Annotated in this window: 50 protein-coding genes and 1 tRNA gene; 32 read left to right on the top strand and 19 right to left on the bottom strand. The window is 68.7% G+C overall.

Annotated elements, in window-relative coordinates; translation table 11 throughout:
- The first annotated feature begins 1 nt into the window (after nt 1).
- Nucleotides 2-2,221 (top strand): Hsp70 family protein, encoded by a 2,220-nt coding sequence (locus ACFQ4H_RS08125; RefSeq protein WP_377568785.1) that lies wholly within the window; start codon nt 2-4, stop codon nt 2,219-2,221.
- A gap of 69 nt (nt 2,222-2,290) precedes the next feature.
- On the opposite strand, the gene ACFQ4H_RS08120 is transcribed toward ACFQ4H_RS08125, so the two are convergent.
- The 4 genes from ACFQ4H_RS08120 to ACFQ4H_RS08105 all read right to left on the bottom strand — a co-directional run bounded on the left by ACFQ4H_RS08120 (nt 2,291) and on the right by ACFQ4H_RS08105 (nt 7,584).
- A complete protein-coding gene (locus ACFQ4H_RS08120) occupies nt 2,291-3,199 on the bottom strand; it encodes a universal stress protein (protein ID WP_377568781.1) in 909 nt (302 codons plus the stop codon).
- Between the two features lie 67 nt (nt 3,200-3,266).
- The gene (locus ACFQ4H_RS08115) at nt 3,267-5,681 is read right to left on the bottom strand and encodes a phosphoketolase family protein (RefSeq protein WP_377568778.1); all 2,415 of its coding nucleotides are present in this window, start codon (nt 5,679-5,681) and stop codon (nt 3,267-3,269) included.
- Between the two features lie 29 nt (nt 5,682-5,710).
- Nucleotides 5,711-6,565 carry a universal stress protein gene (locus ACFQ4H_RS08110; RefSeq protein WP_377568775.1) on the bottom strand — a complete coding sequence of 285 codons (855 nt, stop codon included), beginning with the start codon at nt 6,563-6,565 and terminating at the stop codon, nt 5,711-5,713.
- A 170-nt stretch (nt 6,566-6,735) separates the two neighbouring features.
- Entirely contained in the window at nt 6,736-7,584 is an 849-nt protein-coding gene (locus ACFQ4H_RS08105; protein ID WP_377568772.1) for a PP2C family protein-serine/threonine phosphatase, read from the bottom strand.
- 119 nt (nt 7,585-7,703) lie between these two features.
- Between ACFQ4H_RS08105 and ACFQ4H_RS08100 the strand changes: the two genes are divergently transcribed.
- Both ACFQ4H_RS08100 and ACFQ4H_RS08095 read left to right on the top strand, forming a co-directional pair.
- A complete protein-coding gene (locus ACFQ4H_RS08100) occupies nt 7,704-8,321 on the top strand; it encodes a bifunctional 4-hydroxy-2-oxoglutarate aldolase/2-dehydro-3-deoxy-phosphogluconate aldolase (protein ID WP_377568769.1) in 618 nt (205 codons plus the stop codon).
- A gap of 86 nt (nt 8,322-8,407) precedes the next feature.
- On the top strand, nt 8,408-9,385 hold the full coding sequence (locus ACFQ4H_RS08095; RefSeq protein ID WP_377568766.1) for a diacylglycerol/lipid kinase family protein: 978 nt from the start codon (nt 8,408-8,410) through the stop codon (nt 9,383-9,385).
- Nucleotides 9,386-9,551: 166 nt separating this feature from the next.
- On the opposite strand, the gene ACFQ4H_RS08090 is transcribed toward ACFQ4H_RS08095, so the two are convergent.
- Together ACFQ4H_RS08090 and alr are read right to left on the bottom strand one after the other, a co-directional pair.
- Nucleotides 9,552-10,622 (bottom strand): D-alanine--D-alanine ligase family protein, encoded by a 1,071-nt coding sequence (locus ACFQ4H_RS08090; RefSeq protein WP_377568764.1) that lies wholly within the window; start codon nt 10,620-10,622, stop codon nt 9,552-9,554.
- On the bottom strand, nt 10,615-11,793 hold the full coding sequence (gene alr / locus ACFQ4H_RS08085) for an alanine racemase (protein WP_377568761.1): 1,179 nt from the start codon (nt 11,791-11,793) through the stop codon (nt 10,615-10,617). The genes ACFQ4H_RS08090 and alr overlap by 8 nt, the downstream gene beginning before the upstream one ends.
- Nucleotides 11,794-12,088: 295 nt before the next feature.
- Between alr and ACFQ4H_RS08080 the strand changes: the two genes are divergently transcribed.
- Nucleotides 12,089-12,682, top strand: a complete 594-nt coding sequence (locus ACFQ4H_RS08080; RefSeq protein WP_377568759.1) for an ATP-dependent Clp protease proteolytic subunit — start codon at nt 12,089-12,091, stop codon at nt 12,680-12,682.
- A 104-nt stretch (nt 12,683-12,786) separates the two neighbouring features.
- Here ACFQ4H_RS08080 and ACFQ4H_RS08075 read toward each other — a convergent pair whose 3' ends face one another.
- On the bottom strand, nt 12,787-13,749 hold the full coding sequence (locus ACFQ4H_RS08075; protein ID WP_377568757.1) for a TIGR03557 family F420-dependent LLM class oxidoreductase: 963 nt from the start codon (nt 13,747-13,749) through the stop codon (nt 12,787-12,789).
- A gap of 234 nt (nt 13,750-13,983) precedes the next feature.
- On the opposite strand from ACFQ4H_RS08075, the gene ACFQ4H_RS08070 reads away from it, so the two are divergent.
- The 4 genes from ACFQ4H_RS08070 (at nt 13,984) to ACFQ4H_RS08055 (ending at nt 17,965) form a co-directional block, all read left to right on the top strand.
- Nucleotides 13,984-15,375: a cellulase family glycosylhydrolase gene (locus ACFQ4H_RS08070; RefSeq protein ID WP_377568754.1), complete on the top strand. Its 1,392-nt coding sequence runs from the start codon at nt 13,984-13,986 to the stop codon at nt 15,373-15,375.
- Between the two features lie 218 nt (nt 15,376-15,593).
- Nucleotides 15,594-16,577: a sporulation protein gene (locus ACFQ4H_RS08065; protein ID WP_377568751.1), complete on the top strand. Its 984-nt coding sequence runs from the start codon at nt 15,594-15,596 to the stop codon at nt 16,575-16,577.
- A gap of 251 nt (nt 16,578-16,828) precedes the next feature.
- The gene (locus ACFQ4H_RS08060; RefSeq protein WP_377568748.1) at nt 16,829-17,209 is read left to right on the top strand and encodes a hypothetical protein; all 381 of its coding nucleotides are present in this window, start codon (nt 16,829-16,831) and stop codon (nt 17,207-17,209) included.
- Nucleotides 17,210-17,254: 45 nt separating this feature from the next.
- Complete coding sequence (locus tag ACFQ4H_RS08055; RefSeq protein ID WP_377568745.1) at nt 17,255-17,965, top strand: helix-turn-helix domain-containing protein; 711 nt, start codon at nt 17,255-17,257, stop codon at nt 17,963-17,965.
- On the opposite strand, the gene ACFQ4H_RS08050 is transcribed toward ACFQ4H_RS08055, so the two are convergent.
- A complete protein-coding gene (locus ACFQ4H_RS08050) occupies nt 17,947-18,525 on the bottom strand; it encodes a dihydrofolate reductase family protein (RefSeq protein ID WP_377568743.1) in 579 nt (192 codons plus the stop codon). The genes ACFQ4H_RS08055 and ACFQ4H_RS08050 overlap by 19 nt on opposite strands.
- 165 nt (nt 18,526-18,690) lie before the next feature.
- The gene (locus tag ACFQ4H_RS08045) at nt 18,691-20,940 is read right to left on the bottom strand and encodes a HelD family protein (protein ID WP_377569010.1); all 2,250 of its coding nucleotides are present in this window, start codon (nt 20,938-20,940) and stop codon (nt 18,691-18,693) included.
- Between the two features lie 266 nt (nt 20,941-21,206).
- Here ACFQ4H_RS08045 and ACFQ4H_RS08040 point away from each other — a divergent pair, with 266 nt between their 5' ends.
- On the top strand, nt 21,207-21,842 hold the full coding sequence (locus ACFQ4H_RS08040) for an SGNH/GDSL hydrolase family protein (RefSeq protein ID WP_377568740.1): 636 nt from the start codon (nt 21,207-21,209) through the stop codon (nt 21,840-21,842).
- Between the two features lie 174 nt (nt 21,843-22,016).
- Here the strand turns inward: ACFQ4H_RS08040 and ACFQ4H_RS08035 are convergent, their stop codons facing one another.
- Entirely contained in the window at nt 22,017-23,099 is a 1,083-nt protein-coding gene (locus ACFQ4H_RS08035; protein WP_377568737.1) for a LolA family protein, read from the bottom strand.
- Between the two features lie 98 nt (nt 23,100-23,197).
- Between ACFQ4H_RS08035 and ACFQ4H_RS08030 the strand changes: the two genes are divergently transcribed.
- Both ACFQ4H_RS08030 and ACFQ4H_RS08025 read left to right on the top strand, forming a co-directional pair.
- Entirely contained in the window at nt 23,198-23,854 is a 657-nt protein-coding gene (locus ACFQ4H_RS08030; protein ID WP_377568734.1) for a response regulator transcription factor, read from the top strand.
- Entirely contained in the window at nt 23,851-25,344 is a 1,494-nt protein-coding gene (locus tag ACFQ4H_RS08025) for a sensor histidine kinase (RefSeq protein WP_377568731.1), read from the top strand. Before ACFQ4H_RS08030 ends, ACFQ4H_RS08025 begins: the two co-directional genes overlap by 4 nt.
- A gap of 55 nt (nt 25,345-25,399) precedes the next feature.
- On the opposite strand, the gene ACFQ4H_RS08020 is transcribed toward ACFQ4H_RS08025, so the two are convergent.
- Both ACFQ4H_RS08020 and ACFQ4H_RS08015 read right to left on the bottom strand, forming a co-directional pair.
- A complete protein-coding gene (locus ACFQ4H_RS08020; RefSeq protein ID WP_377568728.1) occupies nt 25,400-26,971 on the bottom strand; it encodes a tetratricopeptide repeat protein in 1,572 nt (523 codons plus the stop codon).
- A 57-nt stretch (nt 26,972-27,028) separates the two neighbouring features.
- Nucleotides 27,029-27,505, bottom strand: coding sequence for a MarR family winged helix-turn-helix transcriptional regulator (locus ACFQ4H_RS08015; protein WP_377568726.1), 477 nt, complete (start codon nt 27,503-27,505; stop codon nt 27,029-27,031).
- Between ACFQ4H_RS08015 and ACFQ4H_RS08010 the strand changes: the two genes are divergently transcribed.
- Nucleotides 27,492-28,073, top strand: a complete 582-nt coding sequence (locus tag ACFQ4H_RS08010) for a VOC family protein (RefSeq protein ID WP_377568723.1) — start codon at nt 27,492-27,494, stop codon at nt 28,071-28,073. The two genes, ACFQ4H_RS08015 and ACFQ4H_RS08010, sit on opposite strands and share 14 nt — an antisense overlap.
- Nucleotides 28,074-28,116: 43 nt before the next feature.
- A complete protein-coding gene (locus ACFQ4H_RS08005; RefSeq protein WP_377568720.1) occupies nt 28,117-29,061 on the top strand; it encodes a hypothetical protein in 945 nt (314 codons plus the stop codon).
- A gap of 22 nt (nt 29,062-29,083) precedes the next feature.
- Here the strand turns inward: ACFQ4H_RS08005 and ACFQ4H_RS08000 are convergent, their stop codons facing one another.
- Entirely contained in the window at nt 29,084-29,539 is a 456-nt protein-coding gene (locus tag ACFQ4H_RS08000) for an RrF2 family transcriptional regulator (RefSeq protein ID WP_377568717.1), read from the bottom strand.
- Between the two features lie 141 nt (nt 29,540-29,680).
- Nucleotides 29,681-30,112: an SsgA family sporulation/cell division regulator gene (locus ACFQ4H_RS07995; RefSeq protein ID WP_007457244.1), complete on the bottom strand. Its 432-nt coding sequence runs from the start codon at nt 30,110-30,112 to the stop codon at nt 29,681-29,683.
- A 296-nt stretch (nt 30,113-30,408) separates the two neighbouring features.
- Between ACFQ4H_RS07995 and ACFQ4H_RS07990 the strand changes: the two genes are divergently transcribed.
- The 8 genes from ACFQ4H_RS07990 to ACFQ4H_RS07955 all read left to right on the top strand — a co-directional run bounded on the left by ACFQ4H_RS07990 (nt 30,409) and on the right by ACFQ4H_RS07955 (nt 36,698).
- Nucleotides 30,409-30,981, top strand: a complete 573-nt coding sequence (locus tag ACFQ4H_RS07990; RefSeq protein WP_377568714.1) for a TIGR02611 family protein — start codon at nt 30,409-30,411, stop codon at nt 30,979-30,981.
- Nucleotides 30,982-31,031: 50 nt separating this feature from the next.
- Nucleotides 31,032-31,103, top strand: a tRNA-Val gene (locus ACFQ4H_RS07985).
- 378 nt (nt 31,104-31,481) lie between these two features.
- The gene (locus ACFQ4H_RS07980; RefSeq protein WP_377568711.1) at nt 31,482-31,706 is read left to right on the top strand and encodes a hypothetical protein; all 225 of its coding nucleotides are present in this window, start codon (nt 31,482-31,484) and stop codon (nt 31,704-31,706) included.
- Between the two features lie 517 nt (nt 31,707-32,223).
- The gene (locus ACFQ4H_RS07975; RefSeq protein WP_377568709.1) at nt 32,224-33,438 is read left to right on the top strand and encodes a helix-turn-helix domain-containing protein; all 1,215 of its coding nucleotides are present in this window, start codon (nt 32,224-32,226) and stop codon (nt 33,436-33,438) included.
- A 415-nt stretch (nt 33,439-33,853) separates the two neighbouring features.
- The gene (locus ACFQ4H_RS07970; protein WP_377568707.1) at nt 33,854-34,048 is read left to right on the top strand and encodes a hypothetical protein; all 195 of its coding nucleotides are present in this window, start codon (nt 33,854-33,856) and stop codon (nt 34,046-34,048) included.
- A complete protein-coding gene (locus ACFQ4H_RS07965) occupies nt 34,041-35,267 on the top strand; it encodes a helix-turn-helix domain-containing protein (protein ID WP_377568704.1) in 1,227 nt (408 codons plus the stop codon). The genes ACFQ4H_RS07970 and ACFQ4H_RS07965 overlap by 8 nt, the downstream gene beginning before the upstream one ends.
- A gap of 28 nt (nt 35,268-35,295) precedes the next feature.
- Nucleotides 35,296-36,138 (top strand): class I SAM-dependent methyltransferase, encoded by an 843-nt coding sequence (locus ACFQ4H_RS07960; RefSeq protein ID WP_377568701.1) that lies wholly within the window; start codon nt 35,296-35,298, stop codon nt 36,136-36,138.
- Nucleotides 36,139-36,167: 29 nt separating this feature from the next.
- A complete protein-coding gene (locus ACFQ4H_RS07955; RefSeq protein ID WP_377568698.1) occupies nt 36,168-36,698 on the top strand; it encodes a hypothetical protein in 531 nt (176 codons plus the stop codon).
- 195 nt (nt 36,699-36,893) lie between these two features.
- Here the strand turns inward: ACFQ4H_RS07955 and ACFQ4H_RS07950 are convergent, their stop codons facing one another.
- The gene (locus ACFQ4H_RS07950; protein ID WP_377568695.1) at nt 36,894-37,799 is read right to left on the bottom strand and encodes a hypothetical protein; all 906 of its coding nucleotides are present in this window, start codon (nt 37,797-37,799) and stop codon (nt 36,894-36,896) included.
- Nucleotides 37,800-38,245: 446 nt separating this feature from the next.
- On the opposite strand from ACFQ4H_RS07950, the gene ACFQ4H_RS07945 reads away from it, so the two are divergent.
- The 4 genes from ACFQ4H_RS07945 (at nt 38,246) to ACFQ4H_RS07930 (ending at nt 42,018) form a co-directional block, all read left to right on the top strand.
- Nucleotides 38,246-38,692 carry a fibronectin type III domain-containing protein gene (locus ACFQ4H_RS07945; RefSeq protein ID WP_377568692.1) on the top strand — a complete coding sequence of 149 codons (447 nt, stop codon included), beginning with the start codon at nt 38,246-38,248 and terminating at the stop codon, nt 38,690-38,692.
- Nucleotides 38,689-39,438 (top strand): LamG domain-containing protein, encoded by a 750-nt coding sequence (locus ACFQ4H_RS07940; protein WP_377568689.1) that lies wholly within the window; start codon nt 38,689-38,691, stop codon nt 39,436-39,438. Before ACFQ4H_RS07945 ends, ACFQ4H_RS07940 begins: the two co-directional genes overlap by 4 nt.
- 499 nt (nt 39,439-39,937) lie before the next feature.
- A complete protein-coding gene (locus tag ACFQ4H_RS07935) occupies nt 39,938-40,366 on the top strand; it encodes a hypothetical protein (protein ID WP_377568686.1) in 429 nt (142 codons plus the stop codon).
- Nucleotides 40,363-42,018 carry a right-handed parallel beta-helix repeat-containing protein gene (locus ACFQ4H_RS07930; protein ID WP_377568683.1) on the top strand — a complete coding sequence of 552 codons (1,656 nt, stop codon included), beginning with the start codon at nt 40,363-40,365 and terminating at the stop codon, nt 42,016-42,018. The genes ACFQ4H_RS07935 and ACFQ4H_RS07930 overlap by 4 nt, the downstream gene beginning before the upstream one ends.
- 174 nt (nt 42,019-42,192) lie before the next feature.
- Here ACFQ4H_RS07930 and ACFQ4H_RS07925 read toward each other — a convergent pair whose 3' ends face one another.
- Entirely contained in the window at nt 42,193-44,163 is a 1,971-nt protein-coding gene (locus ACFQ4H_RS07925) for a hypothetical protein (protein ID WP_377568680.1), read from the bottom strand.
- A 982-nt stretch (nt 44,164-45,145) separates the two neighbouring features.
- On the opposite strand from ACFQ4H_RS07925, the gene ACFQ4H_RS07920 reads away from it, so the two are divergent.
- Nucleotides 45,146-45,994: a hypothetical protein gene (locus ACFQ4H_RS07920; protein ID WP_377568677.1), complete on the top strand. Its 849-nt coding sequence runs from the start codon at nt 45,146-45,148 to the stop codon at nt 45,992-45,994.
- Between the two features lie 39 nt (nt 45,995-46,033).
- On the opposite strand, the gene eccCa is transcribed toward ACFQ4H_RS07920, so the two are convergent.
- Nucleotides 46,034-49,975 carry a type VII secretion protein EccCa gene (gene eccCa / locus ACFQ4H_RS07915; protein WP_377568674.1) on the bottom strand — a complete coding sequence of 1,314 codons (3,942 nt, stop codon included), beginning with the start codon at nt 49,973-49,975 and terminating at the stop codon, nt 46,034-46,036.
- Nucleotides 49,976-50,042: 67 nt separating this feature from the next.
- On the opposite strand from eccCa, the gene eccD reads away from it, so the two are divergent.
- The 4 genes from eccD (at nt 50,043) to ACFQ4H_RS07895 (ending at nt 53,697) form a co-directional block, all read left to right on the top strand.
- Nucleotides 50,043-51,416 (top strand): type VII secretion integral membrane protein EccD, encoded by a 1,374-nt coding sequence (eccD, locus tag ACFQ4H_RS07910; RefSeq protein WP_377568671.1) that lies wholly within the window; start codon nt 50,043-50,045, stop codon nt 51,414-51,416.
- A 6-nt stretch (nt 51,417-51,422) separates the two neighbouring features.
- Nucleotides 51,423-52,808 (top strand): type VII secretion protein EccB, encoded by a 1,386-nt coding sequence (gene eccB, locus ACFQ4H_RS07905; protein ID WP_377568668.1) that lies wholly within the window; start codon nt 51,423-51,425, stop codon nt 52,806-52,808.
- 119 nt (nt 52,809-52,927) lie between these two features.
- Nucleotides 52,928-53,383, top strand: coding sequence for a WXG100 family type VII secretion target (locus ACFQ4H_RS07900; protein WP_377568665.1), 456 nt, complete (start codon nt 52,928-52,930; stop codon nt 53,381-53,383).
- 5 nt (nt 53,384-53,388) lie between these two features.
- A complete protein-coding gene (locus ACFQ4H_RS07895) occupies nt 53,389-53,697 on the top strand; it encodes a WXG100 family type VII secretion target (RefSeq protein ID WP_377568662.1) in 309 nt (102 codons plus the stop codon).
- Between the two features lie 135 nt (nt 53,698-53,832).
- Here the strand turns inward: ACFQ4H_RS07895 and ACFQ4H_RS07890 are convergent, their stop codons facing one another.
- Nucleotides 53,833-54,480 carry an SUKH-3 domain-containing protein gene (locus tag ACFQ4H_RS07890; RefSeq protein WP_377568659.1) on the bottom strand — a complete coding sequence of 216 codons (648 nt, stop codon included), beginning with the start codon at nt 54,478-54,480 and terminating at the stop codon, nt 53,833-53,835.
- A complete protein-coding gene (locus ACFQ4H_RS07885; RefSeq protein ID WP_377568656.1) occupies nt 54,467-55,630 on the bottom strand; it encodes a S8 family serine peptidase in 1,164 nt (387 codons plus the stop codon). Before ACFQ4H_RS07885 ends, ACFQ4H_RS07890 begins: the two co-directional genes overlap by 14 nt.
- Before the next feature lie 78 nt (nt 55,631-55,708).
- Here ACFQ4H_RS07885 and ACFQ4H_RS07880 point away from each other — a divergent pair, with 78 nt between their 5' ends.
- Both ACFQ4H_RS07880 and ACFQ4H_RS07875 read left to right on the top strand, forming a co-directional pair.
- Nucleotides 55,709-56,107, top strand: coding sequence for a YbaB/EbfC family nucleoid-associated protein (locus ACFQ4H_RS07880; RefSeq protein WP_377568654.1), 399 nt, complete (start codon nt 55,709-55,711; stop codon nt 56,105-56,107).
- A gap of 5 nt (nt 56,108-56,112) precedes the next feature.
- Entirely contained in the window at nt 56,113-56,424 is a 312-nt protein-coding gene (locus ACFQ4H_RS07875; RefSeq protein WP_377568651.1) for a hypothetical protein, read from the top strand.
- Nucleotides 56,425-56,902: the final 478 nt, after the last annotated feature.

Raw genomic sequence — 56,902 nt, 5'->3', positions numbered from 1 at the left:
CGTGACGGGGATATCGGTGGGAATCGACTTTGGAACGTCCAATACGGTTGCCGTTCTGCGGCGTCGTGACGGTCGGACCACACCCTTGTTGCTGGACGGCACGCCACTGCTGCCATCGGCGGTCTTCGTCGAGCCCGGCGGCCGGCTGGTGACCGGCCGCGAGGCGTGGCACGGCGGCCGGGTCAGCCCGCAGCGGTGCGAGCCGAATCCCAAACAGCGTATCGACGACGGCACGGTGCTGCTCGGTGATCGGGAGGTGCCGGTCGTCGACCTCGTCACCGCGGTGCTCACCCGGGTCCGTGAGGAGGTCACCCGCGCGGCCGGCGGCCAGCCGGACAGCGTGGTCGTCACCCATCCCGCGTCCTGGGGACAGCAGCGCCGAGCGCTACTGTCCACCGCCGCCGTGCAGGCCGGCCTGCCCACGCACCGGCTGGTTCCCGAGCCGGTCGCGGCGGCCGGCTACTTCGTGGAGGTGCTCGGCAGTTCACTACCGGTGGGTGCCTGCCTGGTCGTCTACGACCTGGGGGCGGGTACGTTCGACGTGGCCGTGGTGCGCCGTGAGACGACCGGATATCGGGTCCTGGCCGACCGGGGACTGCCCGACACGGGTGGGCTGGACGTGGACGCCGCGATCGTCGCCCACCTCGGCGCGGTCTTCGCCGGTCGGCAGCCGGAGCAGTGGCGGCGGCTGACCGAGCCGGCCACCACGACCGACCGGCGGGCGCGGTGGCTGATGTGGGAGGACGTCCGTGCGGCGAAGGAGGTGCTGTCCCGCGCCGCCCAGGCCGTGATCCCGGTCCCGTTGCTGGACCAGGACGCACCGTTGGGGCGGGAGCAGCTCGAACAACTCGCCCGGCCGCTGCTGGACCGGACCGTGGACGCCACCCGGGCTGCCGTACGTGCCGCCGGGCTGACCCCGGCTGACCTGCACGGCATCCTGCTGGTCGGTGGTGCCAGCCGGATTCCGCTGGTCAGCACACTGCTGTTACGGGCCTTCGGCGTCGTGCCCACCGCGATCGAGCAACCCGAACTCGTCGTCGCCGAAGGTGCCGTGGTGTCCGCCGCACAGACCCCGGAGGTTGCCCCCGTCTTTCCTGCCGTCGCTGCCCGGCAGGCCGGGACACCCGCGCCACCCGACACGGGGTCGAATGTGCGGCCCGGGGCCGGGACGAATGTGCGGCATGACGCGGGGACGAATGTGCGGCCCGACGCGGGGACGAGTATGCGGCCCGGGGCCGGGCCGGCTCCGCTTTCGGTGGCTACCGCCGTACTTTCCCCGGGGGATGCCCCGGCCCGGCCGGCACCGGTGGTGGTGTCCGGCCGGCGCACCGGGCCGGTCCGGGTACTGGCCACGCTGTTCGCGGTGGTCGCCGTCGCCATCCTGGCGTACGTGCCGTTCTCGACCGGTGTCGGCGGGAGCCGACCGGAGGACGCCACGATGACGCTCAACGGTGCGCCACTGAGCGAAGACCTGGTTCTCGACCTCGGCCAGCCGATGGTCCTCGAAGGCGCGCTGGGCGACGAGACGGACAGCCAGGTGACCAGGGTCGAGGTGGAGTACCAGTACCTCGGGTTCTGGACGTCGGAGACGGTACAGGCACCGGCGTTCACCCAGGCGGGACGCTGGGTCGCCGAGGTCTCTCCACCGTCCGGACTCGCCGGCCTGGTCGGCGGCGCGCTGGAGCTGAGCATCAGGCTGTACGACGTGAACGAGGAACTGCTGCCGTTCGGCTCCTCGCCCCAGTACGTCCAGGTCGCACTACCGCTGTGGAACGCGCCCTGGCTGGGGGCGCTACTGACCCTGGCTGCCGGCGGACTGGTGCTGGCCGTACTCGTCGTACGCGGCCGTCAGGTGCCGCCGGTCTGGGCCGGTGTCGCCACCGCGGCGCTGACCGTTCTCATGTGGACCTTCGTGCTGTTCGTGATCAACCTGAGCGGGAAGCCCGAGGAGGTGTTCGGGGTCCTGGGCATCGCCACCGTCGAAGGGGCGGCGGTGGGCCTGGCGCTGTGGCGTGCCTGGCAGGGCAGGGGCGGGCCGGTGCCACTGGCCGCAGCGATCGGTGTTCCGGTCGCCGCGGCTTGGTGGCTGGCCGTCAACTGTCTGAACCGGACCGACTCCCACATCGGGCAGCTGGTGGAGTTGGCATTCCTCGGCGCGTTGGCCGGGGCGGCCGTGATGATCACCCGTACCGGACGGACCGCCACCCACCGGGCCGCGTAGCAGCGGCCCGGCGAAGCCGGGTGGCAGCCGCCGCCGACTCTGGAAACAACTGCGCGACGGGCCGGTGCGTCAGGGCGCCGGCAGTTCCCGGACCACGGCGACCGGGCACTGGCTGTGCTGCATCAACTGCTGGCTGACCGAGCCGAGCAGCATTCCCCGGAAGCCGCCCCGGCCCCGGGAGCCGACGACGATCAACCGGGCGTCGACCGACGCCTTGATCAGGGCGGACGTCGGTTGCTCGATGATCACCTCAGGGGTGATGGTGACCCCCGGGTACTTCTCCCGCCAGGCGATCAGCATCTCCTGTACGGCCGCCAGTTCACTGTCCGTGATCCTGGCCAGATCCGCCTCCGGCGGGTGCCACTTGGCCGCCGGGGGTGCCCAGACCCGGATGACGCGTACCGGCACCTTCCACCCGTCCGCCCGGTCGAGGGCGAAGTCGAGCGCGAGGAGCGACTCCTCCGAGCCGTCCACCCCGACGACGACCGGCCCGGGGCGGGCCGACCCGACCGGTTCGGGATCGCGTACGACGACCACCGGGCAGTGTGCGTGGGCGGAGACCGAGACGGTGGTCGACCCGGCCAGGAGACCGGCGAAGCCACCGTGTCCCCGGCTGCCCAGCACCACCACCGACGCCTTCGCCGACCGGTCCTGGAGCAGCGGGGCGGGTGGACCGTCCAGCAGTTCACCACGTACGTCCACACCGGGGTGCGTTCTGGCGGCCTCGGCGACCGTCTCCCGCAGCAGCGATTCGATCTCCTTGCGGGCCACGTCGTCGGGCCACACCCCGACCCCGATACCGGGTCCGATCCATCCGGCCGTGGTCATCCACTCGAAGGCGTACGCCAGCACCACCGGCGCTCCACTGCGGGCACCCTCGTCGAGTGCCCAGGCCACGGCGGCGCGGGAGCCGTCGGAGCCGTCGTAGCCGACCAGGATCGGGTGGGGCGTGCCTGACGGCGTACGGCCGGTGATCATTGTGGCCTCCTTCGCGTTCCGTGCCGTCCCGTGCCTCCCCGCCGGGGAGATCCGGGACCGGCGGTCGTCAGTCCGGGGACGTACCCAGCCAGCGCCATTCGGTAACCAGCGGCGAGTCCTCCCCGTACCGTCGGGTGTGCTCCCGACACGCCCGACGGGCGTCGACCATCGCCTGGCGTAGCTCCTGCCCCGCATGGTCGGCGAGGCCGGGAACCCGGTCGATGACGTCGATCACGAGGTGGAACCGGTCGAGGTTGTTGAGCATCAGCATGTCGAAGGGCGTCGTGGTGGTGCCCTCCTCCAGGTAGCCGCGGACATGCAGGTTCTGGTGGTTGCTCCGCCGGTAGGTCAGCCGGTGGATCAGCCACGGGTAGCCGTGATAAGCGAAGATCACCGGCTTGTCGCAGGTGAAGACCCGGTCGAAGTCAGGGTCGGGCAGACCGTGCGGATGTTCGGTGTCCGGCTGCAACCGGGTGAGGTCGACCACGTTGACCACCCGTACCCGCAGCGTCGGCAGATGCCGGCGCAGCAGGTCGGCGGCGGCCAGCGTCTCCAGGGTCGGTACGTCGCCCGCACAGGCCAGCACCACGTCCGGCTCGTCGGGACCGGGTGAACCTGCCCAGTGCCAGGTGCCCAGCCCGTCCCGGCAGTGCCGGACCGCCTCGTCCATGGTCAACCAGCACGGGGACGGGTGTTTGCCGGCGACCACGACGTTGACGTAGTGCCGACTGCGCAGGCAGTGGTCCATGGTGACCAGCAGCGTGTTGGCGTCCGGTGGCAGGTAGACCCGGACGATCTCCGCCTTCTTGTTCATCACATGGTCGATGAAGCCCGGATCCTGGTGGGAGAAACCGTTGTGGTCCTGTTGCCAGACGTGGCTGGACAACAGGTAGTTCAGTGAGGCGATGGGCCGCCGCCAGGGGATCTGCCGGCTCACCTTGAGCCACTTGGCATGCTGGTTGAACATCGAGTCGACGATGTGGATGAACGCCTCGTAGCTGGTGAAGATCCCGTGCCGGCCGGTCAGCAGATAGCCTTCCAGCCAGCCCTGGCACAGATGCTCGGAGAGCACCTCCATCACCCGGCCGGTCGGGGAGAGATGGTCGTCGTTGGGGCGCAGCGCACCGACGAAGGCCCGGTCGGTGACCTCGAACGCGGCGTCGAGCCGGTTGGAGGCCACCTCGTCCGGGGCGAAGAGCCGGAACCGGTCCGGGTTGGCGGTGATGACGTCACGAATCCAGCCACCGAGCGTCCAGGTCGCCCCGACCACGGTCGCGCCCGGTTCGGGCACCGGTACGGCGTACTCACGGAAGTCGGGCAGGGCCAGGTCACGTAGGAGCAGACCGCCGTTGGTGGTCGGATTGGCGCTCATCCGCCGCGCGCCGGTGGGGGACAGGGCGGTCAGTTCGGCCACCGGTGATCCGTCCGCGTCGAACAGTTCCTCCGGGCGGTACCCCCGCAGCCAACGTTCCAGTTCGGCGAGGTGCGCAGGGTTGCCCCGTACGCCGGCCAGCGGGACCTGATGGGCGTGGAACGTGCCCTCGACCTGCTGCCCGCTGACCTGCTGCGGGCCGGTCCAGCCCTTGGGGGTGCGCAGTACGATCATCGGCCACCTCGGCCGATCGGCCCGGCCGGATTCCCGGGCGTGCCGCTGGGCGGCGGCGATGTCGTCGAGCGCCCGGTCCAGGACACCGGCCAACTCCTGGTGCACCCGGAAACTGTCGTCACCGGTCGCCGGATGGTCCCGGTCGACCCCGTCGACGACGTACGGCTGGTAGCCGAAGCCGTGCAACATCGCCAGCAGATCCTCCGGGGGGATCCGGTCGAGCACCGTCGGGTTGGCGATCTTGTAGCCGTTGAGGTGCAGGATCGGCAGTACCGCGCCGTCGCGGACCGGATTGAGGAAGACGTTGGACAGCCAGCTGCCGGCCAGCGGGCCGGTCTCGGCCTCACCGTCGCCGATCACGCAGGCGACCACCAGGTCCGGGTTGTCGAAGGCGGCACCGTAGGCGTGCATCAGCGAGTAGCCCAGTTCGCCGCCCTCGTGGATCGATCCCGGTATCTCTGCGGCGACGTGGCTGGGGATGCCACCGGGGAAGGAGAACTGCCGGAACAGGCGGGCCATGCCGGTTCCGTCGCGGCTCACCTCCGGGTAGCACTCGCTGTAGGTGCCTTCCAGCCAGGTGTTCGCCACGATCGCCGGGCCGCCGTGTCCCGGCCCGGTCACGAAGATCATGTCCAGGTCCCGGCGGACGATGGCCCGATTCAGGTGTACGTAGATCAGGTTGAGCCCGGGACCGGTCCCCCAGTGACCGAGCAGTCGGGGCTTGATGTCCGACGGCACCAGCGCCCGGCGCAGCAACGGATTGTCGAGCAGGTAGATCTGCCCGGCGGTCAGGTAGTTCGCGGCTCGCCAGTAGGCGTCCAGCCGGCGTACCTCGTTCCCGGTCAACGGGGCCCGCTGGCCCGACCAAGTCTCCATCCGCCCGTGTCCCTCCCGTCCCGGATCGGTCAGTCGAGCGGGGACAGGTCGTCGGCGTGCCGGACGATGATCACGGGGGCGGGGGAGTGGTACAGCACCGACTGGCTGACCGCGCCGAGCGCACCGCGCCAGGGCTGCTCGCCGCGCGCCCCCACCGCGACGAGTTCGGCGGCGCGGGACTCCTCGATGAGGACGTCTCCGGGATCCCCGGTGCGGATCCGCTGCTCGACGCTGACCGTCGGATGAGCCTGCTGCCAGGAGACCAGGGCGTTGGCCAACTGGTCACCGGCCCCGTCGGTGATCGCGGCTCCCGGTACGGCGTCACCCGCTGCCTTCTCCGCCTCCACCACCTGGACCACGGTGACCTGCCGCCCGTACCGTTGCGCCGAGTCGAAGGCGAAGTCGAGCGCACCCCGCGAACTGGCCGAATCGTCGAATCCCACCAGGATCGGTCCGGCCGGCGGGGACGCCTCGCGGGCGATCAGCGCGCCGCATCCGGCCCGGGCGGCGATCTGCACCGCGGTGGCATCCGCCGAGATGGCGGACCGGGTCGCCAGGTTTCCGTCGCCGATGACGATCAGGGCGGCGGCGTTGGACTCCCGTAGCAGCGCGGTGACGGGCTGCCCCTCGATGATGGCGCAGGAGACCTCGACCTCCGGCGCGGTCTGCACCGCGATGGTCATCGCTTCCCCGAGCATCCGCTCAGCGGCGTCGCGGAGTTCCCCGGCCGGGGCGGTCGGGTCCGCCCCCCAGTCGAAGACGTGTACGACCCGCAGCGGACGGCGGCGACTGGCTGCCTCCCGAGCGGCCAGTCGTACGGCGCTGCGGCTCACCGGCGAGTCGTCGACGCCGACGACCACTGGCGCGGCGGCAGGAGTGGTCATCGTTGTCACCTCCGGGCGAGCGCGTGTCTGCCCGCCCGCCGATCCCCCGGATGCGTCGTAGCCATATCCGAACTTTGGGTGGCTTTCTACCGACAGAGCCTAGTCGGGGTCCGGGTTCCGTGTGGCGGGATCGCATTGCCCGCCGACGCCCGACGGTCAACGGCCGACGGTCAACGGATGCTTTCGACCCGTACCACGGTCATCGTCGCGTTGTCCCGACCACCGGCGGCGAGGGTGTCGGCCAGCGCGATCCGTACGGCGTCAGCGGGGTCGCCGTCGAGCAGCTGCCGAAGTCGGTCGTAGCTGATCGGCTCCGACACACCGTCGGTGCAGAGGCAGTACACGTCGCCGGGCCGCAGGGACACATTCAGCAGATCTGGTTCGGGCAGGTCGGGGTGACCCATGTACCGGGTGAGCTGGTAACGCGCGGCGGCGGCCGTGGGGGAGTCGGCGGGATACCAGTTGTAGACGGCACCGAGCCAGGCTGCGGTGTGGTCGACGGTGAGTAGTTCGAGCAGGCCACCACGGAGCCGGTAGGCCCGGGAGTCGCCGATCTGGGTGATCCAGCCGGCCGTGCCCGACGGGTCCACCAGCAGCGCGGTCAGCGTGCAGCCGGTCAACTCGCCCAACTCGGCCCCGGCCGCGTGGACCCGGTGCTGGGCCCGGGCGACCGCGTCCCGTAGCTGGGGCGCGCCCGCGTCCTCGCCGGCCGCCCGTACCGCGTCGACGAAGGTGGCCATGGCCGTCGAACCGGCGACCGCGCTGCCCTGCCCGCCGCCCATGCCGTCGGCCACCGCGACGAGCGGCAGCGTCGAATCGACGTGCAGTACGTCGAAGTTGGCCGGGTAACGCATGCCGACCCGGGTGCCGGCGGCCACCGACAACCGGTGCGCGCCGCGTTCGAAGGTCCGCAGGACGTCGGTCTCCTTCTGGCCGGGGCCGGGCTGCCGGAACAGACGCTGCTCGGGGCGTGCGCGGTGCGCACTGATGTCGTCGGAGACGTGCCGGCTCTGCCCCATGGCCCGCAGGCTAACAGGACACCGTACGCATACCGGGGAGGTGCGCCGGACCCCGGCCGGGTGTCGCAGCCTCCCCCATGGTGGTCCTCCGTGCCGGCCCGGCCTGGGAGAATGGGGCGGTGAACCTGCGAGAGGTGTTGCGAGAGCACCGGCTGCTGGCGGTGGTACGGGCCGACGACCCGGACGCGGCCCTGGACAGCATCCTGGTCCTCGCCGAAGCCGGGATCACCCTGATCGAGGTGTCACTGACCTCCAAGGACGCGGTCGCGGTGCTGGTCCGGGCCCGGGCGGAACTGGGACCGGAGGCACCCCTGGGGGCCGGTACGGTGCTGACCGAGGCGGACGTGGTGCAGGTCGAGCAGGCCGGGGCGTCCTTCGTCGTCATGCCCGGCCTGGCCCCGGCCCTGGCCGAGTCGGTCCGGTTGGGGCTCCCGGCGCTGGTCGGTGCGCTGACCCCGACCGAGGTGATCACGGCGAGCGTGGCCGGTGCCGCCGCGGTGAAGCTGTTTCCCGCCTCGCCCGGCGGGCCGGCCTATCTGCGTACCCTGCGGGAGCCGTTCCCCGAGGTGCCGTTCGTACCGTTCGGCGGGGTGGACGTCGACACGGCGCGTGACTACCTTGCCGCTGGCGCGCTGGCGGTGGGGGTGGGTTCGGCGTTGCTCGGGGACGCGTTGCGCGGTGGTGACCTGGGCGGGCTCCGGCAGCGCGCCGAGAACTTCCGTGCCGTGCTGCGGTGAGGAGGATCCTTACTCGCCGTTCCCAATCGGTGGCAGAGAGGTTCCCGGCGGTCCTGCCACATCGGGCTTACGGCACACTGGCGCCCGTGGACGGGCTGGTCGATACACACGGAGCGGGTGGGCTCCGCTCCGCCGTTGTGGTCAACCCGGCGAAGCTGGACGACCCCGACGGGTTACGCCGGAAGATCAACCGGATGCTGGCGGCGGCCGGCTGGGCGCCGCCGATCTGGTTGGAGACGACGGTGGCGGATCCGGGCCGCGGTCAGACCCGCCAGGCGGTCGAGGCCGGTGTCGAGGTGGTCCTGGTCTGCGGTGGCGACGGCACGATCATGTCGTGCGTCAGCGAGCTGGTCGGCACCGACGTCGCGCTGGCGATCCTGCCGTGCGGTACCGGTAACCTGCTGGCCTCGAACCTCGGGCTCTCCGGCGACCTGACCGCCGCGATCGAGGTGGCGATCGGCCCCGGCCGTCGACAGGTGGACGTCGGCGCGATCGAGGGCCGGTGCTTCACCGTGATGGCCGGCATGGGCTTCGACGCCCAACTGCTCAAGTCCACCTCCGAGTCGACGAAGGCGCGCATCGGATGGCTGGCGTACCTGATGGGTGGTGCGCGTCACCTGCGGGACCGGCCGATGCGGGTGACGATCAGGATCGACGACCAGCCACCGTTGCGGCGTCGCGCCCGTACGGTGCTGGTGGCCAACGTCGGACGCCTCCAGGGCGGGGTACGGCTGCTGGCCGCGGCCGAGCCCGACGACGGCTTCCTCGACGTGGCGGTGCTCACCCCGCGTACCGTCGGCCACTGGCTGTCGCTCGGTTGGGCGGTGCTGTGCCGGCGGACCCGGGTGCCCCGGATGGAGGTGTTCCGGGGCCAGCGGGTGGAGGTGACCAGTAACCGGGCCCAGCCGCGCGAACTCGATGGCGATGTGATCACGCCGGGTCGTACGCTGCGCGTGAAGGTCCTGCCGCGCGCCCTGTGGCTGTGCGTGCCACAGGGCGCGCGGCGGATGGACCGCCCCTGGGAGGCACTCGTCCGGTTCCGCCAGGCCGACGACATGAGCTGACCGGCGCTGTCTGCCCGACCGGCACCCTCAGGCTGACCGGCACCCTCAGGCTGACCGGCACCCTCAGGCTGACCGGCACCCTCAGGCTGACCGGCACCCTCTGGCTGACCGGCACCCTCTGGCTGACCGGCACCCTCTGGCTGACCGGCACCCTCTGGCTGACCGGTCAGCCGACCCGCTCTGCCTGACCGACCGAGTCGGCCGACTGGCTCCGCTGCTGCGGGTGCGCCGGTGCTTGCGGTTGCGGTTGGCGGGCACGTCGGGCGAGCGCGGTGTCGATCAGGACGTCCAGCAGCGCCGGATAGCCGAGACCCGCCGTGTCCCAGATCTGCGGATACTGCGACAGCGCGGTGAATCCGGGGAACGTGTTGATCTCGTTTACCACCGGGCTCTTCCCGTCGCGCAGGAAGAAGTCGATCCGGGCCAGACCGGCGCAGCCCAGTGCCCGGAAGGCCCGGAGCGCGAGGTCGGCCAGTTCGGCGTTGATGCGGCCGTCCAGGCGGGCGGGGATGTCGAAGACGGCGCCGTTCTCGCCGTACTTGGCGTTGTAGTCGAAGAAGGTCCGGTCCTCGGCCACCCGGATCTCCAGCGGCGGACCGACGCTGAGGCAGCCGTCCGGGTACTCGAGCACCGCCAGGTCGATCTCGCGGCCGGGCACCGCCTCCTCGATCAGCACCTTCGGGTCGCTCTCGCGGGCCCGGGCGATCGCCGCCGGCAGATCCTCCCAGCGGTCCACCCGGGAGACACCCAGGCTGGAACCGGCCCGGGACGGCTTGACGAAGACCGGCAGGCCGAGTTGCCGGATCTCGGCTTCCTTCGGCTCGTCGACCTCGGGACGCAGTACCACGGAGGCGGAGACCGGTAGCCCCTCGGCCGCCAGCAGCTTCTTCGTGATCTCCTTGTCCATGCCGATCGCGCTGGACAGCACCCCGTTGCCGACGTACGGCACCCCGGTCATCTCCAGCACCGCCTGCAACGTGCCGTCCTCACCGTACGGACCGTGCAGGGCGGGGAAGATGACGTCCAGGTCCCGCAACCGTTCGATGGCGTCGAAGACGCTGACCGGCTCGTCGTCGCCGAACACCCACTCGCCGGCTTCGGTGATCAGCACCAGCTGCGGCTCGTAGCGGGACTTGTCCAGGTTGGCGACGATGCTGGCCGCCGACTTGCGGGACACCTCATGTTCCCCGCTGCGTCCGCCGCAGATCACCGCGACTCGGATGGTGGCTTCAGGCATTGACCCGCTCCCGTTCGGTGGTTTGTCCGGAGCGCACCGGCAGGTACCGACGCGATACCCGGGCTCCGATTCCAGTGAGAATTTCGTGGGGGTTCGTGCCGGCCCACCCGGCCCATTCGGTCACGGTGGGTTCACCACGTTCGCCGGTGCCGAACACCAGTACCTCGTCCCCGGTCCGGACCGGTAGATCGCCCACGTCGGCGACGAACTGGTCCATGGCGATCCGACCGGCGATCGGACACCGCCGTCCACGGATCCAGACCTCGGCCCGGCTGCCGGCACACCTGGGTACGCCGTCGGCGAATCCGATCGACACCAGCACCAGGGTCGTCTCGTGCGACGTGGTGTAGTCGTGGCCGTAGGAGACACCGGTACCGGCCGGTACCCGCTTGGTCAGGATGACCCGGCTGCGCAGGGTCATCGTCGCTCGGAGGCCGACGGTCCGGTCGGTCATCGGCTCCGGTCCGTACAGGGCGATACCGGCCCGGACCAGGTCGAAGTGTGCCTCCGGTACGCCGATCAGGGCGGCCGAGTTCGCCAGGTGGGTCACCTCGGGGGACAGTCCGGTGGCGCGGGCGAAGGTCAGCGCCCGCTTGAATTCGTGGATCTGCCCGGCCACGCTCGGATGGTCGGGTTGCTCGGCGTTGGCCAGGTGGGACCACACTCCGCGTACCCGGATCAACCCCGCCTGTTCCAGTGACCGTGCCTGGCTCACGAGTTCCGGCCAGTTCCGGTCGGTCGCGCCACCCCGGGACAGGCCGGTGTCGGCCTTGAGGTGCACGTTGGCCGGGATACCGATCCGTCGCGCGCTGGCCGCGATGCCGACCAGGTGGTCGACGGAGGCGGCGGACAGGTCGACGTCGGCGGTGATGACCGGTGCGAAGTCCTCATCGGGGGCGTGCAGCCAGCTCAGAATCGGTGCCGTGATTCCGACGTCGCGCAGTTCCAGCGCCTCCGCGCGGGAGGTGACGCCGAGCCATTGCGCTCCGGCGTCCAGCACGGTACGTGTCACCGCCTGTACTCCGTGCCCGAATGCGTTCGCCTTTACTACCGCCAGCATCGTCGCATTGGTCTGCGCAGCCAGCAGGCGGGTGTTGTGGGCGATTGCGTCGAGGTCGACGATGGTCTCCGCGAGGGGCGGTGACGGCTCTGTGCCGCCGTACTTGATCACGTTGTCCGACCTTAGGGCACTAGTTGCGAAAATTCTGTGAGGAATCAGTGCTGATTCGGCGGGCGGTGGTCCTTCCCGGCACGGCCCGGCGCTTGCGCACACCGCCCGATTTTGTCGTATCTGGCCGGTGTTGGGCCTGCTCAGCTGTTGATTCGGCTATGAGCGGATCCGCCGACAGCGCAAAGCGGATGGAGCAGCCGGTGACGGCGGCGAAGATCTAGCAATCGGTCCTCCGGGCGGGGCACGAACGCCACCGCGGACAGGAGGCGGCACCAGTGAGTCAACGGGAGTTCGGATGCAGGTTGAAGCTCAGCCATCCCTTGGAAACCAGGTCTTCGAACGACTGCTCCAGGAACGGATCATCTTTCTCGGCACAGAGGTCGACGATGCGTCGGCCAACGTGATCTGTGCGCAGTTACTGCTGCTCTCGGCAGCGGACAGTGAGCGTGACATTCAGTTGTATATTAACTCGCCCGGTGGATCGGTCAGTGCCGGCATGGCCATCTATGACACCATGCGGTTCGTGCCCAACGACGTCGCCACGATCGCCGTCGGCCTGGCCGGATCGATGGGACAGTTCCTGCTCTGCACGGGGACAGCCGGCAAGCGCTACGCGCTGCCCCACGCGCAGATCATGATGCACCAACTCTCCGGTGGGTTCGGTGGCACCGCCGCCGACATCGCCATCCAGGTGGAGAACATGCGGTACGTCAAGCGCACCTCGCACGAACTGCTGGCCCGGCACACCGGACGCACCGTCGAGGAGATCACCCGGGACGCCGACCGGGACCGTTGGTTCACGGCCGAGCAGGCGAAGGCGTACGGGATGATCGATCACGTCATCGCCCACGCCGGCCAGATCTCGCCCCTGGTCGACTCGACCGACTGACCCGGCAGACCGACGTCGGCGCGGGCCGCTCTTCGCGAATGCGACCCGCGCCGACGGCTGCCGTCACACTCCGCTCGGCGGAGGTCGCAGTGCGTGCGGTCGTGTCACAGTTCGCGGAGTCGAGGGATCAGCTCCTCCCGGGCCCAGTCGAGGAACACCGGCTGGCTGTCGCCACCGACCTGGGTTATCGCGACGTGGGTGAATCCGGCGTCGACGAACTTCTTGAACGCGGCCACATGCGCGTCGACGTCCGGCCCGCAGGGGATGCTGGAGGCGACGTCCTCGACCCGTACGAACTGGCTGGCGCTGGCGAACGACTCCGGACCGGGCAGTTCGGCGTTCACCTTCCAGCCCAGCCCGAACCAGCGGAACTGGTCGTGCACGATCCGGCGGCACTCGTCCTCGTCCGGCCCGTAGCAGATCGACACCTGACCGTAGCGGGGCTTGCCGCGTCCGCCGGCCCGGTCGAACAGTTCAAGTAGCTGGGATTCCGGCTCGGTCGCCACGACCGCGTCGGCGTACGCCCCGGCCAGCTCGCACGAGCCGGTGCCGGAGACGGCGACGGCGATGGGCACCGGGGTCTCCGGCCGGTCCCACAGGTAGGCGTCGGGGACGTCGAAGTGGTTGCCGGAGTAGGTGAGCCGCTGTCCGTCGAGCAGCGGGCGGATGATCTGCAACGCCTCCTCGAACATCTCGTGGCGTTGCTCGACATGCGGCCAGCCGCCGACCACGTGTTCGTTGAGGTTCTCCCCGGCGCCCAGTCCGAGGGTGAACCGGCCGTCGGAGAGCAGGCCGACCGTAGCCGCCCGCTGGGCGACCACACTCGGGTGGTAGCGGCGGATCGGACAGGTCACGAACGACATCAGCTCGATCCGGGAGGTCACGTGCGCGACCGCGCCGAGCACCGACCAGGCGTACGGCGAGTGACCCTGTGACTCCAGCCAGGGGTAGTAGTGGTCGGAGACGACGGCGAGATCGAAGCCGGCGCTCTCCGCTCGTACCGCGTAGTCGACCAGCTCCTTCGGCCCGGCCTGCTCGCACAACACGCTGTAGCCCACCGTGACCATCGCCCGTCTCTCCTCTCGGTTCCCCCGAAGGACCGGGTAACCCCACACCGCGTCGGTAAACCTCGGGCCGCGTGGCGAACCGGGTCGACCGGTCGGTTCGGCCGTTGTGTGGAATCGACCAAGGGGAATATCCTGGGCCGCGTACCAACAGGGAGCCGATCCGGTGGCTGTCGGGCTCAGCCGCTGACCCGTACACACCAATCCCCGGATTCGGGACTACTCCCTGAGGTGACCATGAAGGCACGACTCTCCGTCGCCCTGGCGACACTCTTCGCTCTCATCGTCTCCGCGCTGACCGTCATGCCGGCTGCGTACGCCGCCACCGGGTTCTACGTCAGCGGCGGCCGGCTCTACGAAGCCAACGGTGCCGAGTTCGTCATGCGTGGCGTCAGCCACGCGCACACCTGGTACGCCAACCGGACCGGCTCGTTCGCCGGTATCAAGTCGCTCGGCGCGAACACCGTACGGGTGGTGTTGAGCAGCGGTGACCGTTGGACGAGGAACGACGCCGCCGATGTGGCGAACGTGATCGACCTGTGCCGGCAGAACCGGCTCATCTGTGTGCTCGAGGTGCACGACACCACGGGCTACGGCGAGCAGGCCGGTGCGATCACCCTGGCCCGGGCCGTCGACTACTGGCTCAGCATCGCCAGCGTGCTGGCCGGTCAGGAGCAGTACATCATCGTCAACATCGGCAACGAGCCGTACGGCAACCAGAACTACGGCACCTGGGCCGCCGACACGTCGGACGCGATCCGACGGTTGCGGGCCGCCGGCTTCGACCACACCATCATGGTCGACGCGCCGAACTGGGGGCAGGACTGGGCGTTCACCATGCGGGACAACGCGCAGTCGGTGTTCGACAGCGACCCGGACCGCAACACCCTCTTCTCCATCCACATGTACGGGGTCTTCGACACCGCCGGCGAGGTCACCGACTACCTGGGTCGGTTCCGCTCCGCAGGCCTGCCGATCGTGGTCGGCGAGTTCGGGCACGACCACTCCGACGGGAACCCGGACGAGGACACGATCATGGCGTACAGCCAGGCCAACGGCATCGGCTACATCGGCTGGTCGTGGAGCGGCAACGGCGGGGGCGTCGAGTATCTCGACATGGTCACCGACTTCGATGCCGGTCGGTTGACGAGCTGGGGGCAGCGGATCTTCAACGGTGCCAACGGGATCGGGCAGACCGCCCGGGAGGCCACGGTGTACGGCGGGGTCGGCCCGACCGGCTCTCCGACCAGCGGGCCGACGACCTCGCCGACGATCCCGCCCACCGGTTTTCCGACCAGTTCTCCGACCACGCCGCCGCCGGGGCCGGGAACCTGCGTCGCGACGTACTCGATCACCAACCAGTGGCCGGGTGGATTCCAGGCGGAAGTACGGGTGACCGCCGGTGGCGCGCCGATCTCCGGATGGACGGTGAGCTGGACGTACGGCGACGGCCAGACCATCAGCCAGTCCTGGAACGCCGCCGTTACGACCAGTGGAGCTGCTGTCACCGCGAGGAACCTCGGCTACAACGGTGCCCTCGGGGTCGGGGCCAGTACGAGCTTCGGCTTCCTCGGGGCCTGGACCAGCGGGAACAGCATCCCGACGGTGCGGTGCGTGGCCACGGCCTGACCGGTTGACGGTTCGGTGGGTGGCCGTGAGCATCCACCCACCGAACCGTCCGCTGCGCCGTCAGCCGACCGGCTGACCGTGCTTTCAGGGAGCTCTCAGTTGGGATCGGTAGGGTTCTGACCAGGTGTAACGATCTACCGTGGACCTCCACGCCCGAAATGGTCGCGCAGTCAGCGCTCGTCAGTCGCGCAGTCAGCGCCCGTCACAGGAGTAACCCGATGGTCTTCAAGAAGATGTTGAGTGCGTTCGGGGTTGGCGGCCCGAGCGTGGATACCGTGTTGTCCAACCCCAACACCCGGCCCGGGCTGTCGCTCGACGGACACGTCAACCTGCGTGGTGGCGAGGTACCGGCGAACATCGAGCACATCAGCCTTGCGCTGGTCACCCGCGTGGAGATCGAGGGGGGCGACACCGAATACAACGCTCTGATGGAGTTCCACCGGATGCCGGTGACCGGTCCGCTGCAACTGGCCCCCGGGCAGCAACTGTCGATTCCGTTCCAGATGCCGGTTCCGTGGGAGACCCCGATCACCGACGTCTACGGGCAGCGGCTACGGGGCATGACCATGGGCCTGCGTACGGACGTCGCGGTGGCCCGTGCCGTCGACAAGGGCGACCTCGACCATGTCGCCGTGCACCCGTTGCCGGTGCACGAGAAGATCCTTGAGGCGTTCTCCCGACTCGGGTTCCAGTTCAAGAACGCCGACCTGGAGCGTGGCCACATCCACGGGGTACGGCAGACCCTGCCCTTCTACCAGGAGATCGAGTTCTTTGCCGCGCCGCAGTACGCGCACGCGATCAAGGAGGTCGAGGTCACCTTCGTGACCAACCAGTACACGGTCGACGTGGTCATCGAGTGCGACAAACGTGGCGGGATGTTCACCGGCGGGCACGACACCTTCGGCCGGTACGTCGTCGAGCACGCCAACGTGGACCGGGTCGACTGGACCCGGCTGGTCGACGGGTGGATCAGCCAGATGGCCACCCGCTACGGCAGCCAGTTCGGCGGACACGGTGGGCCGGGGCACTTCGGTCACCATGGCGGGCCGGGACACTACGGCCATCACGGTGGGCACGGGCGTGGCCCCGGAATGGGCGGCGTGGTCGCTGGCGCGGCGCTCGGCCTGGCCGGCGGCATGATCGCTGGAGAGATGCTGGACGACGTGTTCGACGGCGGTGACGACGAGGGCTTCGACGAGTAGTCGTGACGAACGACGACTAGCCCGACGAAACATCGGACGTGGGGCGGCGGGACCGAATGCTGGCTGGTCCCGTCGCCCCGCTCTTTTGCCCCGTTCACCGGGTCCCGGTCTGTTTCGCTGTCGTTCGGACGCCTGGGCGGCATCTGTCCCGGTGATGCACCACTGATCGGGATCGGCGCGGTAGCGCCGCCGTTTAGCCGAACCGTTGCGGGGGAGGCAGTGGCCAACGACGATCCTGCGAGGTGGTGGACGTGCGTGAGGACGACGAGAAGCGGGAGTCGAGGCGTCGGGCCGTGGACCGACTCGGCGGTGGCGACAGTGACTACGCGCCCGGTGCGGCGGCAGAGGTGACGTTGCCCGCTACCGACGAGTGGCTCGAGGTGCAGGACCAGGAGGAAGAGGACATCGCGAACGCCGCCGTGGACCCGGAGGTGTTGCGCGATGGCGGCCCGACCCGCAACCGGGGCGTGATCACGACCACCGGCGGCAGCGCCGGACCGGCCAGTGCCCGACGGCGGCCCCGGGCACCGGGCGGGAATGTGGCACCGACCACCACCGGTGATGCGACCACCGGCGGGCTGAGCACCCCGACCGGAGGTTCGACCAGCGACCAGTCCACCCACGCGACCTAGATCCGGTACGGACGCCGACGGCCGGTGGGCCCGTATCCTCCTCCCGTGGGACTGCGGTTCATGACGCGCGCGTCCGACTCCCCGTGGGTCGACACGGTGTGGACCTGCATGAGCGAGCAGGTCACGGAGATGACCTCCGTTGCGACGGCGTGTTGGGGCCTGGTGTTCTGGAAGCGCGAGGGCAGGGCGTACGCGAGCATTTCCGGGCCGGAGACCAGGACCGGCACCGCGCCGGTGCCAGAGGGCGCGACCTTCGTCGGCCTGGAGTTCGCCGTGGGCACGTCGCTGCGGGCCGTGCCCACAACGGCCCTGGTCGACGGGGGCGTCGAACTGCCCGACGTCACGAGCAGGACCTTTTCGCTGGACGGTGTCCGCTGGGAGACGCCCGGCCCGGACGACATGGAGGCTCTGGTCGACCGGCTCGTCCGCTGCGGAGCCGTGGTCCGTGACCCGCTGGTCGGCGAGGTCCGCCGGGGCCACCGTCCTCAGGTCTCGAAGCGCACCGTCGAGCGCCGGTTCCGAGCCGCGACCGGGCTGACCCAGGGGGCCGTACGACAGATCGAACGTGCCCGTAGTGCCGCGACGTTCCTGGCCGCCGGTGTCCCGGTCGCCGATGTCGTCTCTCGGCTCGCGTACTTCGACGAGCCCCACCTGGCCCGTGCGCTGCACCGGTACGTCGGGCGTACAGCACGGCAACTGCGCGAGGGCACCGGAGGTGCCCTCGCGCTGCATCTGGATCAGCCGACGACGTCGTAGATCAGCTTGACGATGCCGTTCGGGTAGGCTGCGGACTCCCGCAGGCTCAGTACCTGCTTGTCCCGGTCCGCCGCACTGAACAGGCGCTTCCCGGCCCCGAGTAGCACCGGGAAGACGAGCAGGTGGTACCGGTCGATCAGGCCCGCGTCCGACAGGCATCGGGCGAGTTCGGCACTCCCATGGATGAAGATCGCGCCACCCTCGCTCTTCTTGAGCTCGACCACGTCGTCGGTCGAGCGCAGGATCGTCGTCGGACCCCACCCCTCGACGAGGGCGTCATCGGGCAGCGTGGTCGAGACCACGTACTTCGGCAGCTCCCGGTAGGCGGCGTGGTCGTCCGAGTCACGCCAGACCGGCGCGAACGCCTCGTAGCTGCGGCGGCCGAACATCAGCGCCGTGGTGTCCTCGAGCTCCTCTCCCTTGAGCGAGAAGGCATCGGGCACGAACTCGATGTCCCGGAAGACCCACCCACCGCTGCGGTGCCCCTCGCCCGGCCCACCGCCCGGGGAGTCAACGACGCCGTCGAGCGACATGAACCCGGTGTAGACCAGATCACGCATGTGCTGTTCTCCTCATGGCCAGGCGACGAGGTTCGCCGTGGTGGATCGACTGGCGGGTCGAAGCGCCGATGACACCCTGTGCACAGACCCGCGCCCATGCTAGGAGCCGGCCGCCGCCGCCGTCTTGTACGGAAACGACGGCGGCCGGTCGACGGCTGGCACCGGTCAACCCACCCCGAGGCTGGCGTACCGGACCCCGAGCCCCGTACGCAGCACCCCGAGCCGTTGGGTCGCCCGGGTCAACGCCACGTACAGATCGTTGCGGCCACGCGGGGACTCGGCGACGATCCGGTCCGGCTCGACCACCACGACGCTGTCGAACTCCAGCCCCTTGGCCTGTGCCACGGTCAGCAGCACCACCTGGCTGGTCAGCTCGGCATGCTCACCCACCGCCACCTCGGGCAACTCGGCGGTGACCGCACGGCCAAGATCGTCGACCAGACCGTCGGGCACGATCACGCCCACCCGGCCCTCACCCACCTGTGCCGCCTCCCGGCGGACCGCTGCGATCAGCTGACCGGCGAACTCCGCCTGCTCCACCCGCAGGTCCCACGGCTCGACACCGGTGTTCCGTACCGAGCGGGGTGGGGTCAGCGACGGGTCGATCTCGGCCAGCACGTCGGCGGCGACCGCCATGATCTCGGCGGGGGTACGGTAGCTGACCGTCAACTCCTCCAGTCGCCACCGGTCGTCCACGTACGGTTCCAGCGTCTGCTGCCAGGAGGACGCACCGGCCAGCGCGCCGGTCTGCGCCACGTCCCCGACCAGGGTCATCGACCGGCTGGGGCTGCGGCGCATCAACAGCCGCCAGGCCATCGGGGACAGTTCCTGCGCCTCATCCACGATCACGTGTCCGAAAGCCCAGGTCCGGTCGGCTGCCGCCCGCTGTGCCGTGGTCAGGCGCTCACCGTCCTCCTGCCGGTCGGCCAGGGTGTCGGCACCGAGCAGGTCGGTGACCGAGAGGATCTCGCCTTCCTCCTCGTCCTCCAGGTCGATCGAACGGGAGCCCTCGGCGATGTCCAGCACGCCCTCGGCGTACTCGATCTGCTGTTGGCGCAGTTGCTCAGCCCGTACCTGGCCGTCCCGGTTGTCCGCGCCGAGCAGTTCGGCCGCCTCGTCGAGCAGTGGTACGTCGGCCGGCGTCCAACCGCCCCACGGTTCGCGGCGCAGCAGTTGCCGCTCCTCTTCGGTCAGCTCCGGCGCGGCGGTCGCCAACCGGTCGTCGGACGCGTAGAGCCCGGCCACCAGTTGCTGCGGGGAGAGGACGGGCCACAGCCAGTCCAGTACGGCCAGCACCTCGGGCTCCTCGCGCAGCTCGCGCCGGATCTCGGCGAGGTCGGCCTCCTCGAGGAGGTTCTCTCCACCGAGCGGGTCCGCGCCGATCCGCTCCGCGACCTGCTGCGCCAGCGCGTGGATGATCTCAAGGTCGAACAGTGGCCGGGCCAGGTTGTGCGGCTTGTCGGCGCGGCGGACCCGTTCCCGGGCCTCGGCACAGGTCTGCGGGTCGAGCAGCAGGGTGTCCCGCTCGACCACGATCTCCACCGGTTCGTCCGGCACCCGTTGCCGGTCCCGTACCGCGGCGGCCAGCACCTCGACCATCTCCGGTCGGCCCTTGATCTCGGCGGTCTCGGCCGGTTCGGCGCGCCGGGCGGTCACCCCGGGAAAGAGGTCACCGGGTGTGCACAGCAGCACGCCGGTCTCGGCCAGCGCGGGCAGCACCTGCGAGATGTAGCGCAGGAAGGTCTCGTTCGGGCCGACCAGCAGTACGCCTCGCGTGGACAGCGCCTGACGGTGGGTGTAGAGCAGGTACGCCGCCCGGTGCAGCGCGACGGCGGTCTTGCCGGTGCCGGGGCCACCCTGTACGACGAGGACACCGGCCAGGTCGGAGCGGATGACCCGGTCCTGCTCGGCCTGGATGGTCTCCACGATGTCGCCCATCCGGCCGGTACGACTGGCGTTGAGCGCGGCGAACAGCGCTGCCTCGCCGGTGAGTTCCTCCCGGCCGGTGTGCCGGGCCAGGGTCAGGTCGAGGACCTCGTCGTCCAACCCGGTCACGGTCCGGTGCCGGGTACGGATGTGCCGGCGGCACCGCACCCCCTGGGGCGCTGCCGCCGTCGCCAGATAGAACGGACGGGCGGCCGGAGCCCGCCAGTCCATCAGCAACGGCGCGTAGTCTCCGGAGTGGTCGAAAATGCCGATCCGGCCGATGTAGTGGCGCTCACCGTTGTCGAGGTCCAGTCGGCCGAAGCAGAGGCCATTCTCCACCGCGCCGAACTGTTCGACCTGCTCGGTGTACATGGCCACGGTGCCTTCCCGCTGGGACCGTTCCTGCTGCGTGCCGCCGCTGTTGCGCAGCGCCTCGGACAGTCGGTCCGCAGCCTGTTCGCGCAGGTCGTCGAGGCGACCGTAGAGCATCGAGATGTGCTTCTGTTCGGCTTCGATCTCGTCGACCTGCTCGTCGAGGCGCGGCCCGGTGGAGTGGCCGGAGTAGCTTGACAAGCTTTCTCCCCATCAAATAAAATACCTGCGAGAACGGCATTCTTTGCCGTTCTTTTTGCGTTTTGAACAACGAAGAATAGCGCGTTCCGCACCGCCCGGCCAAGACTGCGTCCAGCGAGTGTGCCGGCCACCCGGGCGGTGGTGAGCGTGACACGGTGGCCATGGGCAGGGGAGCGGTCAGCATGATCTTTTCGGCTGGGCAGCGCATCGTCTTCGTCGGCGACAGCATCACCGACTGTGGTCGGCGTGGCCGGGCCACCCCGTACGGCGACGGCTATGTGAACCTGGTCCGGGCGATGGTCACCGCAACCCACCCGGAACTCGGGCTGACCTGGGTCAACCGGGGCACCAGCGGGGACACCGTGCGGAACCTGGCGGCCCGCTGGGAAGAGGACGTGATCGCCGAGCGGCCGGACTGGCTCGTAGTAAAGATCGGCATCAACGACGTCTGGCGGTTCTTCCTCGACCAGCCCGACCGGGGCGTGCCGATCCGGGAGTACGAGTCGACCCTGCGGGACCTGTTGAGCCGGGCCGTCAAGGCCACCGGATGCCGGCTGATCCTGGTCGAGCCGTACCTGATCGAACCCGATCGGGGCGATCCGCAACGGGCCCAGACCGACGACTACGTCCGGGTGGTCCAGGACCTGGCCGTCGAGTTCGACGCGGTCCACGTACCGACCCAGGCGGCGTTCGACCGGGTGCTGACCAGCACCCCGGCCGGGCAGTGGGCGGACGACCGGATCCACCCCAACCTGCCCGGCCACGCCGTCATCGCGCAGGCGCTCCTGGCCGCGATCGGCTGGCGGCTACCAACCTGACCGTTCCGGCCCGTCGACGCCCGCCGTTCCGGCCCGGCTACGCCCGTCGGCCAGGCCCGCACTCGGCGAGGCCAGACCCGTCGACTCGACCAGGCCCGGCTACGCCGTCGGCCAGGCCTGTCGACGGCCCGCCGGAAACACATCCGGCGGGCCGTCGGTGGTACGCACCGGAGTTCACCGGTGGGCGGCGGCCACCTCGTACAACCGCTCGGGCGTGACCGCGCCGACCAGGAGCCGGCCGTCGTCGGTGAGCAGCACGCTGAAGAGCCTGCTGCTCAGCAGCCGGCCGCTGCCCCACGCTCCGTCGACCTTGGGCAGCAGGTTCAGCAGGCCAGCGGTATCCCCGCCGTTCGACGGAACGACCTTGGCGTTACGGCCGACGAGGACCGTGGTCCACCCCGTACCGGTGGTCTCCCACCTGGCCTCGGACCGGTCGGTGCCGTGGTCAGGGCGCTGCGGCTGGTCGAACTCCTGCTCGGTCACCTGGGTGCCGGGCGGGGGGTTGAAGGTGAACTGCGCCGGGTCCGGCCGGTCGAAGTCGACCTGGGTGAAGGCCATCACGAACGCCGGCTGGTCGGCACCCTTGGCGAAGATCTCGAACCGGAGCGGCACGTGTTCCCGGGCGTCGATCGCGATCCGGATCTGGTCCACCAGCGACGCGGTGTCCCGGGGGTCGAGCACCAGCTCGTACGCGTCCCGTCCGGCGATCTTCGCGGACCGGCCGACGGTGACCTCGGTGCTCGGGTCGATCGCGGCCAACGCCTGGTCGGCGGCCTCCTGGGGGGTGGCGGGCAGGCTGTGCGGCCGGGACTGACCGGCGTCACCGGTCTCCGGCAGCGTCCGGTGGGTCGCCGTGTTGGTCTGGCTGTTCCACCACCACAGGTCCCGCCCGTTGCGGATGATGTCGCTCTCCCCGAGCGTGCCGAGCAGCGCGACCCGGGTCTGGTCCGGCCCGGCGTACCAGACCCGCAGGGTGTGCGTGCCGGAGGCCAACGAGGTCAGGTCGGTGCTGCCCCGAGTGGCGAGGGCCGACAAGCCGGGCAACCCCAGGTCGGCCCGCTGTACGACGGTGCCGGACAGCCCGTCCAGCCGGGCGGTCTGTAGGTCGACCAGCAACTGCGCGGCGCTGCGGGGTGGCAGGCTCGGCTCTGCGGATGCGGCGAACGTGCCGATCACGGCACCCCCGGCGATGACCAGGACTGCCGAAGCGGACGGAATCAGCCAGCGCAGTGCCGGCCGGGAGCGGAAGACTGACATGGTTGTGCACCTCCTGCGCACATTCTGCCGGGGCGGTGCTGTGACCGGGCTGAGAACCGCATTGGCCGGGCTCGACGGTGGATGGCACCCTTGGGCCCGTGCGACTGCTGGTGGTGGAGGACGAGACGCGCCTGGCCCGGGCACTGCAACGTGGGCTACAGGCCGAGGGGTTCGCCGTCGACGTGGCCGCAGACGGGCCGACCGGGTTGGATCTGGCCCGCCACGGCGGCTACGACGCGATGATCCTGGACGTGATGCTGCCGGGCCTGTCCGGTTACCGGGTGGTGCGGCAGCTGCGAGCCGAGGAGCACTGGCTGCCGGTACTGATGCTCTCGGCCAAGGACGGGGAGTACGACCAGGCCGACGGCCTGGACTGCGGCGCGGACGACTATCTCACCAAACCCTTCTCGTACGTGGTGCTGCTGGCCCGGCTGCGGGCGCTGCTGCGTCGCGGTGCACCGCAACGACCGACGGTGCTCAGCGTCGGGGACATCAGCCTCGATCCCGCCCAACGGCGGGTCACCCGCGACGGTGCCGAGGTGACACTCACCGCCCGGGAGTTCGCGCTGCTGGAGTATCTGCTCCGACGGGCGGGCGCGGTGGTGTCGAAGACGGAGCTGCTGGACCACGTCTGGGACGCCAGCCTGGACACCGCGCCGAATGCCGTCGAGGTCTACATCGGTTACCTGCGCCGCAAGATCGGCCGGGACCGACTGGAGACGATCCGGGGTGCCGGCTACCGGCTGGCGACATGACCCGGATGTTGGGAAGGGACCCTTCACCTGCGAAGGGTGCCAGGAAGGGGTCCTTCCTGACGAAGAGCCTGCGGGTACGGCTGCTGGTCCTCGCGATCGTCGGGCTGACCGTCGGCCTGGCCGTAGGCGGGATGGTGCTGGTCGGCGCGCTGGGATACGCCCTGCAGAGCACGATCGACACCGAGGCGTTCAAGACGGCCGACGGGGTGGCCCGGCTGGCCACCGCCGACGCCCTGCCCGATCCGCTCCCGGTGGCCGGCGGCGACGTACGGGTGCAGGTGGTCGACGCCCAGCGACGGATCCTGGCCGCCTCCATCGACGCCGACCGGCTGGTGCCGATGCTCCACCCCGGCGAGCTGACCGAGGTCCGGGACCGCAAGGGCATCTTCGTCTCCGGCCAGCGGGTGGGGATGAAGGGGCCGGTGCGGGTGGTGGCCGTCCCCGCCGGTTCGGCGGAAGACCCGCAGACCGTACTGGTCGCCAAGTCGATGGCGGACGTACGACACAGCGTGCAGGTCGTACGGAACATCCTGTTGATCAGCTTTCCGCTGCTGGTGGCGATCCTCGCCGCAGTGGCGTGGCGGGTCGTCGGCGCGACCCTGCGACCGGTCGAGGCACTCCGGGCCGGTGCCGAGGAGATCACCGGAAGTGCGCGTGGCGGACAGCTTCCGGTACCAGCCTCGCGGGACGAGATCCACCGGTTGGCCGTGACACTGAACGGGATGCTGGACCGGTTGGAGTCGGCCCGCAGCCGTCAACGGGCCTTCGTCGCCGATGCCGCCCACGAACTACGCAGCCCGCTGGCGAACATGCGGACCCAGTTGGAGGTCGCCCAGCGGCTCGGTGACCGTAACGACTGGCCGGCGGTGGCCGACGACCTGTTGGCGGACACCCAGCGGCTGAGCCGGCTCGTCGACGATCTGCTGCTGCTGGCCCGTGCCGACGACGCCGGATCCGGGCAGCGGGCGGCAGCCGGGCCGGTCGACCTGGGCGAGTTGCTGGTCGGGGTGGCGGAACGGTATCCCGCGCCGCCGGTCCGGGTGGTGCCGACCGGAGACCCGTTGTGGACGACCGGGGAACGGGACGCACTGGACCGGGTGCTGGCCAACCTGCTCGACAACGCCGTACGGCATGCCCGTAGCGAGGTGACGGTGCGGGCGACCGGACCGGAACCGGGCCGGCCGGCGTACCACGTGGTGACGGTGACCGACGACGGCCCGGGCATCCCGGCCGAGGACCGGGAACGGGTGTTCGACCGGTTCACCCGCCTGGACGACGCCCGGGCGCGGGACGCGGGTGGTTCCGGGCTCGGGCTGGCCATCGTCCGGGACCTGGTACGCCGCCAGGGCGGCACGGTGGAGCTGTCCGACGCACGGCCCGGCCTGCGGGTCGAGGTGCGACTGCCGGTACGGGCCGTACCGGGGACCAGGGGCAACGACAGGCACACCGCGCCCGGGCCGGTGACGGCGCACCGGCCGGCGAACCGCTAGCTGTCGGGCTCGATGCTCGACCGAGGCGTCGGTGGGTCGACCGAACAGGGCCAGGTCAGTTGCCGGACGCGACCCCCGCCCGTTTGGTGCAGACCGGTTCGGAACGGGCCACCAGGTCCGTGGAGTAGAAGACGGCGATGGTGAAGCAGTAGTTGTGGTCCGGGGTGAGGTTGGAAACGATGTAGCTGGTGGTGCCGGCGGCCAGTTCGTCGAAGGCGGTGATCTCCTGGCCGACCCGTCCGCCGGAGACGACCACCGAACCCTGGGCACCCGGCGGGTAGGCCCAGGTCAGCAGGATGCTGCTCTGGTTGTCGCGCAACGTCACGTTGCTGGGTGGCGCGGCGGGAAGAGGCGCACCGTCCGGCCCGGTCCGGGTCACGCCCGACGGTTTGGCCGGAGTCTTGTCGACCAGTGCGAAACCCGCGATGACGGCTGCCGCACCGAGCACCACGACCAGTGCGCCGCCGAGGATGATCGGTAGCAACCGCCGGACCGCCTTCTGCGGTGGCGGTTGGATCGTCGCCGGTAGCGGAGGTCGCCAGCGTTCCGGCAGGTTGCGGGCGTGGTGTGTCCCGTCAGCGTCGCCGCCGCCGATCGCCAGCGGGGATGACGCACCGCCGGCACCGCCCGAGACCAACGACGGTACGGCTGGTGGCATCGCCGGCCCGGAGTGCGGTGCGGGAACGGTGGACATGCTCTGTGTCCAGTGGTCCGGCTGATGTTGTGGCCCAGGGTGCTGGGGCGCGCCGTGCGTGGGGGGTTGCGTGTCCCCGGAGGGCCACCACTGGCCGGCCCCGTCGAGGCGGTTCGGGTCGAACGGGACGCCCGGGCCAGCCGGATCGTTGCCTGCCCGGCCGGTCGGATGCGGGTTCCCGGCGGCGGAGGCCCCCGGTGCGGGCCCGGGGGAGGACGGCGGAGTCCCGGCGCAGACGTGGTCGGGGTTGGCGGCTGCCCGGGCCAGTGCCGCGACCTGGATGGCCAGGGGATGATCGGGCGGCAGGTGGGTGCGGCACAGCTCCCGGGCCAGCGCGAGATGCTCGTGTGCCTCGGTGAAGTGCCCACAGTCGCGTTGCATGGCACCGAGCCGGGCCAGCATCTTGATACCGCCGAGATGCCCGTCGCCGTAGACCTCGCGGTGCAGCTCCCAGGCGTCCGCCAGCCGCTCACGGGCCACGTTGCACTCGCCCTGGGCGTACTCCACTGTGGCCAGGTCGGCGTGGGCGGCCAGTACCCGTAGCGATTCCGGGCCGTCGGTCGCGGTCAGCTCGATGACCACGTCCTGGTACAGGCGGGCCGCACGTTCGTGGCTGCCGATCCGGTGCAGGACGGCGGCCAGCGTGGCTGCGGTGGCGATCGTCCGCTGGTCGGTGGGCCCGTACAGCCGGGTGGTAGCCGCGTAGGCGAACGCCGCCCAGCCTCGGGCGGAGTGTGGCTCGCCGAGTGTCACGAGGACCCTGGCCTGGAGGATCGCGGCCTCGGTCAGCTCAGCCGAGGCGTTGCTCGGCCTGGGATCGGCGGAGCTGAGAGCGTCACTGAGCAATTCCTGGGCACCGGCCAGGTCGCCGGATGCCACGAGATCGTTGGCCTGGGCGGTGATTAGGGCAAAATTCGTGACACCGGAAGACACGTCTCATCGTGCGTGGCCGATGAGTTTCAGTACAAGAGGCGTTGGGGCTCAGTTTAGTCATGAAGTTGGCCGTTCGGGCACGAGGTGGTCAAGTAGTACTTCGCTGATCCGGCATAACTGGTCGATCTGGGCGGGGCTCAATGGATCGAAAAGGTGTTGGCGTACACCCTCGACATGTCCCGGTGCGGCGCCGGCCAGCGTCTCGAAGCCCTTTCTGGTGAGTACGGCGAACTGACCCCGGCGGTCGCTGGGACAGTTCTCGCGCCGTACCCAGCCGGCCTCCTCCAGGCGGGCGACAGCGTGGGAGAGCCGACTACGCGAGGAGCCGGTGAGGTCGGCGAGGTCGCTCATCCGTAGTCGATGCTCGTCGGCCTCGGAGAGTCGGACCAGGATCTCGTAGTAGGCGTGGGGCATTCCCGCGTCGCGTTGCAGTTCACGGTCGAGGGTGTCCATCAGGGCTCGGGACGCGGCCAGGAATGCCCGCCAGGTTCGTTGTTCCTCAGGGGTGAGCCAGCGGGTCATGGCCACGATCATAGCCCGCCTAGTTGAATGTTCAATTATTTGCGCTAGCGTTGACGGCATGGGCATTCACCGTCTCAACCACGCCGTACTCTTTGTCCGTAATCTCGAGCGAAGTATCGCTTTCTATCGTGATGTGCTTGGTTTCCGGCTGATTCCGATGACACCGGACAATTTCCGCGGTGCGGCCTTCCTTCAGGCACCCGGTTCCACCAACGACCACGACCTCGGCCTGTTCGAGCTGGGCGCGGCGGCCGGCCCCTCCGGTGCCGGACGGACCACGGTCGGGCTGTACCACCTGGCCTGGGAAGTCGACACCCTCGACGAGTTGGAAGCCACCGCGCAACGCCTGGCCGAGGCCGGGGCGTTGAGCGGCAGTTCCGACCACGGGACCACCAAGAGCCTCTACGCGCACGACCCGGACGGGCTGGAGTTCGAGGTCGTCTGGCTGATCCCGGCCGACCAGCTCGACGACACCGCACTCGCTGCCCGCAAGCGGATCGGCCGGCTCGACCTGGCCAAGGAGAAGCAGCGGTACGGCGGACAGACGCGCGGCGGAGTCGGCATCTCCCGGGCCGTCTGACCCCGTTCCGACTCACTGCGGCCAGGCAGGGTAGAACCACACAGTGGCTGCTGACCCGATCACCACCGTGAAGCACGAACTGCTTGCCCGACAGCTCGACGGCTGGGCCCCCGCGGCGCTACGCCGTTCCCGCCGGGCGACGTTCGCGCAGGTCCGAGGCGGTCCCGACGACGGTACGGCGGAAGCGGCCATCCGGGTCTTCGCCCGGCACACCGAACTGTTGCGGGGACGCCGGCTGACCGTGTTGGCGTTGGCCGCGCCCGCCGACGACCTGGCGGTACGACTCGGTGCGGACCAGGCCACCCTCCCGCCCGAGGTGAGCGTGCACCTGGTGACCGGCGATGCGGAGCGGCTACCGGTGGCGCTGCGGGCGGCCAGCGCCAGCGGAGCCCCCATCCTGGGCTACCTGGACGCCGCGACCGGACCGGCGCCGAGCCTCGGCGCGTTGGCCGCCGTGGCCGGTGGCCGTCCAGGCGAGGTGCTGCTGGTGCTGGGCTCACAGGCCCGGGCCGAACTGGATCACCGTCGGGTGCTGGCCGAGGCCGGGTTCCCACTGGTGGCCGATGTCGAACTGGTCGACGGGGTGGCCGCGACCCGACCGGTCGACGGAGGAGGCCTGCCCCAACTGGTCGTCTTCGCCACCACGCTGGGCCGCAGCCTCGACGCGTTCAAGAACGACCTGTGGGCGGTGGGCGAGGGGACCGGGGCACGTTACCGCGATCCGCAGGATCCCGAGGCGCAGTCCGTGGACATCTCGCCCAGTCCGCAAACCGACCCGCTGTGCCGGGAACTGCTGTCCGAGCTGGTGCGGTTGGGACCGTGCTCGGTGACCGAACTGCGCCAGTTCACCGTCGCGAACACTATCTACCGGGCCTCGGACACCCTCCGGGCGATCACCGCGATGTTGGCCGCCGGCCGGGTCACCCGCACTCCGGAATCGGGCCGGCTGGCCGGTGACGTGATTATCGAGCCGACCACGGCCGGGTGAGCCGGCCCGGTCCGGCTGCCGCCTACCTGGGCTGCCACGCGTCGGGCAGGGTCACCAGATCCCGTACGTGGCTGGGCAGCTGGCCGTTGATCAGTTCGTCGAGGCTCACCTCGTCCACGACGTTGCGTACCGCCGCCCGCACCGCGACCCACAGCCGGGGCAGGTTCTCGGCGACGCCTTCGTAGTGGGTCTCCTCCGGGCGTAGCCCCCGAACTCCGGCCAGCGGACCGTCGACGGCCCGCAGGATCATCCCGATAGTGATCGCCGAAGGTGGCTGGGCCAGGGTGTAGCCACCTTCCGCACCGCGTTGCGCCCGGACGATGCCGGCTCGGCGAAGATCAGCCAGGACCGCTTCGAGGAACTTGCGGGGCATGTCCTGGTCCTGCGAGACCGTCTGGGCAGACATCAGCGACGGGTACGCCGAGGCGAGGCTCAGAGCCGCCCGTACCGCGTAGTCGCCGCGCGCGGAGATTTGCACGAGCAGAAGCATATTTGGGCGGCGGGAGTCTATCCGCGTCCGCTAGGGCCATCCCGTCGACGGGGCGTACCGGAGGCTGGACAGGGCGGCGCCGCGCGGACTCGGCAGGTCCGTGCGGCGCCGGTACTCCGGTTCTGCTGGTCAGCGCCCGGCTAGCAGGCGGTTGACCGCAGTGTCGACGTCGAGATGCTCCGCTTCCCGGCCGCGGGGCACCACTACGTAGGTCCGCCGCAGGAAGCGGACCAGGACACTGCGTGGCACTTCGAAGAGTGCGTTGCCGTCTGGCGACGACAGGGCCAGTGCCACGAAGTCGCCCCGTGGGGTGGCCCACGGCCATACCCGCACGTCGCCGATCCCGGCGGGTTCGTCAAGCCCGGTGACGAGCAGTTCGCGGGCGAATGACCAGCTCACCGCCTCGCCACCGGCTGATTCGGCATGAAATAGTACATGGACCGCATACGGGTCAGCAGGGTCATAGCGCAAACTGGCGCGCACCGGCAGTGCGGTGGCATCAGGTGCGACAAGCCTTAACGACGTCTCAACCTCGACAGTCGTCGGTCGGATGACACTCATGGACGTTCTCCCCCCGGCACCGCTGCGGAACGCGCGTGTCCCGCTTTTCCCATACTCAGGTGCTACTCCTGGCTACGCTCCGCCATGCGCTGACTTCACCCAGTGGTGGGAAGGTGATTCGGAAACGCCGCTTGAATGGGAAAATTCATGTAGAGTATCCGGTTCTGCCCCAGTACTTGATCCCGTCTGGCCTCGGGTGATTCAGACGTCGGCTCACTCCGGTAACGTCCAGTCGTCCCATCGAGTGACGGGCCGGGGTAACACTGAGGGGTGAAATGGTTCCGAAACCATCCTCAATGGAACAAGACGCCCCGACAACTGGCGACGAGAGTGGCCGTGCGGTTGCCGGGGTGGGAATCGGGAACTTGGAGCGGGGGAACGACGTGCCGGAGGACGAGTACGCGGCGCGCGACAGGCGGCGTACGCCCCTGGCGGAGGCAGCGACCAGCGATACGGCGGTCGACGTGGAACGGCCGAGCCTACGGCGGCGGCTACGAACCACACTTGACCTCATCCGTGCCAACCCCACTGGGCGGATCGCCCTCAAGGGCTTTGTGGCGCTGGCCGGGGCGCTGGTGGTCGCACTCGGGCTTGCCCTCATTCCACTACCTGGACCGGGCTGGCTGATCGTGATCGGTGGTCTTGGTATCTGGGCGGTGGAGTTCCATTGGGCCAAACGGCTGCTCAACTTCACCCGTCGGAACGTCCGGGCCTGGACCCGATGGGTGACCCGTCAGTCGTGGCCGGTGAGGCTGCTGATCGGCACGGTCGGCCTGATCTTCGTCGGCGTGGTGGTCTGGCTGTCGCTGAAGTACAGCCTGGGTATCGATGTGGTTGCCCGCGTTCTGGCCTACCTGGCGACGCACTGACCCCGAAGATGCGCGGTGCCAACTCGATCAGGTAGAGTCATCCGCGCTGAGGGCGATTAGCTCAGCGGGAGAGCGCTTCGTTCACACCGAAGAGGTCACTGGTTCGATCCCAGTATCGCCCACGCTGAATATTTGCAGTTTAAAGGCCAGATCCGGAAACCCGGACCTGGCCTTTAGCTTACCCCGTTGCTAGATCATGAGTCGCCTATGAGTCGCGACCGGTGGCGCTGCGCTGATGCGACCTCAGCGTCTCGCGCCTGATAGCCAACGGTGAACCCCTCAACCGCACCAATCTCCTGGCCGACTGCTCGACCATCGGCGAACGACCACACGGCAATTCGCTGCCGTCCACGACGACCGGCGGTATATCCCATGACCGCACCGGCACCGGCACCGGCACCGGCAGCAGTGCAGATCGTGGTCAGTTGCCTCGGGGGCTATCTGCGGCTCGTCACTCACTCTGTTGCTGTCGCAGTGCGAGAAATGGACAGGACGCTCTGATGCCGGGAGGCCGGCAGGGTGGCGGCGGCCCACGGGCGGGGATCCGCCCCACCGGCAGCATGTCCACATTGGTCCGGTGCGCCCACCCTGGCCAGGTCGACGGCATCACACCGGCGGACGGCGTGCTCGTCGGCGGCAGCTCCACGCCACCGTGCGCAGGGGCACCGGCGCTGGTACGGGCAGTGGGTGCGCCAGCCGCACCGCCCACATCAGCCGCCGCATGACGACCCCCACCTGATAGCTGCATGTCAGGAGCAGCTACCAAACACCTGTACGACGGCCGGGACAAGGGTGATCTGAGGGTAGGTGGGCGCATCTTGATCGCGCACTGTCGGTCTAGTGGGCGTTGGCTACGTCGCAGTGCTATGGCGGCAACGGGTGATCACTGCGCATGATCGTTGTGGCCAATCGTTGCGCCCACGATCAACAGAGCGTGATAGGTGTCTATGCGCTATTAGTGCGAAAAGCGCACGTCTAACCACTGTGACCTGTGAATAGTGCGACAAACGCCAAAGTGCGCAAGTTGCCGAATTTCCCACGTATCGAACCGACCTTGTCGGGACGGATGCGAGTTGCAACATTCACAACATTTCCGGAACGCGAAACGGGGCCGGCGTGCGGGCCGACCCCGTTTTCAATACCCGACACAGTAGCAGTAGATCCCTCCAGGCCGTACCGTGCGATCTACAGACCGTCCTCAGTGCGGAGAGGACGGCCAGACCCTCGTGCGGGAGGGCAACCATGCACAACTCTGATCAAGTTGGTCTGACTGTCGGGCAGCGCATCAAGCTGCATCGCGAGAGGGCCGGAAAGACACGGGCGGTTCTTGGCGGACTCGTTGGGCGCAGCGCGGAGTGGGTGAAGGCTGTTGAGACCGGCCGTCTCCTACCGCCCCGGCTGACCATGCTGAACCAGCTCGCGAAAGCGCTGAAGGTAGAGGTGTGGACTATCATCGATACCGAGCAGCCCACCACCCAAGCGCTCGGCCCGGGACACGCGTACCTGCCGGCCGTACGGGAGGCCCTGAACCGGTGGCCCATCGCGTCAGCTGGCCAGCCCGAGCCGCTCGAACACATGCGAGCGCGGCTCGCAACTGCGTGGCGCGCCAGACATGCCGCACCGGACCACCGGACCGTGATCGGGAACCTGTTGCCGGCGCTCATCCGCGACGCGCAGACCGCGATTAAGGCGTACGCCGGCCGAGAGCAGCGTGAGGCCCACGCGATCCTTGCCGACGTAATGGGCCTGAGTCAGATGTTCGTGGCACATCAGCCAGCCGGTGACCTGGTGTGGCGCGTCGTTGATAGGGCGATACTCGCGGCGCAGGAATCGGAAAACCCAATCGCACTGGCAGGGGCGATATGGTTTGCGGGCCAGGCACATCGGGATGCCGGGGACTGGGACACTGCAACGGCGATAACCCTGGATGCCCTTCACATTCTACGCCCGCAGGTGCCCGATGCCTCAGATGAGCTGCTGGCCATGTGGGGAGCCCTGCACGCGGAAGTTGGGCTGACCGCAGCCCGAGCAGGTGAGGCTGGGCGAGCGTGGCACTACCTCGATATCGCGAGCGGGGTCGCACGCAAACTGCCGGCTGATTTCTACCAGAAGTGGACTTCCTTCAGTCGCGTGATCATGGACCCTCATGCCGTCACTGTCGAAGTTGAGCTACGCAAGGGCGGCCACGCTTTGCGGGCAGCGGAAAAGGTCAACCCGGATGCTATTCCCAGTCGGCCGCGTAGAGCCCGGCATCTAATTGAAGTGGCTCGTAGCCACCATCTGCGACGTGACGAACAGTCCGTAGTGGGCACCCTCACGCAGGCATACGAGACAGCACCCGAGACGATCCGCTACAACGTCCATGCCAGGGCGATCGTGTCGGACATGCTGGACGGAACCGCCGCACAGCGGCGGCGAGTGTCCGACCTTGCCGCTCGCGTGGGCCTGCTGGTGTAGGGGTACGAAAGCTACCCATCTCTGCCGCACTGCGCACCTACGGTCCCCGGTGACGCCACGTCACCGCTTGATCACCAATCGGGCGATGGTGTGCCGTAGGGCGCGACGCTGCCCCTCTCGACCACGACACCAGCAGCGTCGCGCCCCCTGGCCAGGCGCGGCGACCTTCCCCCGAAACCGCCGCGCCCCACCGGGTGCGGCGGTCACGGGAAGGGCCTGGCCGCCGCACCCCCAACCGGAGGTGCGCGATGGGTAGATGGCTCAGCAGGTGGGGCAGCGGCGGACCAACGGACCCGCCACCCGAACCGGCACCAACCCCGCCGGTCCCGAGGCCACTGCCGGCCAATCCGTCCGCCGACGAGGGACAGGACGCGCCCGAGCCACCCGGCCCGACCCGGCTCTGCGGAGACATGCGGTGAGCCGGCGCAACAACGGCTACCAGGGGCGGCACCGGCCAGAGACCGTCCGCCCTGCTGATACCCGCCACCGTGCCGAGTTGCGGCCGATCGGCCTGCTGGTCCGGCCAGCGTGGGACCAGCCGACCACCATCCTCCACGGCCCGGTGCTCACCCACGCACAGCGGCTGCGCCTCCCCGACGCCCATGGCTGAGGTACCTGTCGGCCGCAGAGTCGCCTACTGGCGAGGCCGCCGCAACCTGTCACAGCAGCTCTTCGCCGACCGCCTCGGCAAGTCGAAGAGCTGGGTCGACAAGGTTGAGCGAGGAGTGCGCCGGTTGGACAGGTTCTCCGTACTCCACGAGATTGCTGGTGTCCTGCGCATCGACGTCCAACTGTTGTTGCCTGAGGGGCAGCAGCCGCAGCCGGTAGGGCCGACGTCCCTCGTCATGCCCGCCGAGGTGGAAGCCGTGCAGCTGGCGCTGGAGCGGTACGAGCTGCACGGACTCTGCCCGGCCCCGGATCCGCCGCCGTTAGACGTCGTACGGAAGTCGGTGCGGCATGCCTGGGCGGCATTCCAGCACGGTCGCTATCCGGTGGTGGTCCGAGCGGTGCCGAAGCTGTTGCGGGACGTGCAGGCCGCAGAGGTGGCGTACCGGGTGCCGGCCGAGCGGGTTGCGGAGACCGCCCACCTGCACGGGCAGGCGTACCTTGTCGCCTCAGCCCTGGTGCGGAAACTCGGACAGCATCGATTGGCCTGGATTGCCGCCGACCGGGCCATGACCATCGCCGAACGGGCCGGGGACATCCTGCTGACCGGGCTCGTTGCCGGGTACGCCGGGCAGGCCCTGATCGGCGTCGGCCGGGCCCGGTCCGCGGTGGAGCTTGCCACCCTGGCCGCGACCGCGCTCGCCCCCGGCGGCGCGGCGTATCCCGAGCACCTCTCGGTGTACGGGCACCTGCTGCTCCAAGCAGCGATAGCAGCAGCAACGATCGGGGACAGCACGACGGTGCGCGACCTACTCGGAGCCGCTGGCGAGGCCGCCCAGGACCTGGTCGACGACCACAACCACTACTGGACCGCATTCGGTCCCACCAATCTCGCCCTCCACCGGGCAGCCGCCGCCGTGCAGCTCGGTGACGGCGACCAGGCCATCCGCATCCACCAGCGTGACGTCGACCCTGACCTACTGGCCACGCTGCCGGCGGAACGGCGGGCCAACCACCAGCTCACCCTCGCCCGCGCCTACGCCCAGGCTGGCGACGCAGGGCAGGCCGGTGACGCACTGCTTCTGGGCGACCAACTCGCTCAGGCGGAGATCCGGTGCCGGCCGATCGCCCACACCGTGATGACCGACGTGCTACGTGCAACGCGGGGCACACCGCCCCCACCTGTCGCCACGCTGGCCGAACAGATGGGCGTTGGCAGCTGAACCGTTCTTCTCCTGAAGGGATCGCAACATGGTCAACACGCACAGTGCCCCTCTGCCCTGCTCGGCAGATGGCCTGGCACAGAACCTAATCGCTCACTACGTCAGCTACGACGAGGCGGGCCGGCTGGAGGCGACCATCCGTGGCCGGCTGGAGGCGACACGGGTCCGCGAACTGATAAGCCGCTACCTGCCGCCTACGCCGTGCGCGATCGCCGACATCGGCGGCGCAGCCGGAGCTCACGCGGTGTGGATGCAGGGATTGGGACACACCGTCGACCTGATTGACCCAATGGCGCACCACGTCGAGCAGGCTCGAAGGGCGGGAGTGCCAGCCGTGGTCGGGGATGCTCGTGACCTGCCATGGAAAACCGGCACCTTCGACGCCGCGTTGCTGGCCGGGCCCCTGTACCACCTGATCGACCCGCACAACCGGCACATGGCTCTGAGGGAGGCGGCGCGGGTAACCCGCCCCGGCGGGGTGGTGGTGGCGGTGGGGCTCAATCGGCATGCCAACCTCATCGGTGCCGCCCTCGCCGGACAGCTCATGCAGCGCCAACGGATCGTGCACGACATTGAACAAGCGGGGTGGAGCACGGCCAATGACAGGTGGTCCGCGCAGACCTACTACCACACCGTGGGCGAGCTGCACGATGAGCTGACCGAGGCAGGAATCCAGGTGGCTGACATACACGGGGTCGCCGGTATCGGCGGATGGCTCGCCGTCGTTACAGATCGGTACGGCCTGGACGACGAGGAGGGGCACATGCTTCGCACCGCACTGTTAGCCGCCCGGATGAGTGACCACTATCCCGAGCTGGTCCACACCAGCGCCGGCCTGCTGGCGGTCGGTCGGGTGGGGGGCCAGCGTTGACCCGGCTGGGTCGCAAGGCGCGGGAGGCCGTGGCTACCTACGCCGCCCACGGCTGGCCGGTTGCGCTGCGCCCGTCGGGGATCGCGCTGCAAGCATCCTGGTTCGACCTGTTGGAGCTGCCCTCGCCTGCGGGGGCGATGATCCACCACGCACTACTCACCCGGATCGCCACCGCGACCATGCGTCCGGCGCAGTGGTGGCGGTGGCTGGACCACAATCGGCTGCGCTGGCTCTTCGTCGTCGAGGGTGGAGTCTGCGACGCCGGTCGGGTCGAAGCTGCTGGTGGGCTGCTGTACTCCGGCCCGGACGTGTGGGTGCCGGCACCACCCAGCCGGACACCAGACGGGATGTCGGTCGGCTGGGTGGTGCCGCCACAACAGGCACGCTGGCGTCCATACGGAGCGGCGGACAACGTCTTCGACAGGCTGGGGTTGACCGCCACCGGCACCCGGTCCCTACCCCGCCAGCCCCTTGATCAGGCCGCTATCCGCAGGCAGTCGGTGTTCCACAGGCCAACGGCGGGGCCCGGATTTCCGGGTCCCGCGTCCGGCGGCTGGTAGCAGGCCCGGGTTGCGCGGCCTTACGCGGCGTACCGCACCCCAGTAGTGCCGGGCTATCGACCGTCACTGCTCAGCTGGTGGTTGTAGAAGGAGTGCGGATGCCCTCGATGTACGGCAGTTGCGCGACGAACCAACGAGTTCTGCCAGGAGTTGAGTCGCCCCGGAATGCGCCCTCCTGAACCGTGTGTCGTCAGGTCAGCCGAGGCCGACTCGGTGTAACGCGAGCGCCACGAACCCGCGCACCGACCGGTCCCAGCCAGGTACTTCGGCATCGAAGTCCAAGCTGCGGGCATCGGTGAGGACGTCGAGGGCCAGGTCGGGTAACTGGTCACCGAGTCGGTACGCCAGCCCCACCGCCGCCGTGACCCGGACGACCATGGCGTTCGCGGACAGCAGCTCTTGGAGGCGAACGTTGATCCGCTCGGAGCCACCCGGACAGTGGCCGAGGGTCAGGTTGGCGCTGGCCCGGACGGCGGCGCGGGCCTCATCGTCCGAGACCGCTATGAGCCCGGCCAACACGGTCTCGTCGGGTGCGAACCAGGCGAGTAGTTCGGCGGCGTACCCGGCCAACCGTGGGTCCGGATCGGTGAGCCAGCGGACGTACCGTTCGGTGTGCCGGGCTCCGGCATGGAAGGCGTCGGCCTCCCAGCGGACCGCCACGCCGTCGGCCAGTTTTGCGACCTCCTCGTGCTCAAACAGGTCTTCGGCCTCCAGATGCCGCTCTACCAGCGCCGCCTGCTCGTCGGTGACCCCCGCAGCGGAGGCGAAGGCCCGCTGCGGATCGAACGGCAACGCATCGTCGCGCCGGTCGCCGAGCACCATCGAACGGAGCAGGCCGGCCACCGCTGCCCGGTCCGGGTTGTCCGCGTCGTCGGCGAGCGCTACCAGGAAAGGCACCACATGGCAGCTGGCCCCCCACCGCGTGCCCTGGTGGTAGACGTTGCCGAACAGCTCGGACATCGCACGGCGCCGGACCGGCGCCGCCGTCGAGCGCAACGCCCGCAACTGGTCCGGTACGTCAACGGCCGGACCGTACGCGTGGTGCAGTGACCCCCACGGGACCGCGTCGAGCCCGGCCAACGGATCGGTCAGTTGATCCATCCGGCGGTTCTACCACGCGGACCGGGACGGAGACGGACCGGCCGCCGAGCACCAGCTGGCGGGATCGGCAGGACCGTGGCAGCGGCGCTCGCCCTGCCGCACTTCGAGCACACCCGAACCACATGATCACTACCGATGACCAAACCCTCGCTCGGTGGGGGACCACCGAAACCGGCTGCCATGCCAGAATCGTCGCCATGGCCAACGCCGCCTGTGTCCAATGCGGACACACCGAACACGGGGACAGCTCGTACTGCATGAATCCCACGTGTGGTGCGTTACTTCCCACGACGCCACGACCGCCTGCGACCAGGCCGGTCGAACACGGTGTGCCTCTCGATGCTTTGGGCGATCCCGTGGGCGGTGCCGAACAGTCGGTTCCCGGTGTCGAACCGGCTGACGCAACCACACAGCCGGTAGGGAAGCGCTCCAGGCCGGGACAGTTCGTGGTCGCCGCTGCACTGGTGACCGTCGCGGCGCTGGCGGTCACCGCCATCGCGATCCTGCGCGACGATGGCGGTGCCCCCCGGGAAGCCCCACGCCCGACCAGCGCATCGTTGAGTCCCGAGCTGATGACGCAGGTGCTGGATCAGGCCCGGCCCACCGGGGTGGAGGTCCGGGACGAGCAGACTGCGGTTACGGTGCGCTGGAGCAGGTCGAGCAGGAGCAACGACCAGCATCTCGTCCAGGTCCTTGCCGTCGACGCCGGAATGCAGCCCCGGACCGAACCGGTGGCTGGTCAGCGGGACGAGGTACGCGTCGAAGGGCTCGACCCGAACATCGGCTACTGCTTCCGGATCGGCGCTGTGATCTTCTGGGACAGCCCGGCGGTGGTTGCCTGGTCGGACTCCCGCTGTGTCCGGGGTGCCACCATCGTGATGGGGGAGTCGTGAAGCCACGTACGGTAAAGATCATTGCAGGGCTGACCGCGTCGGCGGCCGTGCTCGTCGCGGCGGTGGCGGTGTTGTGGCCGGCACCCGAGCGGAAGCCGGCCGCGGCAACCCTGCCCGAGCTTCCCGACATGGTGAAGTTCGCCGTGGACGAGCGGGGAGTCGCCACCGCAGAGTGCCCCAACGGTATGGACTGGCACTCCGACGAGGCGCGCGGAGCGGTGATCACCCTCAACGGTCGCAACGAGTACTGCGCCACGACCGGCGCGATCGTGGATACGACAGCCAGTTTCTCCGTATCCGCCTGGGTGAAGCTCGCCGAACATCCCGGAAAACTGGCCATGGCGGCGGTCGGTCAGGACGGTGTCAACGCCAGCGGCTTCTACCTCCAGTACAGCTGGTACCACGCCAAATGGGCGTTCAACTGGATGGAGGCCGACGTCATCGACCCGGTCGACAATCTCACGGCGACCTCGGATGAGCCGGTGACGACCGAGTGGACCCACCTGGTCGGGACCTACGACGCGAAGACGAAGCGGATCCAGGTGTACGTCAACGGCGTGGCGGGCACCGCGCGGACCATCGGCACGCCATGGCGGGCGTCCGGTCCGCTCACCATCGGTCGGGCCAAATGGAACGGGGAGCCGAGCAACTACCTACGTGGCCACGTCGGGGGTGTCCGGCTGTGGACCCGGGCGCTGCGGCCTGCCGAGGTGAAGGAGCTGTTGGGCACCGGGCCCAACTCGTGAGGTTCGCCACCGGGAACCGCCGTCCTAAGTAGACGGCCGCGTGTCGCTGGCACTCGCCGGGACGAATTCTGCATGATGTTGCCGGGCCGCCGGCCATGCCACAATCATCGGCATGCAGAAGGTGAGCTGCGTTGAATGTGGGCATAGCGATCACGGCGACAGCTCATACTGCATGAACCCGAGTTGTGGGCAGCTGCTACCGGTGACCACCTCCCGGCCCACGACCTCCCGGTCGACCCCCGCTCGGACGCCCGCCCCGCCGGCAGCAGAAGCTCCGGACAGGCAGCCGGACCCCCCGCGTGTGCCGGATCCTCCGCAACCGCCGGACCCCCCGGGCGTGGCGGGCTTCCCCGATGTGCCGGACGCCGCGCAAGCACCCGACCTCCTGCCCCCAGCGGAGCCCGTGCCGCTACCCGAGGAACAGCCGACACCCCCGTCAGTTCCCGAGCCTGAGCCGTCGAAGCAGAGAGCATCAAAGCGCCGGAGCGCAGCGGCATCCGTGTCCAACACCCGGCGCTGGCTGCTTGTCGCTGCGGCGGTGGTCGTACTGCTCGGAATCGGGGTGGCCTTCAGCCAGGGCGTTGCAACCCCCACAGGGGACCCGACGTCCCCCTCGAAGCTGCCCAGCGCGGGCAAACTGGCCGAGAGCGCACCCGAGGTCACCAACCTGCACGACGAACGGGTGGCCGTGACCCTCGCCTTCGCCGATCGTACCGAAGGCAAAGCCGCTTTCTACGTCGTCGGCGGACCGGTCGGTCTACAGCCGACTACCCTGGCCGAAGCTCCCCGCGGATCGACCTCGGTACGCATCAACGCGGTCAATCCAGAGGTCGACTACTGTTTCGTCGTGGTAGCTGTGCTTTCAGTGGACCAGGTTGCTCCTTCGGTGCAGGTCTGCACCGCACGATTCGGGACGGCAAAGCCATGACAGTGTTGTTCGTGTCGACCAGCCAGACCGGTGCCTACCCCCGGATCTGCGATGCCCTGGCGGTAGCCGGACCCGGCGACCAGGTTGTGGTCGGACCCGGCGAGTACTACGAGAACCTGGTGCTCGCGGACAGGTCGGTGGCCATCGTGGCGGCCGAGGCCGACACCGTGACCCTGGTCGCGGCCGATGGCCAGCGCCCGGCGGTGCACTGCGAGCGTGGCACGGTGGAGTTGCGTCACCTGCGGGTCAAGGGCGTGGACGCCGCTGGGGTCAGTGCTACCGGGACGAAGCTGACGATGGTCGGCTGTGAGTGCTCGGCCGTGTCCGCCGCAGGCATCCAGCTCGGTGCCCGTACCGACTTCGACCTGGACAGCTGCCGGGTGGTCGGCTCCCGGCTGGGCATCCAACTCGACGACTGTGCGGGCGCGATCTCGAACTGCACGGTTTCGGAGATCGTCTCCGACGGGATCCTCGTCCGGTCGGCGGACCCGATCCTGCGGAACTGCCTGATCACGGACGCCGGCTACCGGGGCGTCTACGTGTACGACTACTCCCGTCCGACGCTGGAGAACTGCACGATCTCCCGGGCCGGTGACATCGGGGTGGCCGTGGTCCAGGCCAGCAACGTGGTGATGCGCCGGTGCCGGATATCCGAAACGGTCGGGGTGGGCATCAGCATCGGCCCGGACTGCGGCGGGCAGATCAACGGCTGCACCACCGAACAGACTGCCGCTCCGGGCGTTCTGCTGGCCCCCGGCAGTAACGTCGAAATGGTGGAAGCCGGCCGCCCGGCGGCCAAGGTGGAGCCGGTGGCGATGCGGGCCCAGGACACCGAACGCTCCGAGGAGCTGTTGGCCGAGCTCGACGCCCTGGTCGGCCTGCCCGGCGTCAAGGCCGAGGTGCACGCGATCATCGACGAGCTACAGGTCAACGAGTGGCGACGTCGCGGCGGGCTGACCGTCGCCGCCTCGACGAACCACCTGATCTTTGCCGGCTCCCCGGGTACCGGTAAGACCACGGTCGCCCGCATCTACGGAAAACTGCTGGCCGCGCTGGGCATCCTGCCCCGGGGCGAGTTCGTCGAGGTTGCCCGGCGGGACCTGGTCGGTCAGTACCTCGGTCACACGGCCGAGAAGACGGCGGCGGCCTTCGAGAAGGCGCTCGGTGGAGTGCTCTTCATCGACGAGGCGTACACGCTGTCGCGGTCGTTCGGGTCCGGTGGTGACTTCGGCCAGGAGGCGATCGACACGCTGGTCAAGCTGATGGAGGACCATCGGCACGAGATTGCCGTGATCGCCGCCGGCTACACCGGCGAGATGGTCCAGTTCCTGGACGCGAACCCGGGTCTGGCCTCCCGGTTCAACAAGACGATCGTCTTCGAGGACTACTCGCCGCACGAACTGGTCAGCATCCTCGCCACCATGGCCGATGCCCACGAATACCGCCTGTCGGACGACCTGCACGCGTCGATCGGGGGCTACTTCGCCGCGATGTCCAAGGACCGCAACTTCGGCAACGCGCGGGAAGCCCGCAAGCTCTTCGACGGTATCCGTAAGGCCCAGGCCCAGCGGCTCCGGCAACTACGTCGCGTACCGACCGGTGACGAGCTGCAACTGTTGCTCCTCGACGACCTGGCCGCCGCGATCAGCTGACTACTACCGCCGAACGCAGCCGTCCGGGTTCCCGGCCGGCTGCGGTTGTGCGCAGAGGCGGTGAGGGCTGACCGCCGAGGCGTACATCACCGGATGAGTAGCGCATCCTGGTGATGTACGCCTTGAATAGACCCTGCCTCGGCCTGGTCTGCCTACCTGCGTACGCGTTTTCTTCTAGACGGCGCGGTACGTGGGGCGTGCCTGTGGTTGCTGCGGCGCCTGGGTGGGCTCCGCTTCGGGGGTCCAGCTCTCGGTGTCGACCGAAACGACCTCGGGACGGTCGTCGCGCTGGTCCTTGGAACGGCCGCTGAGCGCGGCGGGGCCGAGACGGTTGTTGGGGCCGACGAGGCGTGGGCTACCACGACGTACGGCTCGCGGGTTTCCTGGGTTTGCGCCTCCGCCGCCCGGGGGCATGCCGCCGCCCATCATCGGCGGCATGAAGGGCATGCCACCGTTGTTGTTGTCGCCTCCTCCACCTCCACCCCCACCCAGGGGGTTGTTCCCAGTCGGGTTACCGGCAGGGTCGAGCGGGTTGATGGCGGCTGGGGGGAGGCCGGTGACTCCGTTGGGGTCGGTGGTGGGGCTGCCCCCGGGGCCGAGGCCGCGGCCGGGGAGGCTGACTCCGTTGCCCGTCGGGGTTCTGCCCGAGAGTGAGGGGGTACGGATCGGGCTGGTCAGACCGGGTGTGGTGTTTGGGCTGGTTGGAGTGCGGCTGGGCAGGGTGGGGAGTATCGGGCTGGCGCCGAGTTCTGGGGTGTTGCCCAGGCCGGGCAGTTTCGGGGTGTCCAGGCCGGGGGTGCCTGCACCGGGCAGACTCGGGGTGCCCAGACCGGGGGTGCCCAGGTTGGGGAGGGCATTTGGCGTGGTTGAGGGGGTGTTTACCTTTGGCGTGTCCGGCGTTTTCGGCTTGGGGGTGTCAGTTGGCTTCGGCAATGCGGTCGGGGGGGTGAGCTTAGGTGGTTTCGTCGTAGGGGTCTTGGGTGTGGTGGGTCCGCCGCCAGGCCCACCACCGGGCCCACCGCCAGGCCGAGGTCCCGGCCCAGGTCCCGGCCGGGGACCAGCTTTCGGGGTACCGGCCACGCCCTCCATGAACAGCCCTCTATACGGCTCCGGATTGCCCCACTTCATGTTCTCGACCAAAGTTTCGCTGAGATTTCTTGCATATACCCTTAGGGTTGCGCCGTAAATAGCCTCCAGTGACGCCTTGAATGGTCGCCAGTCGAGAATGTCTTCCAGTATTCCCTGGTTTTCCGCTTCAGCTTTGGCTGTTGTGTAGTCATCGTAGACCCTGTCTGCGGCAATGCTTACCTCCTTTAGTTTTTCGGCGATATTAGATGTTGCTGTGTATAAAACTTCCAGGTGTCCAATCAGAGAGCCAATCGACTGGGCTGTCTGCGCAACTAGTGTCTTATATGTGTCGAAGGCGTAGCCTTTCCACTTCCCCTCGAGTGGTGTTACGAGAGTGGCATAGAGGTCATGGTGTTCCTTGAGTTCGTTCTTTAGGTCTGAGATTTGCATTGCCACGTCTAAAGCGGTGTGGTAATCCGGGCTAGTGAGGAGTCTGTGTAATTCGTGAACATCCTTTCCCTTCCAGTTAGATTCAGTTGGGGCCTTTGGGGGGGTGAAGGTGGTTTTCGCCTTGACTGCTTGGGCTCCAGTGTTTAGCACTGGGGCGCCTTTAAAGTCGACACCTGTTTTGACTAAATTGTCATCCTCGTAGGTGACTCTCATTTCGTCGAGTAGGCCGATGTCGATTTTCTTGAGGTGAGCTTGGGATCGATCCTCTCGATCTTCAAAAGCGTCAGCCGCAGTGTGGAGGAACTTTCGATAACCATTGAAGGCGTCGTTGATTATGTAGACGTAGCCAACGATGCTACGCGTGCTTGAGAACCCAAGCCATTCTGACAGTGTGTCGGAGAAATGGGCCACCTCGGGAATATGGGGCCCTGTCCCCTTGATTCTCATCGCCGCATAAGTGATATGGCCGGATCCGGAAGATAGTCTTTTTCCGCCGAGGATATCATCTACGTCGGATGAATAGCTTGATGCTGTAGATCCGAACTTTGTTGCCCTGGAGCGCAGATCATCAGACGAATGTGCAACTTCGTAATTCTCCTGGAACTCAACCGGAATTGGTTCACCCATGGGTGCCGCCTTCGGGACGTGTCGGTGTCGGATTGATAGGGCGCCCGACCTCGGTCTCGTTAGCGGCACCGGGCGTTGTAGAGATGGGGCTGGCAGGCGCTGTCGGCTCTGCTTTATTGCGTCGGTTTGGACGGGAATGCAAGACCCTGGACCGGTCGTCTGGTCGCCCCGTGGATGAGTTCTGTGCGTCGTCCGCTCGTCCGGAGAGGTAGCTCCCAGTGGACACCGACGCCCTGGTTCGGCTGGCGGATGAGCGTTGTGCTCTGGCTGGCTCCGGCCCAGCACGGCCAATGAGCCCTGGCATCATCGGCATGAGTCCGTCGTTTTCCTGCGTAGCTGAGAGCTGCGGGACCCTGGCACCGAGCGTGGGTTCCCGGACGCTCGTTGTGTCGCTTGGAGCGAGGTGGTGTATCGGTGGTGCTCGGTCGGGAAGCCGTCCGAGTGCCGGCACTCCCCGCCTAGATCCCGGAGCGCCGATGCCCCCCGGCCCCACCCCGCCGACACCGGTTGGATCGGGGCGGAGTAGGCCGCCCGGCCCGAGCAGTCCACCAGGGCTCGCGGCGGTCGGCAGCGCCGTCAGCGTCGGTAACCGGGGGGCGCGGAGTGCGGAGGGCAGGCCGGTCCCGGGTGTGCCCATGCCGGTGAGCGGGGCCGGCGGAACCATGCCTGGTGGAAGGCCCCCTGGCGGAGCCGCCTCCGGGGGAAGGCCGCCTGGTGGCTGGCCAGCCGGCCCGGGGGCAGGTCCCGGGGCTGGCCCCGGCCCGATGCCGGGCGGCAAGCCCGGCCCAGCCACGGGCGGCGTCGCAGTGGCGGGGTCGTCTGCGGCCGGCGCGCCGTTTCCGCCGCCCGGATTGAGGCCAAGTAGTCCCCGGTACCGGTCCGCCGGCTGCCACTTGTCCAATATGGCCAGAAGCTCGTTGCTGAGCCGGATTGCCACGGCTCGGGCAGCCTTGTCTGCTGCCTGGTTGGCCTCGGTGATCTGTTGCTGAACGCCGGCCTGCCCGAGTGGAGAGATGGCGACAGCCAGATCGAGTCCCAGACCGTTCACCTTTTCATCCTGCTGCGACACGATTACGTCGAGCTCACGCTGGGCCTTGCTGATCGCCTGTGCGGCGTCGCGAAAGTCGTCTCCCCGGTCAGTGGCACTGTCCTGCCACGACCTGGTCGACGCGATGGTTTGCGAAACGTTCTGTTTGAACGTCCGCCCGCCCTGGCCGTACCAGTGCAGGGGCTTGGCCTGGGTCGCCAGGGTGCTTCCGGCCACTCCGATCGATGCGCCCATTACATGCCAGCCGTACGCCATTTCGTCGACGAGATCGGGTCGTGCCGCACGCACGAGCGCGGCGATCTGCTTGGCGTCGAGCGCCTCCCAGTTGGTTCGCTGCATGCCGGGCGGGGCGTAGTCGTATCGACCGCGCCTGTTCGTGGGACCGCCGACCGTCGGCACAGCAGCGCCATAGGACGGCCCGGGAATGTCCCCGGTGACCAGCGCGTCCTCGATCTGTTCGAGTTTCCGGGTGGAGCTGTCCTCGACGCGGACATACCACCGGTAGGCCATGTCGGCCCCGTTGGCAGTGCTGGCAAGCCCATCGGCGAGATCCAGCGAGAATGCCCGCAGCGCCCCGAGATCGGCGTTGGCCATGCGGGAGAGCCATTGCATCTCATTGAAACCGGGCGGTTGGTCGAGTTGCCCGGCCGCGTCGGTAATGCCGTCGAGATGCCTCCGCGAGTCCTCGGCATAGGCGGTGCCCGTCCTCGCGGCAGCGTCGGCGAACGCCCGCAGTCCGGCGAGCTCGGCTTGCAGCAAGTCACCATCGCCCACAACCGCTGAGCGTAGCGACAGTCATCCCGCATCGGATAGCCCCGGCGTTCACACCTGGCTGTCCAACCAGGCCAGCTGGATCAGGCGTACGCCCTCCTTCCGCGTCACCATCAGGCCCCGACCGGGCGGTAGAACGCGGGGATACACGCCACCGATCAGTTGCCCCTCGCCGCGGTCACCGGACATGACCAGTCCCGGAGCGTTGAGGTCACGCAGCCGGCTGATTACCGGGTCATACATCGCCCGCGAGGCACCACCGCTGCGGCGCGCGATGACGACGTGCAGGCCGACCTCGCGGGACTGGGGTAGCAGACTCTGTAGCGCCATCAACGGATTGCCGTCCCCGGCGACCAGGTCGTAGTCGTCGACGAGCACGTAGAGCTCGGCACCTATCCACCAGTTGCGGGCCCGCAGCTGCTCCGGCCGTACGGTCGAGTCAGGCAGCCGCTCGCGTAGGGCGACGACGGCCTCCCTCAGCAGCGCCGTGCCCTGCTCTGCGGTGGTGGCGTAGTCGATGAGGTGCTGCTCCGGCAGCGCGCCGAGCAGACTGCGCCGGTAGTCGATCGCGATGATCCGTGCCTGTTCCGGGGTGTACCGGTCCGCGATGCTGGCCGCCAGCATCCGCAGGAACGACGACTTTCCGCACTCGGTGTCGCCGAAGACGATGAAGTGCGGGTCGGTGTCCGGGTCGAGGTGTACCGGCCCGAGGTCCGCCTCGGCGAGGCCGATCGGCAGGCCGGGCTTGTCGCTCATGCCAGCAACTTCGGCGTAGGTGACCTCGCCGGGCAGCAGGCGCACCGGCGGTGCTACCCGGCCGGACCAGGCTGCGCGTACGGCGGCGGCGGCCTCGCTCACGGCACTGTCCGCGGACGTGGCGTTGTTGAGCTGTGGCCGGCTGGTCAGGAACTGGTACGAGTCGGGTGTGATGCCTCGCCCCGGGGCCTGTGTCGGCACGTTTGCCGCGGCGCGCCGGCCGATGGCGGAGTCGGACGGGTCACCCAGGCGCAGCTCCAGTTTGCTGCCGAACGAGTCACGGATGGCGGGCCGCAGGTCGAACCACCGGCTGCCGGCGACCACGAGGTGGACACCGTAGGCAAGGCCGCGGTTGGCGAGGTCGATCACCTTGGGTTCCAGGTCCTCGAACTCGTTGCGCAACGTGAGCATGCCGTCGATCACCAGCAGTACGTCGGCGCAGCGTGCGTCACCGAACTCCCCGGCCGCCGCCCTGCGACGGAAGGCCGCGATCGAGTCGATGTTGTGGTCGAGGAACATTTGTTCCCGTTCGGCGACCAGGTTCGTGATCTCCGCGATGACACGCCGGACCAGGTCTGCCTCCCGCCGGGTTGCGACGGCCGACATGTGTGGCAGTTCGGCCAGGGCGGTGAGGCCGCCGCCGCCGAAGTCGAGGCAGGCGAACTGCACCTGGTCGGGGGTGTGGGTCAGGGCCAGGCTGAGCACCAGGGTACGCAGCAACGTGCTCTTTCCGGACTGTGGAGCGCCGATGATGGCGACGTGACCGGCCGAGCCGGCCAACGGTAGCCGCAGTCGGTCCCGGCGTTGGTCGAACGGGCGGTCCACCACCCCGACGATCACGTCGAGCGTGCCGCGCAGTGAGTCGTCCATCGTGGTCAGGCCGAGTGTGGGCTCCGCGACCAGATCGCCCAGCACGTCGTGAATGGTGTCCGAGTCGCTCAGCGGCGGCAACCACACCTGGTGTGCAGGCATGCCCTGACCGGCCAGCCGGTCGGTGATGATGTCGAGCAGCGTCTCGCCGGTCACGTCGTCGGCGAGTTCCTCGACCTCCTCGACCGGCGTGGCCTGGGTGGCGGATTCGGCCACGTAGCCCGACGTGAACGCCGACACGGGGTAGTCCAGCTGGCTGGAGGTGACAGTGGCGGTCGCGCGACGGTACACGCCGGAGACGTACGCGGCCCGGAACCGTTGCAGCGACTCGCTGCCGTACTTGAGGAAGCCGTGTCCCGGAGCGCGGGGGAGTTCGTACGCGTCGGTGACGCCGAGCACCGCCCGGCTCTCCATGGGGGAGAACGTCCGCAGACCGATGCGGTACGACAGGTGCGTGTCCAACCCCCGTAGCCTGCCCTCCTCCAGCCGCTGGCTGGCCAGCAGCAGATGCACGCCGAGGGATCGGCCGACCCGTCCGATCTGAACGAACATGTCGATGAAGTCGGGCTTCACGGAGAGCAGTTCGCTGAACTCGTCACAGATGATCAACAGGCTGGGCACCGGGTCGAGGGGCGCGCCGGCGGCGCGGGCCCGCTCATAGTCACGCAGCGAGGCGTAGTTGCCGGCCCGCCGCAGCAGCTCCTGTCGGCGTACCAACTCGCCGTTGATCGCATCGGCCATCCGGTCGACCAGGGGCAGCTCGTCGGCGAGGTTGGTGATGACCGCGCTGGTGTGCGGCAGCCGGTCCAGCTTGGTGAAGGTGGCGCCACCCTTGAAGTCGACCAGGACGAAGTTGAGCGTCTCCGGTGAGTGTGACACCGCCAGCGCCAGGACGAGGGTACGCAGCAGCTCAGACTTGCCCGAGCCGGTCGCACCCACGAGCAGCCCGTGCGGGCCCATTCCGTCCTGCGCCGCCTCCTTGAGGTCGAGTTCGAGTTTCTCGCCGTCGGACATGACACCGATCGGCACGCGCAGCCGCTGCCGGTTCGGTCGGGGCTGCCAAGTACGGGCAGGATCGATCTGTTCGGGATCGTCGAGCTCCAGCAGATCGGTCAGCTCGTGGGTGTAGTTCATGGCCTGCTCGGCCCCACCGACCTGGGCCAGCCGCAGCGGGGCGAGCTGATGGGCCAGACTCTCTGCCACCACCAGCGGCATCAGGTCACCCCGCCCCAGCACCTGTGTGCCGCCGTGGGTGGTCGCGGTCATGGTGCCGTCCTCGGCCAGGTCGACGACGAGGCAGCTCCGATCGGGGTGGCGCGGTGGCTCACCGCAGACGTGTACGACGGTGACGCCCTCGAGCCCGACGTCGGTGGCGAGGTGGTCGGAGCCGGCGATGTCCGCCCCGTCGACGATGGCCAGCAGGTGTGGCCCCTCGAAGCTGACCTCACTGGCTGCGGGATTGAACCGTGGCCGAGCGACGAGCAGCTCCTCGATCATTGCTTCGAGACCCACCACCGACGTGTTGATCAGGCGCAGCGGACCCAGTGCGTCGGTCTGCGTCGGGTGGGCGGCATGTGGCAGCCACTTGCACCATTCCCACAGGTAGCGCTGATCGTCGGAAACGCACACGGCGATCATCATGTCGTTGGGTGCATGCCCGAAGGCCGCCTGCGCCACCATGGCCCGGGCCACCGCCCGGGCCCGGTCCGGGTCGCCGGAAAGGAAAACGCTGGCGAAGCCGTCGAGCGCCACCACCACCGGCAGGTCGTCCACCTGCCGGTACGTGGTCAGGAAGCGCCGCAGTGCACCGGCGCTGACGGGCTCGGCCTTCTCGACGGGGACGAATGGCGGGGCCACCAGAGGGGTGGTCAGTTCCCGAGGGCCGAGACCGATGCGAATCTGCCCGAAGTCCTGGTCACCAGGGAATCGCTCCCAGAGCCGGCTGGTGTCCACCATGGACCAGAGCATCGCCGGGTCGACGTGGCGGTAGTATTCGGCCGCGCGTTGGACCCGGATTGCGTTCCGCACCGTGCGTCGCACTCCGTCCAGCTCGAACAAGTAGCCACGTCGTGCCCGGTTCATTTCTCCTTTACTTCCACCGGAACGGGTCAGTTGAGCGCCAACCATGCCGAGCATCGCGACCCCGAGTAGTCCACCCGTGATGATGCGGAGCAGGCCTCCGGAGTTTCCGGCAAACAGCAGCATCATCGCCGCCGCACCGGCCGCCATGGGCAGAATCATGATCAGTCGCCCGCCGAGCCCTCCCTCGGGATCGGGGATCTCCGACGGTGGCTCCAACACGATGTCACCGGCGGGGAACGGCGGGGCTGCACGGCGCGCTCGGCGTCTGCGAATGGTGGTCGCCACCGGGTCATAGTAGTGACGCGGGTAACCGGTTTGTCTAACGTGAACGCGAACATAGGGAGGCCGAGGAGTGCAGCAGACCGGACTGGCGCGGATCATTGTCATCGCACCAAACCGCCGGATGGAGATGACCGTGCCGGAGCATGTCCCGCTGGCCGGGATCATGCCCACGCTGCTACGGCACGGCGGCGCGACGCTGGCCGAGGACGGCGTGGAACACGGCGGCTGGGTACTGCGCCGGGTGGATGGCCATCGGTTGGACAACGCCCACTCGTTGGCGATGCAGAACGTCCTGGATGGCGAGACACTGATCCTCTCGCCCAATGACGCGACCTGGCCGGAGCCGGCGTTCGACGATGTCGCCGAGGCGATCGCCAACGACGCCACCGGGCTCGGCGCGCGGTGGACGGCGAAGTCGACCCAGCAGGCAGGCCTTGCGTTCGCCGCGGCGGTCATCGTCACCGGCGCGTTGCTGCTGCTCACCGGGCCGATGTCCTGGCAGATGGGCACCTTGGCGTTCACCGGTTCGGCGGCGCTGATGCTCACCGCCGTATTCGCCAACCGCATCACGCGCGACCACCCCACGGCACAACTCACCGGAAGCGCCGCCCTGCTCTACGCGACCGTCGGCGCGCTGCTGGTGGGCACCGACGGCGCTACGGCCCAGCTGAGGTCGTGGCCGGTCGCCGGTGCGGCAGCCGCGCTGCTGTTCGTCTCCCTGGTTGGGCAACTGCTACTGCCAGGGGTGGCGTTCGTCGCCGGCGCGGCCCTGGCGACCGGCATCGGTGCGATCGCAGTGCTGGTGGCGACCGGACTGACCACGGTGGAAGGGGCAGCGGCCGTGGTCGGTGGCCTCGTCGTGATTTCACTGTTCGCGCTGCCTCGCCTGGCCATGTCCGCAGGCGGAATCCCCACCCCGCCGGTTCCATCGATCAGCGGCGGCGCGGTCGAGGCACCGCCCCCGCCGTCCGCTGACCTGAACGTGGCGGTCCGTCGTGCCGACAGCCTGCTCACCGGCCTGCTCTTCGGCGCCATGGCGGTGACCGGGGTCAGCCTGGTTCTCCTGACCCGTGCACACACCGTCAGTGGTCTGCTGCTGGTGGGTGCGACGGCTCTGGTCTGCGCGCTGCGGGCGCGGGCGTTCGCCGCCGTACGTCATCGCGTGCCGCTGATCGGGGCCGCCATCGTGGGGGTGATCAGCCTGGCCTGGTACGCCTGGACCGGCCCGATGCGCGCTCCGGTGGCAGCCGCCCTGCTGGCAGCTGGCCTGATCGCGGTCGCGCTGCTGTCGCTGGCGATCGGCCGTCGACTTTCCCAGCGTGCGGCACCACCACGGCTGGGCCGGCTCGGCGACATGATGTCGATGGCGTTCACCGCCGCGGTCCCCGTCCTGGTGGCACTCGTGCTGGGACTGTTCGGCTACTTCCGTGGTCTGGGAGGCTGACACACGATGCTCAGCCGTCGGGATCTCATTCAGTCGCAGCAGTACCTCACGCTGCGCCAGGTGCGCGCGCTACTGGCCCACCGGCCGGACCCGCTGGACTGGGCCGGACGGCATGGCGGGGCGACGGCGTTCGCCGGAATCATGATTCTGGTCATCGCGCTGGCCGGGGCGGCGGTGATCGGCATCATCTTCCCCGGTGGCAAGACCACCTGGCAGAGCTGCGACACCGTCATCGTCGAACGTGACACCGGTGCGACCTACGTGTGCGACGCGACCTCGAAGACGCTCTATCCGGTGGCGAACTTCAGCTCCGCAGCTCTGATCATGGGTGGCAGCAAGTCCGTCCGGGTGGCCGGCGCGTCGCTCAACTGGTCGAGGGGAGCGTTGCTCGGGCTCGCTGGCGCGCCCGACGAACTCGTATCGAGTAAGAAGTACCTGACCGGTGCGTGGAGTCTGTGCTCGCTGTCGCGACCGGGTGCTGCCGGTCGGGGTGGCCCGGCCACCGTCATCCTGGCCGGTGCGCAGCCGGCTGCCGGAATGCCGGTCGGCGAGCGCGGCGTACTGCTGGCGGGCTCGGACGGCACGCGCTACCTGCTGTGGTCCGGACACCGGTTCCCGATCCGGGAGCCCGGGTACGTCCTGCCAGCGTTGGGCTTCGCCGCCCAGGACGGGGTGGCGGTCGCCGACGCCTGGCTCGCTCCGATTCCGTTGGGTGCCACACTTGGCCCGATCGACGTGGCCGACCGGGGTACGCAGCTGCCCGGCTTCCCGCACGCAAAGGTTGGCCAACTGGTGAAGCTGCCCGGTGCCGATGGTACGGATCGGGTGTACCTGGTTCGCCGGGAAGGCCTACAGGAGCTGACGGCGTTGCAACAGGCCCTGGTACGTGGCGCTGCCGTCACGCAGCCGGTGACCCTGACCCCGGCCGCTCTCGCCGGCGCACCCATCATGGCGCCGATGGTGCTGTCCGGGTTCGCCCCACCAACGCAGCTGCCTGCCTTCGCCCGACCCGCCGACGGCGTCGTGTGCGCCGAGATGCTCGGTGACACGATCACCGTCACCATCGACGGCGAACTGCCGGCGCGGGCGGCGAGCGTCGTGGCCAGGCGGGCTGTCGGCTACGGGGTGCCGGTGGCCGATGCGGTGCTCGTGGCCCCCGGTCACGCGGTCCTGGCCCGCAGCATGGCCAGTCCGGGTGCTTCCGGCGGGCCGCTGGTGCTCATCACCGATCTCGGTGTCCGGCACGCCTGCGCCAGCGACGACGTCCCGGCCATGCTGGGCTTTTCTGGCACGCCGGTGCCACTGCCTGCGGCGCTACTGGACCGGGTCGAGGAGGGCATAGCCCTGGATCCGGCGCGTGCACGGTCGGCCCTGGCGCCGAATCCACGCTAGCCGCAACGACGTGGAAGTTTGTCCTGATCGGACTGTCGCTGCGGCAGTTGGACAGCTATTCTCCTGTCCAACGCGATGTACGGGCAACGGCAGCATAGCTTCACACCACGATGGTTCAGGTGCCGTCGACGACGCCGGCATCCATGCCTGTGAACGTTGCTGCGGCTGTGGCCGCGTCGGACCGATCAGGATGGAGGGTCGCGGTGGCTGTACCTGGTACTACTCAAGTTGAGGTCAATAGCCTCGGTGCCGCTGGGGCGGCGATCGAGCAGAGCAGGGACAAACTGGTAGACATCCAGAGAAGACTCCGGAACCAGCTGGTTCCCATCCTCGGGGTGCCCGGTGACGAAAGGGCTGTCGGGTGGAAGGGGCGGGCGCAGGTGATGTTCGCGCGGCTCTACCCGGAGTACGAGGCGCAGCTTCAACGTCTCCACGACTCGCTGCAGCAGCTCGGAGAGCAGGTCAAGAAGTCGAGTAGGGACTACGACGAGTCGGAGGACTACACCACCCAGATGGTGAGTTCGATTGACCTTGGCGGTGCCGTCGGCAGCGCTCTGACGACGACGAGGGTGTAGTTGAAATGGGACAGGAACTTCGGTACGAATTTGCTACGATCGATGCCTGTGTTCAGGCGATGCGTCTCGCGACTGCGGAGGTCGAGGTAACGCTCGACGAACTGACCGGCAAGCTGGGCAACTTTATGGCCGACTGGCAGGGCGAGGGCGATGTCTCCTACGTGCAGACCAAAGAGGTGTGGGACAGCGCCGAAGGAAAAATGCGAGGCATCGCCGAGAACATTGCCAACAAGGTAAAGCAGATCAACGAGGCCATGGCTGAAACCGACACTGCCGTCGCGAAGGGACTGCAGAACGTGTCGATTTCGGCCTGAGTCGACGGTACATCGGTAAAAGCATGTTCGCGCTGGGTGCGGTCGCTACGACCATGCCCGGCGCGAACCCGTTTCTGACTGGGAAGACAGTCGGCCGTGGACGTGACGACGGCTCTGCCGGTGCAGGTGGCCCGCTCAACCAGTCAAACCGAGCAGCCGGGGCAGCGCGTCGTCAAAGTTGTCGGAGATCTGGTGCGGCAATCCCTCCCCGGACAGCCAGACGCCGCCGTCCTCGTCGATCGCCACCGAGTCCTTACGTAGCTGGCCGATGACGATCGCGTCCCCAGCGCCGGTGTTCAGCAACTCCACCGTGCCTGCCCCTGGCCGGGGCACGAACGACAGGCCGACGGGCTGTAGTGACAGGCCACCGAACTCAGCCACCACGGCTCGTACCGCTGCCGGCAGTGCCCGACCAGCCGGCGCACTCCGCGACCACCAACCGTCGACGGCGAGGCCGATGTCACGCGCCGGCCGCCAGCCAGCCAGACCAAGTAGGCCCCGTAGCGGCGCGGAGAAACGCTTCTCCGCGCCGCGTTTGGCTGTGTAGAGCCGTACGATGGCGGCGGTCGGCAGCGCCGCAAACGGGGTGGTTTCCCGGGTTTCGCCATCGATCACAATGCTCACCTGGGCATCGAAGACCTCGTCGGCCCGGCCCTCGTACTCCGGCGCGGTCCGGTGTGCCACGTATCCGAGTTCGAACGGCTCCAGCTGAACCGATGCCTCCGGGTGAAAGCCATGCGCCCAGCGCTGCGCGATCTCGCGTGCCTCGTCAGGCTGGATCATGCTGCCCCTCCGACTGACTCAAACGCCGGCGAGTCCGGCGGAGTGTGGCGAAACCGATTATTCCCAGTGCGGCGACGACAGCGGCGACGGCAACCACCGCCCCGCGCGGCGGGCCGGAATCGTCGGGCTCGGCCGCCACCGGGATGAAGCCGGCCGGTGCTCTGGGCTCGCCGGTCGCTGTCGGTTCACTGAGGGCGCGGACCGGGTTGACTATGCCGGCCCCGTAGGAGGGGCTGCCTGCCCCACCCCGTGAGGGGTCGGCCGTCGCCGCCAGTCGTTGGGTTACGGCTCCGGTGGTGGCGTCAGGGGCACTGGCCCACACCAGCGCCGCCACTCCCGCCGTTATGGCGGCAGCCATGTCCGGGCCGGAGTAGTTGGTGTGTCCGCGTGCCGGTGCTGCGGCGGTTATGCCCACGCCGGGGCCGGCCAGGTCGACGTGGGGGCCGGGATAGGTTTCCGGTTGCACCAGGCCGGTGCCGTCGACCGCGCTGACGCCGAGTACACCGGGGTAGGCCGCCGGGACGGGCGCGGACTGGAGGCCTGAGTTGCCCGAGACGGTACCGGCCGAGGCGATGACCAGGACGCCACGACCCACCGCCCGGGCCACTGCTGCCCGTACGGCGGCGCTGTCGTTCGGTAGCGCGTACGCCATCACCACGATTGTCGCGCCCCGGCTCACCGCCCAGTCCACCCCGCTGGCGACCAGCCGTGGGCTCATGTCGTCGTCGATACGCTCGGCCACCCGTACCGGAAGGATCCGGGCCTGTGGGGCAACGCCCGCGAACGGGATCTTCGAATCCGGCCGGGCGGCGATGAGCGAGGCCACGGCAGTGCCGTGGCCGGTGCAGTCGACCCGGCCGTTGCCGCCGTCGACGAAGTCAGCGCCCGACAGCACCGCACCTGCCATCTGCGGATGGCGTACGTCCACTCCGGTGTCGACGACCGCGACGGTCACCGCAGCGGCCGAACCGGTCATCGTCCAGGCCTGGTCGAGGTCCAGCCACTGTCGTTCCCAGGGGATGCTCGCAGCGGGCTGCGTTCCCTCGGCTCGGCCGCGTGAGCACGCTGCGGCGGCTGCTGCCGGAGCCGGGATTGCCATCGGCCACAGCGCGGCAAGCGCTGCGACTGCACAGATCACGCCGCGTCGCACATGCGTATCGTAGCTGCGCCGGGTGCCGTCCATAGTGGCATCTTCCATGGTGTCGACGATTGTCGTACCGTGGGAGCCATGCCACCCACCCGCGACGAAGTCGAGGCGTTACGCGAAACCGCCGAGCGGTTGCGGGGGCAGGTGGAGCGCGCAACCGGCGCCTTCTACAAGATCACTCAAGAGTTCGGCAGGCTGGAAGCGACCGCCGTATCGGCCGACCGCCTGGTAACAGCCATCGTTGGTGCCGACGGCAGGTTGCGTCGGCTCATCCTCGACCCGGCGATCTACCACAGTCCCGACGCCGACGACCTTGCCCGCACCATCGAGGAGACCATCGAGGTCGCCGCGCAGGGAGTCCAGGAGCGGGTCAAGGAGATCCTTCAGGAGTACGTTCCTGAGGAGATGATCGATGCTCACTTGAACCGGGACGCCGACCGCATCATCGGTGGCTTCGCTGATCTGATCAGGGAGAGTTGAACAGCATGTCGCAACTTGCGGACATCAAGGACATCAACACGGCTTTGATCGCAGCATCCCGCTTTGGCGCCCAGGCATCCGACATTTCGTCTGTGGGGACGAACGGGTTGAATCTGGTCGCGCAGACGGAGGCGGCGTGTGACTTCGGCGAAGACGAGGTCGGCCGTAGATATCGGAAGAACTACAGTGAGGCCGCCCAGGAGTTGGGCAAGATGATCCAGCTCTTCTGCGACGGAGTGGCCCAGATCGGCGTGTCGGCCAACCAGTTGCTCAACACCGTAGTGGAAGCCGACGACCCCCGCGGCCTCGGCGCGTGACGTCGGCCGTCATCGGCCTGCCCGGTGCCCGGCAGGGGCTACTGAGCCCTCGACAGCGAATGCCCGAAAGGCTTCCGATGGGACAACACGTCCAAAAGTAGCTAAAACCGGCTCCATCGAATTAAGGTGGATGACGGGCAGTCTTTTGTGGACTGCCGTAGGTTGGCATCGGCTGGCAGCCCATGTCCTGTCGCAGCCTCCGTACGCCCACTGACCTCTACAGTAGACTCTTCTGCACTGGTGGTTGTCGTCACCGCAATCGGTCTTTTGGCTGTGGCCGCGTTTTCGCGCCCCGTCCTAGGTGGATGTAGCTCATGATTGAGTTGTGGGATTTTGGTGATCCGTGGAATGTGGTTCGTGATGCGGTGATTTGGGTTGGTACGGGGGGTGGTTCGTGGCCGAAGGGTAATGAGGATTTGTATCGGGTGTTGGCTGCGGGGTGGCGGGCGTTGGGGGAGGAGTTGGGTGAGGCGGTGGG

It is taken from the genome of Micromonospora sonneratiae (assembly GCF_042679305.1).
In the GTDB taxonomy this organism is placed as follows: domain Bacteria; phylum Actinomycetota; class Actinomycetes; order Mycobacteriales; family Micromonosporaceae; genus Micromonospora_H; species Micromonospora_H sonneratiae.
Note: the sequence above shows the minus strand (reverse complement) of the source record. Positions and strands in the feature narration are given on the sequence as shown.

Bases quoted from the DNA above. Each gene is read 5' to 3' on its own strand.
- ACFQ4H_RS08120 (WP_377568781.1), bottom strand. From the start codon at position 3,199: ATGATCACCGGCCGTACGCCGTCAGGCACGCCCCACCCGATCCTGGTC.
- ACFQ4H_RS08115 (WP_377568778.1), bottom strand. From the start codon at position 5,681: ATGGAGACTTGGTCGGGCCAGCGGGCCCCGTTGACCGGGAACGAGGTA.
- ACFQ4H_RS08110 (WP_377568775.1), bottom strand. From the start codon at position 6,565: ATGACCACTCCTGCCGCCGCGCCAGTGGTCGTCGGCGTCGACGACTCG.
- ACFQ4H_RS08105 (WP_377568772.1), bottom strand. From the start codon at position 7,584: ATGGGGCAGAGCCGGCACGTCTCCGACGACATCAGTGCGCACCGCGCA.
- ACFQ4H_RS08090 (WP_377568764.1), bottom strand. From the start codon at position 10,622: ATGCCTGAAGCCACCATCCGAGTCGCGGTGATCTGCGGCGGACGCAGC.
- ACFQ4H_RS08080 (WP_377568759.1), top strand. From the start codon at position 12,089: ATGCAGGTTGAAGCTCAGCCATCCCTTGGAAACCAGGTCTTCGAACGA.
- ACFQ4H_RS08075 (WP_377568757.1), bottom strand. From the start codon at position 13,749: ATGGTCACGGTGGGCTACAGCGTGTTGTGCGAGCAGGCCGGGCCGAAG.
- ACFQ4H_RS08070 (WP_377568754.1), top strand. From the start codon at position 13,984: ATGAAGGCACGACTCTCCGTCGCCCTGGCGACACTCTTCGCTCTCATC.
- ACFQ4H_RS08065 (WP_377568751.1), top strand. From the start codon at position 15,594: ATGGTCTTCAAGAAGATGTTGAGTGCGTTCGGGGTTGGCGGCCCGAGC.
- ACFQ4H_RS08050 (WP_377568743.1), bottom strand. From the start codon at position 18,525: ATGCGTGATCTGGTCTACACCGGGTTCATGTCGCTCGACGGCGTCGTT.
- ACFQ4H_RS08045 (WP_377569010.1), bottom strand. From the start codon at position 20,940: ATGCTCTACGGTCGCCTCGACGACCTGCGCGAACAGGCTGCGGACCGA.
- ACFQ4H_RS08040 (WP_377568740.1), top strand. From the start codon at position 21,207: ATGATCTTTTCGGCTGGGCAGCGCATCGTCTTCGTCGGCGACAGCATC.
- ACFQ4H_RS08035 (WP_377568737.1), bottom strand. From the start codon at position 23,099: ATGTCAGTCTTCCGCTCCCGGCCGGCACTGCGCTGGCTGATTCCGTCC.
- ACFQ4H_RS08025 (WP_377568731.1), top strand. From the start codon at position 23,851: ATGACCCGGATGTTGGGAAGGGACCCTTCACCTGCGAAGGGTGCCAGG.
- ACFQ4H_RS08010 (WP_377568723.1), top strand. From the start codon at position 27,492: ATGGCCACGATCATAGCCCGCCTAGTTGAATGTTCAATTATTTGCGCT.
- ACFQ4H_RS08015 (WP_377568726.1), bottom strand. From the start codon at position 27,505: ATGATCGTGGCCATGACCCGCTGGCTCACCCCTGAGGAACAACGAACC.
- ACFQ4H_RS07995 (WP_007457244.1), bottom strand. From the start codon at position 30,112: ATGAGTGTCATCCGACCGACGACTGTCGAGGTTGAGACGTCGTTAAGG.
- ACFQ4H_RS07990 (WP_377568714.1), top strand. From the start codon at position 30,409: ATGGAACAAGACGCCCCGACAACTGGCGACGAGAGTGGCCGTGCGGTT.
- ACFQ4H_RS07980 (WP_377568711.1), top strand. From the start codon at position 31,482: ATGCCGGGAGGCCGGCAGGGTGGCGGCGGCCCACGGGCGGGGATCCGC.
- ACFQ4H_RS07975 (WP_377568709.1), top strand. From the start codon at position 32,224: ATGCACAACTCTGATCAAGTTGGTCTGACTGTCGGGCAGCGCATCAAG.
- ACFQ4H_RS07965 (WP_377568704.1), top strand. From the start codon at position 34,041: ATGGCTGAGGTACCTGTCGGCCGCAGAGTCGCCTACTGGCGAGGCCGC.
- ACFQ4H_RS07960 (WP_377568701.1), top strand. From the start codon at position 35,296: ATGGTCAACACGCACAGTGCCCCTCTGCCCTGCTCGGCAGATGGCCTG.
- ACFQ4H_RS07950 (WP_377568695.1), bottom strand. From the start codon at position 37,799: ATGGATCAACTGACCGATCCGTTGGCCGGGCTCGACGCGGTCCCGTGG.
- ACFQ4H_RS07930 (WP_377568683.1), top strand. From the start codon at position 40,363: ATGACAGTGTTGTTCGTGTCGACCAGCCAGACCGGTGCCTACCCCCGG.
- ACFQ4H_RS07925 (WP_377568680.1), bottom strand. From the start codon at position 44,163: ATGGGTGAACCAATTCCGGTTGAGTTCCAGGAGAATTACGAAGTTGCA.
- eccB (WP_377568668.1), top strand. From the start codon at position 51,423: ATGCTCAGCCGTCGGGATCTCATTCAGTCGCAGCAGTACCTCACGCTG.
- ACFQ4H_RS07895 (WP_377568662.1), top strand. From the start codon at position 53,389: ATGGGACAGGAACTTCGGTACGAATTTGCTACGATCGATGCCTGTGTT.
- ACFQ4H_RS07890 (WP_377568659.1), bottom strand. From the start codon at position 54,480: ATGATCCAGCCTGACGAGGCACGCGAGATCGCGCAGCGCTGGGCGCAT.
- ACFQ4H_RS07880 (WP_377568654.1), top strand. From the start codon at position 55,709: ATGCCACCCACCCGCGACGAAGTCGAGGCGTTACGCGAAACCGCCGAG.
- ACFQ4H_RS07875 (WP_377568651.1), top strand. From the start codon at position 56,113: ATGTCGCAACTTGCGGACATCAAGGACATCAACACGGCTTTGATCGCA.